Source organism: Bifidobacterium mizhiense (genome assembly GCF_020884755.1).
GTDB classification, from domain to species: Bacteria; Actinomycetota; Actinomycetes; order Actinomycetales; family Bifidobacteriaceae; genus Bombiscardovia; species Bombiscardovia mizhiensis.
Genome location: NZ_BPWE01000004.1, coordinates 114064 through 171734 on the forward strand (window position 1 = coordinate 114064; position 57671 = coordinate 171734).

Consider the following 57671-nt stretch of genomic DNA (forward strand, 5'->3'; position numbering starts at 1 on the left):
GCCAGCGAATGCTCGGCTCCGGCGCTCACCTGTGTGGCTTTTAGTCCCTTGCTTGAATCGTTGGGGCTGGCAGGATCACGCACGAGCATAGGAGCGGTCGAATTTCTTGCGATGTTGTCGCCGAGCTGGCCATCGTTGTTGTATCCCCAGGCGTAGGCGTATCCGTCGCTGCCTACGGCCAGTGAATGACTGCCTCCGGCGCTGACTTGTATGGCTTTCAGTCCTTTGCTTGCATCATCGCGACTGGCGGGGTCGCGCACGCGCACAGGAACAGACGAATACAAATTGTTGCCACTGGTGTTATTGCCAAGTCGGCCGTATCTGTTTAATCCCCAGGCGTACACGTATCCGTCGCTGCCTAGGGCTAGTGAATGCTCGTCTCCGGCGCTGACCTGCACGTAGGTGAAATCCGCGGGCACGTCCGGATACGTCTTGGTGTCAGGTTTCCTGATCATGACCGGCGCATGCTTGTCGTCTGTCGTCCCGTCGCCGAGCTGGCCATAGTTGTTGCGTCCCCAGGCGTAGGCGTTCCCGTCGCTGCCCACCGCCAAGGAAAAACCAGAGGAGGTAATACCGTCGTATGTTGATGCGCTGATCTGGTTGAATCGTATGCCCCGGCTGGCGCTGTCGGGCGGGGTGATGGTGGCGGGTTCCCTGCCCAGCTGGCTGCCCTTATTAGGGCTGATGCTCCACCTGCTGTTCCGGCTTGCCGGCGTCCAGTGGGCGGCCAGGGTCAGGTCCTTGTCGACGGGCCTGCTGAAATCGTAGGCGACATCCCCGGTGAACCATCCGTCGAACAGGAAGCCCTCCCGAACCGGGTCGGGGGAGGGCCGCTTCGCCCTCCCGTACGGGGAGGGGACAGTCTGGTCTGCTGGTTTGGGGTTTCCGCCTCCCGTGTCGAAGCGGACCGTGAACGTGGATCCTGGCTCCGCAGCCCGTGCCGGCGGCTGGTCGACCGTGTACCTGAGGCTCCTGGCGAAAGGCTGCCCGTCCTGCCTGCCCGTGATGAGGATAGCGGCCGGCCCCGGCTTGCGGGTGGGCATGTCCGCCTGCCAGGCATCGTTGCTCCTGCTGAGCGTCAATGCCTGGCCGTCCATGCTGGCTGATTCCAGGATGGGCGCTGTGGCGGAGTTGAGTCTGGCTGGCTTGCCGGGCTGGCTTTGCCCGTCCAGGCTCCACGCGAGCATGCCGCCCTGTCTGCTGACGGCGGCGATCCTGTTGCCGGCGCTTGCGGCCTGCACGTAGGCTTGGTTCCCGTCGTCCGCGCGGATGGGGGTCTTGCCGGGCTTCCAGGCCCAGACAAGACCCTTGGTATCAACCAATGTTGCTTGTGAAGCGTCACTGCTTATTGCCGCGATGGCAGAATGGTCGGGCACAAATAGCAATTCTGGCTGGGTTTGTCCGTTGTCCAGATAACTGGTCTGGCCGGCTGAGTCCAGAAGCACAAAACCATGATCCGTGGCTGATATCTGAACAATTCGGTGAGCAATCTTGACGAGTTGGATCTGAGCGGTATCAACGGCACCCGGCTTCCAAGCCCAGATTTTGCCCTTGCTGTCCATGGCGAGCAGGCGATCAGCATTGCCAGCCACCGTGATTGCTGTGGCCTGCTTGGGCAGACTTATGGCCTTTCCTGTCAGCTCCCCCTTGCTGGTCCATGTGCGTATACGGCCATCCTGATTCACTGCTACGAGGTGGTCGGCAGCCATGGCAATGCTGGTGTACGTCGTGGAATCTGCGTCAAGCAAGGCAGGCGTATCCCCACCTTTGCTCCAGGTGTAGATGCGGTGGTCCCTGCTCAAGGCCGCAAAGCCGTTATGGCCAACTATTCCAGTCATGAATCGCACGTCACCGGGTTCGCCCTGAGGCGATGGCACCTGAACAGGCATTTCAGCGTTTGTTGTCCAGATGTACAGGCGGCCATCGCCGGTCACGCCGATCAGCTTGTCGTCATGGGCTTCCAATGCGCTGAACGATGGTGAGTCCGCACTCTGGGGTGTGATGGTGATGCTGGTGCCGCCGGAAGCCGGACCATGGTCGGGGCTGAGCGCCCAATCAGTCACCGGGGCCCACTTGGCCTTCAAGGTGATGTCCCTGGTGATCGGAGTGCGGAAATCCATCATTGCGTCATGCTCGGACCAGCCGTCGAACCGGTAGCCGTCGCGCTTCGGATTATCGGCAGGAGGCGACGCCAGGGAGCCATCCGGCACAGTTACACGTTCCGCTTTGCTTCCATCGGCAGGGTCGAACACCACAGTATGAGAATCAGCAGCAGACTGGGTCCCAGTAGGTGAATAAGAGCTGGATGGAGAGATTCCAAGGGATTGGGAAGAACCTGTCGGGGTTTGAACAGGGGAAGAAGAAACAGATGATGTCGTCAGCGGCGACGGGGAAGGCAGACTGGTCGGTTGTAGATCGCTCAGGGAACCGTTATCTACCTGAGCGGTATAACGACCCCCCCCCCCCGTTGACATCTGAGCCGGAGGCGAAGACGGTGCCGGTGGCCATGCCGGTCAGCAGCAGGGGGATCAGCACCAATGCTGACATGAGCGACCGCAGGCCAAACCTATGCGTACGAGAATCGGCAGACGTCGACGACGAAACCACAACAAACCTCCCCAAAGGATTCAAACGCTTGGCTGACCCAGTCCCCCGCAACCATGGGCAGCGCATGAGCAAATCCTATCACGGGGCCATATGAGCGTCGAATCCCCCGGCAATTCACCCAGGCTCAGCTGGCCGCCACACCACCTACTGCGGGCAGGGCACCGACCATGAGCATGATGGCCACGAAGATGGCCAGGCCGATCCGGTAGATGACGAATCCCCGGTAGGAGAAGCGCGAGACGATCTTCAAAAAGGCGATGATGACGATGTATCCCAGCAGGAAGCTGACCACGGTGGCGCAGATGGTGGCCCCCCAGCCGGGGAAGGCGGCGTCCGCGTTGATGTTTTTCAAGGATTTTACCGTCTCGAGTATGCCGGCGCCGAAGACGGCGGGGATGGCCATGAGGAAGCTGACCCGGGTGGCGGACTCGCGGGTGTAGCCCAGGGCGCGGCCGAAGGTCATGGTGCCGCCCGAGCGGGAGACCCCGGGGATCAGGGCCAGCATCTGCCCGATGCCGAAGAGCAGGGCGTCCCGGGCGCTCATCTGGCGGATCTCCTTGTTCTGGCGGCCGTGGCGGTCGAAGTAGTCCAGCAGCAGGCCGAAGACGATCAACACCACCACGGTGATCCAGAGGTTGCGCAGCTTGGTCTCGATGATCTTCTGGAAGAGCAGGCCAGCCACCACGATGGGCAGGGTTCCCAGAATGATGTACCAGCCCAGGGCCGCATCATGGTCCTTGGAGCCCATCCGCTCACGCCAGGAGGAGCCGTCCTTGCCGGCCAGGCAGCGGAACCAGTGGGTCAGTATGCGGGCAATGTCATGCCGGAAGTAGAGCAGGACCGCCAGCTCGGTGCCGAATTGGATGATGGCTGTGAAGGCCGCGCCCGGGTCCTGGCCCAGCAGGCCGCCCACGATGCGGATATGGGCGCTGGATGAGACGGGGAAATACTCCGTCAGGGCCTGCACCAGGCCGAACAGAATGGCTTCGAAGAAATTCATGGACCCCTCTTGCTATGTCGGACAACAATGGCAAGCATAGCCACCGCGCAGGGCAGGCAGAGCCAAGGGCCGGGCATGTCTCGCAGAATGCCCACAATGGGTCTTGTCGGAATCGACAACTCGACGAATAGGGGTGTGGATCATCATGGCCAAGACCTACAGAAAATCCAGGGGCGGGGCCCCGGCGGGATTCTTCGAGTGCGAGGGGCGCGGGCTGCAATGGCTGGGCCAGGCCCAGGCGCAGGGCGGTCCCCGGGTGGTGGACGTCTACGACTGGGGCCCGGACTACCTGGACATCGAGGAGGTGGCCTCCGCCTCTCCCACGCCCGGCGCGGCCTACCGCTTCGGCGCCCAGCTGGCCCATATGCATGATGCCGGGGCCGACCACTTCGGCTCCGCGCCCGAGGGTTACACGGGCACCTGCTACTTCGGACCCCTGCAGGATCCGCTCCCCATGGACGTGGGCGCCTGGGACGACCCGGCCACCTACTGGGCCAAGGGACGGCTGGAACCCATGGTGGGCATGGCCATGGATCGGCGCGCCCTGAACCGTGAGGACATGAAGATGACCGAAGAGGTGATCCAGGCCCTGCCGGAGCTGCTGGGCGCTGCCGCCAATGACAAGCCCGCCCGGGTCCACGGGGATCTCTGGAGCGGGAACGTCATGTGGACCAGGAACGCCGGGAACACCCAGGCCGTCCTGATCGACCCTGCGGCCCACGGCGGCCACCGCGAGGAGGACCTGGCCATGCTGCAGCTGTTCGGCATCCCCTACCTGGGGCAGATTCTGGACGGCTACCAGAGCGTGCATCCCCTGGCGGCCGGTTACCGGAACCGGACCACGCTCTGGCAGCTCTACGCCATCGCCGGGCACTGCGCCTTCTTCGGCGGCGGCTATGTGAGCGAGTACCGGTTCATGTGCCGGTCGCTGCTGGGCTGACTCAGCCGACTCAGCTGAAGATGTCCTTGAGCTTGCCGAAGATTCCCTTGCGGCCTCCGACTCCGGCAGGCTTGGCACTCTGCGGGACCTGCCTGGCTTCGGAGTCGTGGCTGTTGGCGAAGTCTTCAATCAGGCGGCGCTGATCGTCGTCCAGCTTGGTGGGGATCTGGACCAGCACGTGGACGATGATGTCGCCGCGCTCCTCCCGGTTGCCCAGCCTGGTGACGCCCAGGCCCTTGATGGTGATCTCCTGGTCAGGCTGGCAGCCGGCGGGGATATCCACCTGGCGCTGGCCGTCGAAGGTCTCCAGGTCGACCTGGTGGCCCAGCACGGCCCAGGTCATGGGCACGGCGATCCAGCAGTGCAGGTCCTGGCCGCTGCGGGTGTAGTGCTTGTCGGGCTTGATGGTGATGTCCACATACAGGTCGCCGGCGGCACCGCCGCCCTCGCCCACCTCGCCCTGGGAGGCCAGCCGCAGCCGGGAGCCGTCAGCCACGCCCGCGGGCACGTTGACGCCCACCTCGCGCCGGGTGCGCACACGGCCGTGGCCGTTGCAGACCGGGCAGGGGTGCTCGATGATGGTGCCGTGGCCCTCGCACCGCTCGCAGGGTGCCTGGCTCATCATCTGCCCCAGCAGGGTCCGCACCACCTTCTGGGCATAGCCCTTGCCGTTGCAGACCGGGCAGGTCACCGGCGAGGTTCCCTTCTGGGCCCCCGAGCCGCCGCACTCCTGGCAGAGGCCGTAGGTGCTGATGGGAGTGCGCACCACGCCGCCGAAGATGGCGGTCTTCATGTCCACGGAGACCTGGGCCAGGGCGTCCCGGCCGGGCTGTGTGCGCGGAATGGGTCCCTGGGCGGTGCCCCCGAAGCCGCCGCCGAAGAACTGGTTGAAGACGTCGCCCATGTCGAAGGGGCTGCCTCCCTGGGAGGCCTGGGGGTCGTTGGGGTCCACGCCCGCGTCGTACATGCGCCGCTTCTCGGGGTCGGAGAGCACCTCGTAGGCGCTGTTGACCTCCTTGAACTTGTCCTCGTATTCAGGCCCGGCGATGTCCGGGTGGTACTTGCGGCTCATCTTGCGATAGGCACGCTTGATGTCCTGATCGCTCGCGCCGCGCTCGACTCCCAAAACCTCGTAGTAATCTGCCACCGATCATCCTTTTCGTTTGATGCCCTCTCGACCCATAGTTGCATGGGCCCACGATACCTATGACTTATGTCGCCGCCTTGACGCTCACGGCTCCCCGCCGCCGGCCAGGAAACCGGTCAGATAGGAGGCCACGGCACGAACCGCGCTCATGGTCGCCGGATAGTCCATATGGGTCGGGCCGATGGAGCCCACAAAGGCCACGGGTTCGTCCGCTTCGGAGCCGTCGGTCTGCCTGGACCGGGCATGCCCGTATCCGCTGGTCACCACCGATGCGTGGGCCAGTTCAGGGGTCCGGGTCTCGGTGCCGATGGCCACGCTGACGCCGTTGCTCTCGCGCGAGAGTTCGCTCTGGGCCCGCATGAGCCGCATGAGCACCACCTGCTCCTCCAGGGCGTCCAGCAGCGAGCCCAGGTCCCCCAGGGAGACGGCCTGGCTGTGGGTCAGCTGGGAGGTGCCGGCCATATAGAGGCCGCTGGTCTGCTCCCGGGTGGCCATCTCGTCGAAGATCGTGGCCACCAGGCGCAGCATGGACTTGTCGCGGCCCTCGGTCAGGGAGTCGGCCAGCATGCGGCAGCGGTCGGCGGCGCGGTCCAGGGGCAGGTCCTGGCACTGTCTGTTAATCTGGTCGGACAGGTCCGCCAGGGCGTTCGGGTCCTCTTGCAGGGGCCCGTGCAGGGTGCGCTGGACCACCCGGCCGGTGTCGGTGATGACCACCATAAGTACGGTCCCCCGGCTCAGTCCTATAAGCTCGGCCCGGCGCAGGTTCGAGCTGGCCAGGGAGGGCGAGGCCACCACGGCGATCTGCCCGGTGATCTGGGCCAGAAGCCGGGCGGCGTGCTGGAGGGTGTCCTCAAGGTTGACCGACCCGGACAGGAAGGCGTTGATTCCCCGGCGTTGTGCGGCGGACAGGGGCACGATGGTGGCCAGCCTGTCGACGAAGTAACGGTAGCCCTTCTGGGTGGGGATGCGGCCGGCCGAGGTGTGGGGCTGGACCAGGTAGCCCTCGCTCTCCAGAGCCGCCATGTCGTTGCGCACGGTGGCAGAGCTGACTCCAAGCTGATGATTTCTGGTGAGCGAACCCGACCCTACCGGCTCGCGAGAACGAATATAGTCCTCGACGACCGCGCGCAGCACCAGCATGCGTCTGGTATTAGGCAATGTCGCTCCTTCCGTCATGGTTTCATTATTAGCACTCGGGCCATGAGAGTGCCAAAACGTCGTGCGAAGAGCCGAATTGTGTCGTCTCAAACCGATACGATGGAAACGCATAGTGAAGGTAATCGAACATTTTCGACACAAGTCGAACATGGAGACCTCTACATTGGAAGGAAAGCAGCACCATATGGCAGATTTCACATGGTCCGAACTCGATGAGCGGGCTGTCAAGATGGCCAAGGTTCTCTCGGCCGACGCGGTCGAGAAGGCCGGAAGCGGCCACCCCGGCTCCCCTATTTCGCTGGCGCCCATCGCCTACGCGCTCTACCAGCACTTCATCCGGCATGACCCCAACGACCCCGACTGGGTCGGGCGTGATCGGTTCATTCTTTCCGGCGGCCACGCCTCGCTGACCCAGTATGTGCAGCTTTACTTCTCCGGGTACGGACTGACCCTGGACGATCTGAAGCGCTTCCGCACCGCCGGCACCAGGACCCCCGGCCACCCCGAGTACGGCCTGACCCCCGGCATCGAGATGACCACCGGCCCGCTGGGCCAGGGTCTGGCCTCGGCCGTGGGCTTCGCCTATGGTCAGCGCTACGAGCGCGGTCTGCTGGATCCGGATGCACCCGAGGGGCAGTCCCCCTTCGACCATAAGGTCTGGGTCATCTGCGGGGAGGGCGATGTCGAGGAGGGCGTCTCCTCCGAGGCCAGCTCCCTGGCCGGCGACCAGCGCCTGGGCAACCTGACCGTCATCTTCGATGCCAACCACATCCAGATCGAGGGCGACACCCGCATCGCCCTGGGCGAGGACATCCTCAAGCGCTACCAGGCCTACGGCTGGTACACCGACGAGTTCAGCTTCATCCAGCCCGACGGCTCCTACAAGGAGGACGTCGAGGGCCTGGCTGCCGTCCTGGAGAAGGCCGAGCAGGTCACCGACCGGCCCAAGTTCATCAAGGTGGACACCCTGATGGCCTGGCCCACCCCCGGCAAGACCAACGATCCTTCAGCCCACGGCTCAGCCCTGGGCGCCGAGGCCGTCGCCGGCCTGAAGAAGACCCTGGGCTACGACCCCGAGCAGAGCTTCCAGATTGACGAGGAGGCCCTGGCCCACGCCCGCGAGGTCGCCCAGCGCGGCCTGGCCGCCCACAAGGACTGGGACGAGAAGTACCAGGCCTGGCGCAAGGCCAACCCCGACAAGGCCGACCTCTACGACCGCATCCATGCCGGCAAGCTGCCCGAGGGCTTCGACAAGGCCCTGGACGACCTGGAGGCTGGCTTCGAGCCCGGCTCCAAGGTGGCCACCCGCAAGGCCTCCGGTGCCGTCATCAACGCCCTGGCCCCCATCATGCCCGAGCTCTGGGGTGGATCCGCCGATCTGGGCGGCTCCAACAACACCAACATCAACGGTGCTGTCTCCTTCGCCCCGGAGGCCGACAAGACCGTCCAGTGGCCCAAGGCCAGCAAGTACGGCCGCCAGCTGCACTTCGGCGTGCGCGAGTTCGGCATGGGCGCCATCACCAACGGCATCCTGCTGGGTTCGGACACCAGGCCCTACAACGGGACCTTCTTCCAGTTCAGCGACTATGAGCGTCCCTCGGTGCGACTGGCCGCCCTGATGGACATCCCCAACCTGTATGTGTGGACCCACGACTCCGTGGCCCTGGGCGAGGATGGCCCCACCCACCAGCCCATCGAGCACCTGACCGCCATGCGCGCCATCCCCCAGATGGAGGTTGTGCGCCCGGCCGATCAGTACGAGACCGCTGAGGCCTACCGCGCCTTCTTCGAGAAGGACAACACCCACCCTACGGCCATGATCCTGACCAGGCAGGGCGTGCCCACCCTGGAAGAGACCAAGGCCAAGGCCCGCGAAGGCGTGCGCAAGGGCGCCTACGTGCTGGTCGACACCGAGGGCCAGCCCGACGTGCTCATCATGGCCACCGGCTCCGAGGTGCAGCACGCTGTGGCCGCCTCCAAGACCCTGGCCGAGCAGGGCGTCAAGGCCCGCGTCATCTCCGTGCCCTCGCTGGAGTGGTTCGAGGAGCAGGACGACGAGTACAAGGAAGCCGTTCTGCCCGCCTCCGTCAAGGCCCGCGTCTCCGTCGAAGCCGGACTGGCCACGCCATGGTACAAGTACCTGGGCAGCTATGGCAAGCCCGTCTCCATCGAGCAGTTCGGCCTGCAGGGCAGCGGCGACGAGAACATGCGCGACCTGGGCATCACCGCCGATCATGTGGTCGAAGCAGCACAGGCCTCCCTGGAGGAAGTCCGTCGGGCCCGCTGAACCCGGCATCGTGATCAATCGGGGGCCGTCCGCGACGCCGGCCCCCTCCCCTGCAGGCACGCCCGAAACGCGGACCTGCGGGAATACAGCAACAGACTTCCCGGTAGTGCATAGTGAATGTGATTCCATCGGGAACCCAAATAAGGAGTGACAAGATGGCAGAAAATGCAAACACCCAGCGCACCAGCGATTCAGGTGTCTCGATCTGGTTGGACGATCTGAGCCGCACCCGCATCGAGTCGGGCAATCTGCAGCAACTGATCGCCGAGCGCAATGTGGTGGGCGTGACCACCAACCCCTCGATTTTCCAGAAGGCTCTGAGCCAGGTGGGTCCCTATGACGAACAGCTCAAGCAGCTGGGCCGCATCCCCGTCGAGGAGGCCGTCCGCGAGCTGACCACCACCGACGTGCGCAACGCCACCGACATCTTCCGCGAGGTTGCCGAGAAGACCGACTACGTGGATGGACGCGTCTCCATCGAGGTCGATCCTCGTCTGGCCCACAACACCGAAGAGACCGAGAAGCAGGCCGAAGAGCTTTGGAACAAGGTCGATCGTCCCAACGCCATGATCAAGATCCCCGCCACCCTGGAGGGCCTGCCTGCCATCACCGCAACCCTGGCCAAGGGCATCTCGGTCAACGTGACCCTGATCTTCTCCCTGGAGCGCTACAAGCAGGTCATCGACGCCTTCATCGAGGGCATGGTCCAGGCCGACAAGAACGGCCATGACCTGAAGCACATGGGCTCGGTCGCCTCCTTCTTCGTCTCCCGCGTGGACACTGCGGTTGACAAGCTGCTGGAGGCCAACGGCTCTGACGAGGCCAAGTCCCTGGAGGGCAAGGCCGCTGTAGCCAACGCCCGCCTGGCCTACGAGCTCTTCGAGAAGGCCTTCGACAGCGATCCTCGCTGGGCCGGCCTGGAAGCCAAGGGCGCCAAGCGTCAGCGTCCGCTCTGGGCCTCCACCGGCACCAAGAACGCCGCCTACTCCGACTGCAAGTACGTGGACGAGCTGGTGGCCCCTGACGTGGTCAACACCATGCCTGAGAAGACCCTGAACGCTCTGGCCGATCACGGCAACGGCGCTCCCTCTGTCAAGGGCACCTACGAGGAGAGCCACCAGGTGATGCAGAAGCTGGCAGACCTGGGCATCAGCATCAAGGATGTGACCGACAAGCTGGAGGCCGATGGCGTCGCCGCCTTCATCGACTCCTGGGATTCGGTCCTCTCCGACGTGCAGAAGGGCATCGACCGCGTCAACGGCTGAGCGCCTGACAATAATTGTGCCCCCGTCCGGCTCAAACCGGACGGGGGCACAATTCGTATCAGTTACTCGGCCTTGGTCTCCTCGACCACCTGCTGCAGGGTGGCGATCAGGGCTGGGCTGTCGTTGGGCATGTTCAGCCTGGTCAGGGTGCCGCCGGCGGACTCGATGGCCTTGGCCAGCTCCATGTCCACGTCGTAGCAGATCTCCAGGTTGTCGGCGATGAAGCCGATGGAGGCGGAGACAATGGTCTCCATGCCGCTCTCAGTGATCAGATCCTTGGCCACCTTGACGAAATCAGGCCCGATCCAGGGCTCCTGGGTGCGGCCTGCCGACTGCCAGGCCAGCACGTACTGATCCTCATTGAGGCCGGCGGCCTGGGCCACGGCATTGGACAGACCGATGACCTCATCCTTGTAGGGGTCTCCTCCCTGGATGATGCGCAGGGGCAGGGAGTGGGCGCTGAAGATCACCTTGGTGTCCGGCCGGTCGGTCAGATCCTTCTTGGCCACCAGCTGGTCGCTCCAGAAGTGGATCAGCTCCTGATGGTTCCACCAGGATCGCACCGGCAGGTATTCCATGCCCGGATGGGCCTCGATGGCCTTGCGGGCGCGGTTGTGGTAGTCCTCGCTCGAATAGGAGGAGTACTGCGGGGCCAGGGGCAGGCCGATCACCCTGGTGATGCCATCGGCGGCGATCCGGTCGACCGCATCCTGGATGAAGGGGGTGATGTACTTCAGCCCCTCGTAGACCTTGTAGGCGCCGGGGTGGGCCTTGTCCAGCGCAGCCTGGAGGCCGTCGCGCTGGGCCGTGGTGATCCTGGCCAGGGGCGAGGGCAGACCGATGGCCTTGTAGCGGCCGACCAGCTGGTCCATGAGCGGCTTGGGCGGCTCCTGCCCATGGCGGATGTTGGTGTAGTACTCCCTGATGTCGGACTCCTGGTAGGGGGTGCCGTACGCCATGAGGAGGACTGCTGTAGGTTCAGTCATCAGCAACTTCTTTCTGTGAAAATGGAATGCAGTATGTCAGGCCGATATTGACCAGGGCTATGACGATGACCACCAGGAACATGTTCCTGTAGGAGGCCAGCCCGGCCTTTCCGCCCACCTTGCCCAGTTCAATGGCCGAGGCGAAGAGCAGGGGGGCGATGGTGGTGCCGATCTTCTTGCAGGCCGACAGCCCGCCGATGGCCTGCATACGGTTCTCGGGCCCGGCCAGCCTTCCGGCGATGACCTGGAGCGGCGAGGACATCATGGAGCCCATTCCGACCCCCATCAGGAAGGACAGGACCATGAAGAGCTGCAGGTTGTGCAGGGTCAGGGTGATCACCAAGGCCATCAGGCCTATCAGCGATGAGGAGAAGACGAGGGTGGTCCGGTAGCCGAACTTGTCGACCAAGAGCCCGCCCAGCCAGGACCCGACCACAGAGCCGAGCCCGACGCCGACCATGACCATGCCGGCCGAGCGGACCGGGAGCCCGAAGACGGAGTGGACATAGGTCGGAATGTAGACGAAGAGAGAGAAGAACATGCCTCCCAGGGTCCCCAGCAGCAGGGTGAGCCCATAGGAGGGCAGCTTCAGCAGGCGGATGGGCAGGAAGGGCATGGTCTCGCTTGAACCGCCCAGATTGCGCTCATGCACCAGGAAGACCGCGCCGGCCACCACGGTGACCAGGAGGCATCCGATGATCAGGCCCAGATAGGTCGTGCCGTACTGGAGGAAGGTGATCGCCACCATCAGCAGGGCCAGAGCGATGCTGAAGGAGCCCAGGCCCAGGTAGTCGGTCTTCCAGGCGCGGTCGGTCTTCGAGTCGCCCATCATGAACCAGGCCAGAATGAACAAAATGGCTAGGAAGGGCAGCATCATGAAGTAGTAGGCCCGCCATCCGTGGGTGATGCCCAGGAGCATGCCCGAAAGGACCGGGCTGACCATGGCGGAAAGCCCGGCGATGATGCCCACCGTGGAGACCTTCCTGCCCTGGTTGTTCCTGCGGGCGCGCTGCAGCAGGACGTTCATGGACAGGACCATGATGCCGCTGTCTCCCAGGGACTGGATGAACCGGCCCAGCAGCATGACCGCGTAGTTGGGCGAGACCGCCGTCATCAGACATCCAAGGAACCAGAAGGCCAGCTCCCAGAGGAAGACATTCCTGGTCCCGTGGGCGTCGGAGAGGTTGGAGGTGATGGGCGTGCCCACCACCAGGCCCAGGGTGTAGAGTCCGACCACCCAGGAGGAGCCCATGGTGGTCAGGCCGAAGGTCCGTGTGATGGACGGCAGCATGGTCGGCACCGCTCCCCCATCCAGCTGGGTGATGAAGACGATGACCATGAAGAACCATATGGGCGTGGAAAGGATCGATCTTCGCTCTCTTGTCGTCATGGTGTTACTGTCCCAACTGGTCCGTGAGCAGCCTGTCGATGCGCTCGGGATCGGTCCGGGTGCCTACCAGGAAGTAGGGGAATTCGCCGTAGATGGAGCTGGCTTCGATGTAGCGCATCTCGGTGACGATCTTCTTGAATTGGACCGGGTCGTCGGCGAACAGGGTGACGCCCCACTCGTAGTCGTCCAGGCCGATGGAGCCTGTCAGGATGATGGAGACCTTGCCGGCATAGGAGCGGCCGATCTTGCCGTGGTCGTGCATGTAGGCCTTGCGCTGGTCGTAGGGCAGCGTGTACCAGTTGGCGCCTGGAACTCGGGTTTTCGACATGGGATAGAAGCAGATGTAGGGCTTGTCGGGGGTCTTGGGGTGCAGGCTGGCATTGACGTAGGACCAGCCACGGTCCGTGGTCGGCTCGCCCGAGTAGAGGCCCACCTCGGTGACCGACACATAGGAGATGGTCGGCTCCAGGTAATCGGATAGCCGCAGCTTCTCCAGGGAGGTCTCGACCTCCTGCAGCTGGTCCAGGGTCTCCCTGAGGACCATCAGGCCCAGGTCGGCCTTTTGCCCGTTGACCTGGCACCAGTAGTGGCTTCCCTGGCCCTGGGACTGGACCGCGTCCAGCTGTGCGGCCAGGGCCTTGAACTCATCCAGGCATTCCTGGCGTTCGCCCTGCGGCACCCGGCGCCACTTGGCCCAATCGATTTTCCAGAAGAGGTGAAGGCAAAACCAGCCCTCCAGACTCGGTGCAGCTTGCTCAGCCATGAGCACTTCCTTTCGCTTGCTTAGCTTGCACGACATTGTGTGATGCGCCGCTCGTCGGGCACACCATTCTCTACTCTATCCGTCAGGCGGCTGAATCGTTGGATTATCGGTGCATTGTGAATGACATATTCTGGTAATCGTCAAGGACTATGAGCACTGCACTAAAGTCATCCTGATACAGAAAAACCCCGGTCAATGCCGGGGTTCAGGTATTTCAGGTATTGTCTGCTGGAATCAGGCCAGCTTGTACTTGGTAATGAGATCCAAGGCGATGATGATAGCCACCCAGATCAGGGCCACGATGATGGTCAGCCGGTTCAGGTTCTTCTCGGCTGCGCCTGAGGTGCCGGCGTTGGAGCCGATTCCGCCACCGAACATGTCGGACAGGCCGCCGCCCTTGCCCTTGTGCAACAGAATCAGCATGGTCAGCAGTATGCTGGCGAGGATCACAACGACTTCGAGCACAATCTTGACAATGGTCACGGCACATACCTCCATGTAAGGAACTGGGAACAAGTATACAGATACCCGGGGAAAAACGCATCAACCCTTGGCAGCCAGTCGCACGATCCGCGCGAACTCCTCCACATCAAGGGAGGCACCGCCCACCAGAAAGCCGTCCACGTCCGGCTGGGTGATCATCTGGGAGGCGTTTTTGGAGGTGACCGAGCCGCCGTAGAGGATGCGCACGGCCTGGCCGGCAGGCTCTCCGAACTTGCCTGAGATGTGGTCGCGGATGGCCCGGGCGGCCTGCTGGGCGGTGTCCGGGGTGGCCACCATGCCGGTGCCGATGGCCCAGACTGGTTCGTAGGCCACAATCAGGTTTTCCATGTCCTCCTTGGCCAGGTCCCGGGTGACGTCGTTGACCTGGCCAACGGCGAAGTCCAGCTGGATGCCCTGGCGGCGCTCCTCGTAGCTCTCCCCCACGCAGAGGATGGGCTTCATGCCCGCAGCCAGGACGGCACGGACCTGGTCGACGATGTTGGCATCGTCCTCGGGATGGTACTTGCGTCGCTCGGAGTGGCCCACGATGACGTAGCTGCAGCCCAGCTGAGCCAGCATATCCGCGGACACGTCCCCGGTGAAGGCTCCCTGGGCGGTGACGGAGACGGCCTGGGCCCCGTATTCGATGGGCAGGTTGTCGGCCTCCACCAGCACCTGGACGGAGCGCAGGGCGGTGAAGGCGGGCATCAGCGCCACCTGGCAGCGCCTGCGGTCGAAGTGGGCGTCGCGCAGGAGCCAGGCCAGCTTCTGCACGAAATAGGTGGCTTCCAGGTGGTCGAAGTTCATCTTCCAATTACCGGCCACCAGGGGAATGCGTGCCATACCAGACCTTTCCATCCGCGCAACAACAGCAATGCCGGGCCGCCGGATGCGAAACCCGGTGACCCGGCATTGCCCGTCTGTCTGCCGATTTTACTCCAGCACCTTCAGACCGGGAAGCTCCTTGCCCTCAAGGAACTCCAGCGAAGCGCCGCCGCCGGTGGAGATGTGCGAGAAGCCATCCTCGGGGAAGCCCAGGTTGCGCACGGCCGAGGCGGAATCGCCGCCGCCGACGATGGTGAAGGCTCCGGCCTTGGTGGCGTCAACCAGGCCCTGGGCCACAGCCCGGGTGCCGTCGGCGAATGCCGGGAACTCGAAGACGCCCATGGGCCCGTTCCAGACCACGGTCTTGGAGTCCACGATCTTGTCGTGGAAGAGCTTCTGGGAGTCGGGACCGATGTCCAGACCCATCTTGTCTGCGGGGATGCCGTCGGCAGGGACCACCTGATGAGGCGAATCCGCCTTGAACTCGTCAGCCACCACGATGTCTGTGGGCAGGACCAGCTCCACGCCCTTCTCGCGGGCGGTGGCGATGTAGCCCTTGACGGTATCGACCTGATCCTCCTCCAGCAGGGAGGAACCGACCTCATAGCCCTCGGCCTTGAGGAAGGTGAAGACCATGCCGCCGCCGATGACCAGACGGTCGGCCTTGCTGAGCAGGTTCTCGATGACGCCCAGCTTGTCGGAGACCTTGGAGCCGCCCAGGACCACAGTGAAGGGCCGCTCGGGGTTCTCGGTCGCCTTGGACAGGGCCTTGACCTCCTTCTCGACCAGCAGGCCTGCTGCGGAGGGCAGGAACTTGGCCACGGAGTAGTTGGAGCCCTGGGCGCGGTGGACCACGCCGAAGCCATCGGAGACGAAGACATCGCCCAGGTCGGCGATCTTGCGGGCGTAGGCATCGCGCTCAGCCTCGTCCTTGCTGGTCTCCTCGGGGTTGTAGCGCACGTTCTGCAGCAGAACCACGTCGCCGTCGTTCATGGCGGCCACCTTGGCATGGGCATCGGGACCATAGGTGTCCTCGGCCAGAGGAACCTGCACGCCCAGCAGCTCGCCCAGACGAGCGGCCACGGGGGCCAGGCTCAGCTCGGGAACAACCTTGCCCTTGGGGCGACCCAGGTGGGCCATGAGGATGACCTTGGCGCCCTGACCACGAAGCTGCTCGATGGTTGGCAGAGCGGCGCGGATGCGGCCGTCGTCCGTAATGGTGGTGCCGTCCAGCGGCACGTTGAAGTCCGCGCGGACGAGCACGCGCTTGCCCTTGAGATCACCGAGGCTCTTCAGTGTTTTCATGCGTATCCTTTCTGACTGCGGGTCCATGCGCCCGCTCCCCTGCCATGGTACTCAGGCAGACCGACCTGTGTGAGATATCTCACTCTTGTTTTGCCTGTTCCTCGGCCCTCTTCTTTTCGACCTTGGTGGCCAGCTGCAGCAGACGGCGGATGCGTCCGGCGATGGCATCCTTGGTGACCGGCGGATCGGCCAGACGGCCCAGCTCTTCGAGGGAGGCCTCCCTGTGGTCCAGACGAAGCTGGCCGGCTGCACGCAGGTTCTCGGGAATGTCGTCGCCCAGAATCTGGAAGGCCTTGGTGACCTTGGCGCTGGCCTCGACGGCGGCCTTGGCGGAGCGGCGCATATTGGCGTCATCGAAGTTGGCCAGGCGGTTGGCCTTGCCGCGGGATTCACCGTCGCTGCGCTTGCCTGTCCACTCGCGGGAGGACTTGGGGGCGCCCATCAGGTTGAGCATGCGTTCGATGACGTCCGGGTCACGCAGGGTGACGCGCTCGGAGCTGCGCACCTGGCGGGCCTTGGCGTTGATGCCCAGACGGCGGGCGGCGCCCACCAATGCCAGGGCGGCCTCGGATCCGGGGCAGACGATCTCCAGGTAGGAGGCCTTGCCAGGGTCGGACAGCTCGCCATGGGCCAGGAAGGCTCCTCGCCATGCGGCCTTGACCTGCGCGATGTTGCCGGAGACGATGTCGGCGGGAAGACCACGAACCGGATGCTTGCGGCGGTCCAGCAGACCGGTCTGCAGGGCCAGGGCGCCACCTGCCCGCAGCACGCGGACCGAGTAGCGGGTCAGGTTGCCGGTGGGGGCCTGACGCTTGACCTGGATCAGATCGGAATCATGGCCGTAGACGTCCCTGATGGTGTTCTGCAACCACTGCGCTGCCGGCAGGGAGTCGAATTGTGCTTCCACCACAATGTGACGCTGAATGATGTGCAGACCGCCGCCGAAGCGGATCATAGCCGCCGATTGTGCTTTCTTGGCAGAGGGGGGTTCGTTGTCAATCGCGGCCAGCTCGCTTTTGACATCATCAAGTAGGGCCAAGAGCCGTCCTCCTACGAAAAAATACTGAAAAATGAATACTTCTTGGCCGCGCGACACACCTGCCGTGCCGACCACCGGATTACTGTGATACCGAATATCTTGGACAAATTGCGCCTTTGGCTATCCGCGGGAACGGTGCGGCAGCTCGCGGGCCGAGACGGTCACCTCCATTCCCCGGGACCGCAGACGGGCGGCCAGAGCGTCGGCCATGGCCACTGAGCGGTGCTGTCCGCCGGTGCAGCCAAAGGCGATAGTCACATAGTGCTTGTCCTCGCGTGCATAGCCGCTGAGCGCGGTCAGAATGGCGGTGGTGTAGGCATCCAGGAACTCCTTGGCGCCCTCGCTGGCCATCACATAGTCACGAACCGGGCCATCATGGCCGTTCAGGTCGCGCAGCTCGGGGACCCAGTAGGGGTTGGGCAGGAAGCGCACGTCGGCCACGAAGTCGGCGTCGATGGGCAGGCCGTACTTGAAGCCGAAGCTCATGATGTGCACGCCCACGGTGGTCGGACCGGAGCCCAGGACCATTTCGTAGAGGCGGGTGGAGAGCTGATGGATGCTCAGGTTGGAGGTGTCGATGACCATGTCGGCGCGCTCCTTGAGCCCGCTCAGTAGGCGGCGCTCCTCCTGGATGCCGTCGATCAGGCGGCCCGAGCCCTGCAGGGGGTGGGGTCGGCGGACGGATTCATAGCGCTTGACCAGCACCTGGTCGGAGGCATCCAGAAAGAGGATGCGGCAGCGCACACCCAGGTCGTCCAGGTGGCTGAGCACGGCCGACAGGTCGTCGAAGTAGGAGCGGGACCGGACGTCAATGACGGCGGCCAGGCGGTGCAGGGAGCTTCCGGCCGAGGTCATCATGTCGACCAGGGGCACCAGCAGGCGCGGGGGCATGTTGTCGACCACATACCAGCCCATGTCCTCCATGGAGTCGGCGGCGCGGGAGCGGCCTGCGCCGGACATGCCTGTGATCAGCAGTACCTCGAAGCCTGCGAAGGGCGGTTTTTCCGTCGTCATCGTCATGCCTCCCTCAAGGCTCGGTCCATAGCGGCCACCGGAATAGCGGCCAGGGGTCGACCGGTCATCAGCGCCACCTGACGCACGGCTTGATAGAGCAGCATTCGTTCACCGCTGATGGCCCGTGCGCCCGGCCGGCGGCGGAAGGCCTTCATGAGCGGAGTGGGCCGGGGGTCATAGACCACGTCCAGAAGAACCCTGTCCAAGCGCCCGTCGTCATCAGCTGTACTGAACAGATCGGCCAGGGGGTCAGCTGCACCCGAAGGCAGGGTGGAGACGACAATATCGGTCCCGGTCAGGGCCCTTTCGGCTGCCTCAGCCTGGTCCATGGCGGTGACGGTTGGCTCAGGCAGACCCAGCCGGGAGGCAAGGTCCAGCATGTGGTCACAGTGCTCCGGGTTGCGGGCCAGCAGGTCCACACGCTCGACTCCTAGCACTTTCAAGGCGCAGAAGGCGGACTCGGCAGTGTTCCCGTTGCCGATGACCAGGGCTCTCGCTCCCCCATACGGTTGGTCGGGAAACTGGTCCTGCCGTCCCTGACCGGCTACCTCCAGCAGGGCGGCCAAATCGTCAGGATCTTCGTCAGCCCGGCAACGGTCGGCAGCCTCCAGAAGAGCGGCAACTATCCCCTCCACGTCGGTGTTATACAGGGACAGACCCTTGGCTGGGCCACCCTGTGCAAAGACCGCTGTGTTGGCCACTCGCAGGGTCTTAGACCAGCAGTCACAAAAATCTCCCAAGGGGCCAACAGCACTCTTCAAGGGCATGGTCAGGCTGAGACCGGCCCAGGAAGGGTCGAGGCCGTGGATAAAGTCTGCCAGACCGTCAGCGTCCATGCACACACGGTTGTAACGCCAGCCGTCCAGACCCAGCGCGGCATAGGCTGAGCGATGCAGGAGGGGTGAAAGGGAATGGCTGATGGGGTCGCCCAGGACGGCACAACGACGATCAGGTCCATTCATATCTGCAATCACGCACCAATCAAGATCAGGGCATGGCCTTCTGCCAGCCTTCTGAGCCATTTTATCGCTGGCTGTCCCCGGTCTGGTCCTGGTCACTGTGCAGGGCCTGGTAGATGGCCTCGGCCTTGGCTGAGCCGATGCCCTTGACGGCCTCCAGTTCCTCCTGGGAGGCCTGGCGCATGCGCTTGACCGACCCAAAGTGATTGAGCAGCTTCTTCTGATAGGCGGGGCCGATGCCCGGAATCTCGTCCAGGGCCGACCGGAGGGCACCCTTGCGCCGGGTCTGCCGGTGGTAGGTGATGGCGAACCGGTGGGATTCGTCGCGCACCCGCTGCAGCAGGTACATGCCTTCGGACTGGCGCTTGAGGATGATGGGATAGTCGTCGTCAGGCACCCAGACCTCCTCCAGGCGCTTGGCCAGCCCGCACAGGGCCACATCGTCCACACCACAGTCGTGCAGGGCCCGGGCAGCAGCGGTCACCTGGGGTTTGCCGCCATCGACCACGACCAGGTTGGGCTTGTAGGCGAAGTGGCGGGCGGCGGTGTTCTGCTGGACGATGGCCCCCTCCTCCTGCTCCACCAATTCGGGTGCCTTGTCGCTGGCCTTTCGCTCGGCCTCCATGCTGTCGCCGCTATCGCCGGCAATGTTGCCGTGGCGGAAGCGCCGGGTCAGGGTCTCGTAGATGGCGCTCATATCGTCCACAGCGCCCTTGCCGTCCTCGCCACGGATGGCGAACCGACGGTACTCGGACTTCTTGGGGACGGCATCCTCGAAGACCACCATGGAGGCCACCTGGAACTGGCCGCCGACGGTGTTGGAGATGTCGTAGCACTCAATGCGCAGCGGGGCGCGATCCAGCCCAAGGGCCTTGGCCACGTCGTTCATGGCCTGGGTACGGGTGCCCATGTCGCTCATGCGGCTGAGCTTGCTGCGCTGCAGGGCCTGGCGGGCGTTGGCGTTGGCCCGGTCCATCAGGGACTTCTTCTCCCCTCGGCTGGCCACACGGATGGTCACTGCGGACCCGCGCAGCTCCCGCAGCCACTCCTGCAGATCACCGGTCCGATCCGGCTGGATGGGGACAATGACCTCGGGAGGCACCGGCGAGATGGGAGCCAGCAGGTCGGCACGTCCGGTCTGATCCTGATGGCGGTGCCGGCTCCTGGTGGCCTTGGCCCGGGCCTCGGCATCCAAGGCCGTGACCTTCTGGGTGGAGCCCATGGCATCCCGGTCCTGGCTGATGGCGACAGGGATATCCGACTCTCCGGGCAGCTTGTGCAGCTCGCTGTCGTTCTCATTCATCAGGTCCGAGTAGACCTGCACCAAGAGGTCGCTGATCAGCTCGCTGTCGGAGACGTCCTCGACCCGCTCCACACTCCAGTTACGTTCGCCGCGGATGGCCCCTGAGCGCACGAAGAAGGCGTGGACCGAGGCCTCCAGTTCGTCCGAGGCTACACCAAAGACGTCCACATCCACGTTGGAGGCGAAGGCCACGGCATTCTGCTCGATGACCGTGTCCAGCATGGCGATCTGGTCGCGCAGGCGGGCGGCCTTCTCGAAGTCCAGATCCTTGCTGGCCTTCTGCATGCTTCTGGTCAGCCCGGCCCGGTAGCTCTTGCCCAGCCTGCCGGTGATGACCCCGGTCAGCTCCGTACACAGACGACGGTGGTCGCTGGCGCTGATCCGACCCACGCAGGGGGCCGAGCACTTGCCAATGGAGGCCAGCAGACAGGGACGGCCGCTGAGCTTGGCCTTGCGGAAGACGCCGGGGGTGCAGGTGCGCACCGGATAGGTCTTGAGCAGGGCGTCCAGGGTGTGCTTCATGTCCCAGACCTTGGCGTAGGGGCCGAAGTAACGGGTGTCGTGCCGCTTGCGCACGCGGGTCATCCATACCCGGGGGAACTCCTCCCCCACGGATACAGCCAGGTAGGGGTAGGTCTTGTCGTCACGCAGCTTGACGTTGAAGCGGGGGTCGAACTCCTTGATCCAGGTGTATTCCAGGGTCAGGGACTCCAGGTCGGTGCCCACCACGGTCCACTCCAGGCTCCGGGCCGTCAGGACCATGGTCTGGGTGCGCGGGTGCAGGTTCTCCAGGGGCTGGAAGTAGTTGGTCAGACGGTTGCGCAGGTTCTTGGCCTTGCCCACGTAGATGACCCGGCCGTCGCCGTCCCGCCACTTGTAGACCCCGGGCTGAGTGGGAATGTCCGAGGTCTTGGGACGGAAGAGGTCCCGGCTGTCGCCCAGCAGGGGTGCGCCGTTTTTGTTGACGCCGGTCGTGGAGCCGGTGGCGGACTCCTCCTCCAGGGCTTGGGCGGTGCGTCGCCATACCTGCGGCGTGTGCCGCTCGAAGCAGCTACGGGTCATGATCGGGTGGCCTTGGCTACCTTGGCGGGATCCAGCATGGGCTTCAAGTACTTGCCGGTCCAGCTGTTCGGATTGGCGGCCACCTGCTCAGGGGTGCCCTGGGCCACCACGGTGCCGCCGCCGTCGCCGCCCTCGGGTCCCAGGTCGATGATCCAGTCGGCGGTCTTGATCACGTCCAGGTTGTGTTCGATGACGATGACCGTGTTGCCCTTGTCAACCAGGCCGTGCAGGACCTTGAGCAGCTTGCGGACATCCTCGAAGTGCAGGCCAGTGGTGGGCTCGTCCAGGATGTAGACGGTCTTGCCGTCGGAGCGCCGCTGCAGCTCAGTGGCCAGCTTGACCCGCTGGGACTCGCCTCCGGACAGGGTTGGCGCCGGCTGGCCCAGGCGGATGTAGCCCAGGCCCACGTCCACCAGGGTGTCCAGGTAGCGGGCGATGGAGGGATAGGCCTTGAAGAAGTGGGCGGCCTCCTCGATGGGCATGTCCAGCACATCCGAGACGGTCTTGCCGTTGTAGGTGACCTCAAGGGTCTCCCTGTTGTAGCGCTTGCCGTGGCAGGTCTCGCACTGCACGTAGACGTCGGGCAGGAAGTTCATCTCGATCTTGATGGTTCCGTCACCGTGGCAGGTTTCGCAGCGGCCGCCCTTGACATTGAAGGAGAAACGGCCTGGCCCGTAGCCGCGCACCTGGGCCTCCGGTGTCTTGGCGAAGAGCTGACGGATCTTGTCCCAGACGCCGGTGTAGGTGGCCGGGTTGGAGCGCGGGGTGCGGCCGATGGGGTTCTGGTCCACGTGGATGACCTTGCGCACCTGATCCACGCCCTCAACCCGGGTGTGCTTGCCGGGCACGATGCGGGCGTTGTTGAGCTGGTCGGCCAGAACCGGGTAGAGGATGGAGTTGACCAGGGTGGACTTGCCTGAGCCGGAGACGCCGGTGACCAGGGTCATGACCCCCAGTGGGAAGGAGACCTTGAGGTTCTTCAGGTTGTTCTCGCGTGCCCCCACCACGGTCAGCTGTCGGGTCCGGTTGGTCTTGCGGCGGCGCTTGGGCACCTCGATGGAACGGCGTCCGGCGATGTAGTCGGCGGTGATGGAGCAGGAGGCCTTGACCAAGTCCTGCGAGCGCCCGGAGAAGATGACCTCCCCGCCATGCTCGCCTGCTCCCGGGCCGATGTCGACCAGCCAGTCGGCCTGGCGGATGGTGTCCTCGTCATGTTCGACCACGATCAGGGTGTTGCCCAGGTCGCGCAGCCGCTGCAGGGTCTTGATCAGTCGGTCGTTGTCCCGCTGGTGCAGGCCGATGGAGGGTTCGTCCAATACGTACATGACGCCCACCAGGCCTGAGCCGATCTGGGTGGCCAGACGAATGCGCTGGGCCTCGCCGCCGGAGAGGGTGGCTGCCGCCCGGGATAGGGTCAGATAGTTCAGGCCCACGTCGTTGAGGAAGCGCAGACGGGCGCGAATCTCCTTGAGGACCTCCCCGGCGATCTTGGCCTGGGCGCCCTCCATGTGCAGGCCCTCAATCCACTTCAGGCTGGCGGACACGGCCATGTCGCAGACCTGGGCGATGGACAGGCCGTCCACGGTCACAGCCAGCACCTCGGGCTTCAGACGCTTGCCCTGGCAGACCTGGCAGGGCACCTCGCGCATGTAGGACTCGTAGTACTGCTTCATGGGCTGCGAGTCGGTCTCGTCGTGGCGACGCATCAGGGTGCGGACCACGCCCTCGAATCCGGTGGTGTACTCGCGCAGGCGGCCCCAGCGGTTCCGGTAGGAGACGTCCACCTTGAAGTCGTGCCCGTACATGACGGCGTGGCGGACTTCCTCGGGCAGGTCCTTCCAGGGGGTCGAGGTGGAAAAGCCCATCTCCTTGGCCAGGCCGTCCAGCAGGTGACCATAGAAGCGTTGCTGGCTCTTGGTGCCGCTCCAGGGTTCCACGGCCCCGTCCTTGAGGCTCTTCTCAGGGTCGGGCACCACCAGCTCAGGGTCAATCTCCAGGTTGAATCCCAGGCCGGTGCAGGCCGGGCAGGCTCCGTAGGGGGCGTTGAAGGAGAAGGTCCTGGGTTCGATCTCATCCAGCTCCAGCTCGTGGCCGTTGGGGCAGGACCGCTTCTCGGAGAAGGGCTGACGACGCTCGGGGTCCTTGGCATCCAGATCCACGAAGTCGGCAACTACAGTGCCCTTGGCCAGGCGTAGGGCGGTCTCCACGGAGTCGGTCAGCCGCTGGCGCATGCCCTCACGAATGACCAGCCGGTCCACCACCACCTCGATGGTGTGCTTCTTCTGCTTGGTCAGCTTGATGGAGTCGGACAGCTGGTGCATGTCCCCGTCGATGATGGCCCGGGAGTAGCCGTCGGAGCGCAGGAGCTCAAGCGTCTCGACGAACTCGCCCTTGCGGCCCTTGACGATGGGAGCCAGCAGCTGGAAGCGGGTCCCCTCGGGCCTGGACATGAGGGTGTCGACGATCTGCTGCGGCGACTGGGCGCGTACCTCGGCCCCGCAGACCGGGCAGTGGGGAATGCCGGTCCTGGCGAAGAGCAGGCGCAGGTAGTCGTAGACTTCGGTGATGGTGCCCACAGTGGACCGGGGGTTGCGGTTGGTGGTCTTCTGGTCGATGGAGACGGCCGGGCTCAGGCCCTCGATGAAGTCCACGTCGGGCTTGTCCATCTGGCCCAGGAATTGGCGGGCGTAGGCGGACAGGGATTCCACGTAACGGCGCTGGCCCTCGGCGAAGAGGGTGTCGAAGGCCAGGGAGGACTTGCCCGATCCCGACAGACCGGTGAAGACCACCATCCGGTTGCGGGGTATGGACAGGTTGACGTTCTTGAGGTTGTGGGCCCGGGCGCCCTGGATGACGATCTTGCGGTCGTTGGGCACCATGGACAGGTCCGCCACCAGGGACCCCTTGGATTCGATCATGCGCGGGTTTTCGATGGCCGCGTCCACTGTCGACTTAGGCTTGTTCTGCTGCTTCACGTGCTTCCCATCCGCTTCCCTGAAGACCCATGGCCAAGGCTGAGGCCAAAGCCTGACCATACTATCGCCGGGGCCGAATAATTCGAACAGGTGTTCGATGACGGCTTAGATGGCTGGGGTCGGCGGATCCAGGGTCGGATGGCTGCAGCCGTTGAGGAAACAGTCGTGCTGGTGGTCGTTGATCATGCCGGCCGCCTGGAGGAAGGAGTGGACGGTCACCGGTCCCAGGAATCGCAGACCCAGGTCGCGCATATCCTTGCAGACGATGGCTGACAGGTGGTCGTAGCGCGGTATGGATGGATCGTCCGGGTAATCATGGTTAATGGTCTGGCCGCCGGTGAAAGACCAGCAGTAGCGGTCGAATGCCTCCCCGGGAAATTGGCGGGCGATCAGGGTGGCGTTGGCCACCGTAGCCTCGATTTTCCGTCGATTGCGGATAATGGCCGGGTCGGCCATGAGACGGTCGATGCGGTCGGCGTCGAAGGCTGCGACGGCCTGAATATCGAAGTTGTCGAAATCCTTGAAGAGGGCCTGGCGGCGGTGCAGGACCAGCTGCCAGCTGAGACCGCACTGGAATATCTCCAGGGAGAGCATGGCGAAGAGCCTCTGGGAGCCGTGCAGGGGGCGGCCCCACTCGTGGTCGTGATAGCTGCGCATGAGCGGATCGTCCACCCGAGCCCAGTCGCATCGATATAAAGGTTCGGCCACTTCACACTCCCCTCTCCAGTATTTGGCTTCAGGCTAGCACCGGCGGTCACCCAGACCGGGTGGTCAATACCACTGAGCCAGGCGGGCCGCTTTAAAGTTGGAGCAGAGGCCGGTCGGCCCATGCCCGGGGCCATCCCCATGGCGGCAGTACGGTTGCGGCCGGCAAGGAGAGGAAGCATGTGCCATGACTGACAAGGACAATCCGCGCAGACTCTGGACCGACGATGAGGACCCGGTCGAGAGGGCCAAGCGCACCTCCCCTGCCATGCAGGGCAACCAATCAACCTCGGGCTCGTCATCGGCAGCCCGGAGTTCGAAGAATGAGAGTTCAGCATCTTCCGGTGCGTCGACTTCGAATTCTTCGACTTCGAATTCATCTTGCTCAGATTCATCGTCTTCAAGTGCCACAGCCAAGCAGTCTGGTGACTCGTCGCAGAAGTCATCGACTGAAAAAACCAGCACAAATGAGACCGCCAGTAGAGGCGAGAAACGCTCTGATAACAGCAGCACTAAGGCAGCACAGGAATCAAATCAGACCAAAAGGCAGGATCAGCCTGAGAAGGAGCAGGAATCCTCCAAGGGACGCGGCTGGAAGCTCTTCGAGGACATCCTGCTCTGGGTGGCCTGGGTGGCCATGGTGGGCTTCAACGGCTATGCGGAGGTCTACCACTTCAATGGCACGACCGTGGGCGGTCTGGCCCGCAAGGTCGATCTGTGGATCATGCCCGCCGGCTACGTCTTCGCCATCTGGGGGGTCATCTACATAGCCCTGGCCATCTGGCTCTTCCGCTTCTGCCTGGCGGGACCGAGCCGCAAACGTCTGGGCTTCCTGCCCTTTACACTGAGCGGACTGCTCTTCGTGGCCACCTGCTGCCTGAACATCGCCTGGCTGGCCCTGTGGCACATGGAGCGCAACTTCTGGGCTCTGGTCATCATCCTGATTCTGACCGTGCTGGCCTGGATGCTCTACGCTCTGGTGCGCAGGGACGCCACCAAGGCCGGAACCCCCACCGCCGCCAAGGCCCTGGACTGGATTCCCCTGTCCATCTACGCCAGCTGGCTGAGCGTGGCCACCCTGGTCAACGCCGGATACATGGTGGTCGCCGGGCACAAGGTCGGCAGTGCCGTCCAGGGATTCGCCACCATCATCGTGGTCGGCGCCCTCCTGGCCGTCGCTTATCTGATGAACAGGCATGGCAAGGACTGGGTCTTCGGCCTGGTGGTCATCTGGGCCTGCCTGGGCATCGGCATCAGGATCTTCTCCTTCGCGGCCGCCATGGGCGTGCTGGTCATTGCCCTGACCGCTGTGGGCGCCTTCCTGGTCTACTTCCCCTGGAACAAGTTCAGGGTGGTCCGCCGCTGATCCATCCATGATGCATCCATTGCCCCGTCAGCCGAGACGCACTGGCGGGGCTTGCTTCTTGCTACCATGATTCCTTGCAAGTTTTGAATCCATGAGGAAAGCGGGGTCGGAGGCGGCATGGCTATTGAGGCGCAGGGACTTGAGATCCGAATAGGTGCCCGACTACTGCTGCAAGCCACCGACTTCCACGTGACCAAGGGCGACCGGATCGGCCTGGTGGGCCGCAACGGCGCCGGCAAGACCACGCTGACCCGGGTCATCACCGGCGACATGCTCCCCTCGGCCGGCAAGGTGCGGGTGACCGGACAGCTGGGATACCTGCCCCAGTCCACTCATGCGGGCGACTCCGAACAGAGCGCCCTGGACCGGGTCATGAGCGCCAGGGACATTGCATCCATCATCCAGCGGATGCGCAAGGCCGAGACCGAGATGACCAGTCCAGATCCCAAGGTCATGGAAAAGGCCATGAAGCGCTACGACAAGGCCCAGCAGGACTTCGAGAACGCCGGGGGCTATGCGGCCCAATCCCAGGCCATCGTCATGGGCGAGAGCCTGGGGCTGAGCCAGGAGACCCTGCAGCAGGCACTGGGCACCCTCTCCGGCGGTCAGCGCCGACGTGTCGAGCTGGCCAGGATCCTCTTCTCCGATGCCGACACCCTGATTCTGGACGAGCCCACCAACCACCTGGATGCCGACTCCATCGAATGGCTCAAGGGCTACCTGCGCCGGTTCGAGGGCGGCTTCCTGATCATCTCCCACTCCACCGAGCTGCTGGACGAGACCGTCAACCGTATCTGGCACCTGGATGCCCAGCGTTCCTGCATCGACATGTACACGATGGGATGGAAGGCCTACCTGCGCCAGCGGGTGGTCGACGAGGAGCGCCGCCGCCGCGAACGGGAGGTGGCCGAGAAGAAGGCCGACCGTCTGATGCGGCAGGGCATCCGCCTGCACGCCAAGGCCACCAAGGCCGTGGCCGCCCAGAACATGATGCGCCGTGCCCAGCGCCTGCTGGCCGACACCCAGGAGGCGGAGAAGGCCGAGAAGGTGGCGGACCTGCGCTTCCCGGATCCTGCTCCCTGCGGCCGCACGCCCATCATGGCCGAGGACCTGTCCAAGGCCTACGGCTCCAACATCGTCTTCGCCGGCATCAACCTGGCCATCGACAAGGGCTCCCGGGTAGTCATCCTGGGGTACAACGGCGCTGGCAAGACCACCACCCTGCGCCTGCTGGCCGGCATCGAACAGCCCGACACGGGCAAGGTGACCCTGGGGCATGGGGCCAAGATCGGCTACTTCGCCCAGGAGCACGACACCCTGGATAACGACGTCACCGTTCTGGAGAACCTGCAGCATGTGGCCCCTGACCTGGACAACACCCAGGCGCGGACCATCCTGGGCTCCTTCCTCTTCTCAGGGGACGACGCCATGAAGCCCACCAAGGTGCTTTCGGGCGGCGAGAAGACCCGCCTGGCCTTGGCCACCCTGGTGACCAGCCGGGCCAACGTCCTTCTGCTGGACGAGCCCACCAACAACCTGGACCCCGCTTCACGCGAGGAGATACTCAAGGCCATCGCCAAGTACGAGGGGGCCATCGTGCTGGTCACCCACGACGAGGGGGCCGTCAAGGCGCTCAACCCTGAGCGGGTCCTGCTCATGCCCGATGGGGATGAGGACCTCTGGAGCGACGACTACCTGGATCTGGTGGCCGAAGAGTAGGCAGCCGCAATAGCGAGCGGGTCAGTCGTCCCCTCCTAGGACCTCCACGCCCTTGACCCCTGGGGTCTGACCAATGGATTCCACCAGCTCGGTCACATCCCCCTTGCCCAGCAGGTTGACGGTGACATCGGCGCCCTTCCAGGCATCCCGGTGCAGCTCGTGGATGGTCAGCACCCGGGATTCGAAGCCCATTCGGGTGGCCAGGAGCAGGGATTCGCGCAGACAGCCGTGGCCGTCCTGATATACGATGCGCAGGACCGTGTTCTGACGGTTGCGCAGGAACCACTTGAGGATGGGCGCGATGACCAGGACGGCCAGAAAGTAGAAGACGACCGCCAGGATGGCGATGGCGAAGAGCTGGACCCCGCAGGCCATGCCTACGGCGGCGGCCACCCAGATGGCGCTGGCTGTGGTCAAGCCCTTGACCGAGTCGTGGTTGAAGAAGATGACCCCGGCCCCGATGAAGCCGATGCCCGAGGCCACGCCAGCCGCGATTCGCGAGGCATCCCAGGAGTAGTTGCCCACAGCGGCCTGGATGCCGTAAAGGGAGACCATGGTGAACAGGCAGCTGCCCAAGCCCACCAGAATATGGGTGCGGATGCCAGCGTCGTGCTTGAGGAACTCGCGCTCGAAGCCGATCAGGCCACAGAGCACCACCGTCAGGACCACCGCCATAATCTGCCCTTGATTCGGCATTGCGAATCCCTGCATGGATTTCCTTCCTGCTCTCGTAAATAGGCAGACCTTATAACGCTTGCAGGACAAGGCCATCGGATAGAGTGGAGCCAGCACGTGGCCGGCCGTGCCGCCGCCGCACGTGGACCTTTTGAATGAGGGGTGTGATGCCATGAAGCCGTCACCAGATGAACGCCGCGAAGCCCGCCGGACTCTGGCCACCAGCGCCTATACCGCCGACATGATCCGATCCTTGGAGCAGCCGTTTTTGGATGACGGGGTGCCCCTGATGCGTATCGCCGCCGGATCCCTGGCCTCCGTGGCCGACGTCATGCTGACCCAGGCCGGGCTGGAGCCGGCAGGAGCCAGGATCGTCCTGCTGGCAGGAGCCGGCAACAATGGCGGCGACGGGCTCTACGCCTCGGCTGACCTGGCCGGGCACGGGGCCGACGTGACGGTGGTGGCGACCGGGCAGAGCCTGCACCAGGGCGGATTGGATGCCCTCCTGCGTGCCGGCGGAGTGGTCACGGCCCTGGATCCCCAGGCAGCCATCCCCGGCTGCGAGGCACCGGCCGGCCCGGACCAGGCCTCCGAAGAACTGGACCAGGCCCTGGAGCTGTGCCGACAGGCGGATCTGATCATCGATGCCATGACGGGCATCGGCCTCAAGGGGGCGCTGCGCGGCATCCCCGCCGCTCTGGCCGCGGAACTGGGCATGGAGGGCGGTCTGCCCGACAGGCCAGCCTGGCACGACCCCGCCGGTCAAGACGGGCCCCTGGTGCTGGCCGTGGATACTCCCTCCGGCGTGGACATTGATGAAGGCACCCTGCCCGGGGCCTACATACCGGCGGATGTGACCGTGACCATGGGAGCCATGAAGCCCTGCCTGATGCTGCCTCCGGCCGCCTACGTCTGCGGAAGAGTCGTCCTGGTGGACTTCGGCTTCGACACCTCGGCCCTGGCCCCCAGCGTCTCCTGCATGAACGCCGAGGACTGCGCCGGACTTTTGCGCGCGCCCCGGGTGGATGACACCAAGTACACCAGAGGCGTGGTTGGCCTGGTCACCGGATCCGCGCTCTACCATGGCGCTGGGCTGCTCTCCAGCAGGGCGGCGGCCAGCGGCAACGTGGGCATGATCCGCTACTGCGGCCCCGAGCAGGTGGGCGATCTGATCCTGCAGGAGCTGCCCGAGACTGTCCTGGGCCGCGGAAGGGTCGAGTCCTGGGTGCTGGGTTCGGGTGTGCCCACCCGGCAGGCCCAGGAGGCCGCTGGACCTGAAGGCCAGGACGATCAGCGGGATCTGATTGCCGACATACTCAACCGACAGGCCGCGGATCTGGACGAGGACGAGGCAGCGGCCGATCCGCCGGTGGTCGCCGATGCCGGAGCCCTGGACCTGCTGCCGGACCGGCTGGGGCCACGCACCGTCCTGACCCCGCATGCGGGCGAGATGGCCGCCCTGCTCAACTCGCATGGCGAGAACGTGGACGGCGACCAGGTCATGGCCGAACCCCTGCACTGGGCTGTCCGCGCCTGCCAGCTGACCGGGGCCACCATTTTGCTCAAGGGCGCCATCACACTGGTTGTCGGCGAGGACGGCACCGACCGCCCCCGGGTCATGACCACCGGCTTCGGGCCGGCCTGGCTGTCCACGGCCGGATCAGGGGACGTGCTCTCCGGCACCATCGGAGCGCTGCTGGCCCAGAACGCCGGACCGATCCAGGATGATGCCACCCTGATGGCGGATCTGACGGCAGCTGCGGCCTTCCTGCACGGACTGGCCGGTTCTTTGGCCAGCGGCGGCAGGCAGACCGGCTGGGAGCAGCCGCTGATCTTCGACCCCCGCAAGCCCCAGGATTTCGCCGATCTGGTAGCCCAGGACAGCCAGCGGGATGGTCACGGGACTGTTGCAGGACCCATGGGACAACCGATTCGCGCCGGGCAGGTGGCCGATGCCCTGCCCAAGGCCATAGGGCTGGTCATGTCAAGAGCCGAGGGAACTGCCGACCAGAACGACCGATCCGCCCAGGATGGGGACGATGCCTCTCAGTTCTTCGAGAACAGCTCGCTTTGGTTCTAAACACGTCCTCAGAAAAGGAGTCTATTCGATGACCGCGCAGCTCATCGTCATGCGTCATGGGGAAAGCGTCTGGACTCAGAAGTCGGTCAACCGTTTCGCCGGTTGGGTGGACGTGCCCCTGACGGAACGCGGACTGGATCAGGCCCGCCATGCCGGACGGCTGCTCAAGGAGTCAGGCCTGCTGCCCGACCTGGTCTTCACCTCCCTGCTGACCCGCAGCATCGTCACCGCCAATACGGTGCTGGATCTGGTTGATCGGGCCTGGATTCCGGTGGAGCGCACCTGGAGGCTGAACGAGCGCCACTATGGCGCCTTCCAGGGGCAGACGCGACCGGCCATGCTGGAACGCTACGGCCAGCAGCAATTCGACATCTACCGGCGTTCCTACGATGTTCGGCCGCCGGCCATCGCAACCGATTCGCCAGACTTTCAGGGAGGGGATCCGCGCTATGCCCCGGCCATGCGCGACGGGCTGGACAGCCGGAATCCGGCCGAGATCCGTGCCGAGTGCCTCAAGGACCTGCTGCTCCGCCTGCAACCCTATTGGCGCAGCCGGATAGCCCCGAACCTGGCCCAGGGCCGGACTGTGCTCGTCGTCACCCACGGGTCCGTGGTCCGCAGCCTGATCAAGGTCCTTGAAGAGGTTGACGACAAGGACATCAGATCCATCAACGTGCCCACTGGCGTGCCCATGGTCTACAGCTTCGTGAACGGCGGAGACGGCAACCCCCAGGTCCAGGGTCCGGGTCGCTATCTGGATCAGGAGGCCGCCGACCAGGGTATGGCTGAAACCGCGGCCCTGGGCCGATAGGGCCTTGGGTATAGATTGGCTTATATGACACTGCTCCAACTGCGCTACATCGTCAAGATCGTCGAATGCGGCTCGATGAACGAGGCCTCGCACGAGCTCTACATCTCCCAGCCGGCACTGAGCTCATCGGTCAAGGAGCTGGAGAACGAGCTGGGCATCGAAATCTTCACCCGCCACTCCCAGGGGATCGCTCTGACCGTGGACGGGGCGGAATTCCTGACCTACGCACGACAGATTCTGGACCAGACCGACCTGCTGGAGGCCCGCTATAAGCAGGTCAGGCCCCGCAAGCAGCTCTGCCGGGTCTCCACCCAGCACTACATGTTCGCAGTGGAAGCCTTCGTGGAGATGATCAACTCCATCGATTCCGACGAGTACGAATTCACCATACGGGAGACGCGCACCAGGGACATCATCGACCAGGTGGCCACCCTCCAGTCCGAAATCGGCATCATCTACGAGTCCGACTTCAACAAGCGGGTGCTGTCCAAGATGCTCCGGGAGAAGCACCTGGACTTCCACCCCCTCTTCCGGGCGGACCTGCATGTCTTCATCGCACGAACCAACCCCCTGGCCGATCGGGCCATGGTGACCATGAAGGACCTGGAACCCTACCCCTTCCTCCAGTACGAGCAGGGCGAAGAGGGTTCCTTCTACTTCGCCGAGGAGGCGGTCTGGCCCGACTACTCCCCCAAGCAGATCACCGTGAGTGACCGGGCCACCATGCTCAACTTCATCGTCGGGCTCAACGCCTACACGGTCTGCACCGGCATCGACAACGAGGACCTCAACAACGAGAAGATCGTCAGCGTCCCCCTGGAGTCGGACGAATCCATGCTGGTGGGCTGGATCGTCAACAGCCGGACCAAGCTGTCCCATGCCGCCGAACTCTACTTGGACAAGCTGCGCCAGGTGGTGTCCAGCCACGGATACTCGCTGATCGAGCAGGAGCCAGGCGAGCAGGAGCCAGGCAAGCGACAGTCCAACAGATAACAGTTCCTCCTGTAGCGGTGACGAGTGAACTTCGCCGCTGGTCACTAATCGCCGTTCACTTTACTGCCAGCGCTTTTCCCTGTGCTCCGATGGAGGGCATCTTCCCCTGATGGCCCACATCCTGCGATTTGAGCCCCAGGGCCTTGAGCAGGGCTCGATCCAGATGTTCCAATCCGCCTTGGCTCTTGGCCGCTGCGGTCAGATCCCAGACCCTGCCGTTGATCATGATGGTGGGGGTCGAGAACTCCCCTTTGGCGTCCTTGGCGTCCTTGCGGGTGATGGCATAGGCATTGACCTTGTCCACCCATGGCCTGTAGGTGCCCTGGGCGAAACGGTCTGCCAAAGCCCTGGGCACGCCCACGCCCACGGCCTTGTCGGCCAGACGTGCATCGGAGACCGCCTGATAGGAGCTTTCATTGGGTTGGAAGTCTGCTGCAAAGACGGCGGCAGCGAAGGCCGGCAGATGATCCGGATCCTCCTGGGCCACCATGGCCAGGGCGTTGTCCACGCGGCTGGAGTACTGGTCACTGGAGGCCGAATCCAGGAAGTTCAAAAAGTTGTAGGTGACGTTGATCTGACCGGCGCTGATCATGCGCTGCAGCTGGGGATCGATGACCCGGCCCACCTTGCCGCACCAGGGGCACATGGGGTCCATGAAGATCTCAAGGGTCGGTGCGTCGGCAACCTTCTTCTTGCTGCCGACCCCCTTGGCTGAAACAGTCAGCCCTCCCTGGTCGTCGGCCACCGAAGGCTTGACGGTGACCTCTTGCAGGGCCTTGTAGGCCTTGGCGTCCCCGCTGGGACCATGGCTGACTTGCGCGGTCGACGCTCCTGATGAGGGCTTTTGGGCTGACTGGTTGCCTGCTGCATGATCAGCCCACAGCATGTAGATGCCTGCCGCAAGCACCAGCACAAGAGCCACCGCCACCAGTATCAACGGAACCCTCCGCGAGCTCTGTGCAGGTGCACTGTCTTCAGAGCCGCTCTCCTGAGGCTGACCTGTCTCTATGGGTTTCTCCTCAGTGGCAATTCGCCCATCAGCCGAAGTGGCCGAAACGGCAGGCTTGGTCGCATTCACCGCGTCGGCCGTAGTCTGGTCCGGTTCCTCATGACCGTTCTGTCCCAGAGGTTTTGTCATGATCCATGGCCTTCCTTGCGATGATGATCCGTCGGCCTGCCCGCCGGACCTTTACCAATCTACACGAGGGTCGGCCGACAGCAGGACCGTCCGAAGAATGTGCGCTGATATGAGCCGGTCCTTGCTCAGGCCCCGTAGCGCTCCAGATAGTCCCTGGCAGCATCGGCCGTGTGCTGATCCAGAATGGGCGACCCGTCCGGGCCCTTCATGGAGGCAGCCGCATCGAAGATCTGGCGGACGTTGACAATGCTGATGACAGGGAAGTGGAATTCATCCATGATGGACTCGACAGCCGAGCCCTGGCCCTGTCCGGTGCGCTCCATCCGGTCCACGGAGAGCACCAGGCCGACGATGGTCACCTTGGCCTGGGACATGATCTTGGGCACCACCTGGCGAACCGCGGTCCCGGCGGTCATGACGTCATCCACCAGCAACACCCTCATACCATCCCTGAGCTGGGTGCCGACCATGAGGCCTCCGTCGCCATGGTCCTTGACCTCCTTACGGTCAAAGGTGTAGCCGACCGGCATGTCGTGCGCCCCACTCAGGGCGATGGCGGTGGAGACGGCCAAGGGAATCCCCTTATAAGCCGGACCGAAAACCGTGTCGATGTCGGCGGGCAGGGTCCCCTGCTTCACGGCCTGCACGATGATCCGGGCGTAGAACTCCCCCAGCAGGGCGATCAACCGTCCGTCATTGAAGGCTCCGGCGTTGATGAAGTAGGGCGAGCGCCGCCCCGACTTCAGGGTGAAGTCACCGAACTTGAGGGCCCCGCTCTGCAGCAGAAAGCTGGTGAAGCCCTCCTGGATGCGGCGGGTCTGCTCCTGGGCTTCCCCGTCTTGGTTGGTCGTGTTTTCGGCTGCGGATGCGCTCATCGCCAGCACTCCCCTTTCTTGAGCAAATCGGCCAGCTTGGGCCGCTCGTCCAACAGATCGTCCAGCTCCCGGGCCACCCTCATGGGCGCCACAGGATCCACCAGGGCCGCAGCCCCGACCTCCACGGCGTTGGCCCCTGCATAGAGGAATTCCAAGGCCGTGAGCCCCGAGTCGATGCCCCCGATGCCGATGATGGGAACCTCGGGCAGTGCCTGACGCACCCGCCAGACGAAGGACAAGGCAATAGGCAGGATGCAGGGGCCTGAGACACCGCCGGTGCCCTGGGCCAGGATGGGTCTGCCCGTGTTGATGTCGATGCGCATGCCCACCAGGGTGTTGATCAGACTGAGGGCATCCGCTCCCCCATCGACGGCCGCCCGGGCCACCTCCACGATGTCGGTGACGTTGGGGGTCAGCTTGACCACCATGGGCTTGTCCGTCAGACCCCGAAGGCGGGTGATCAGCCGGTTCAGGGCCTTGGCGTCAGTGCCTACGGACATCCCCCCGTGAGAGACGTTGGGGCAGGAGACGTTGATCTCCAGCATGTCCGCCGGGGAGTCGGCCAAGCGTTCCACGACCGTGGCATAGTCCTCGTCGCTGTGGCCGGCCACATTGGTGACCACGTTGGCTCCCAAGGCCTTGAGCCTGGGCAGCTCGTCCACCAGATAATGGTCCACACCCGGGTTCTGCAGACCCACGGAGTTGACCATGCCGGCTGGACTCTCGGCGGTCCTGGGCGTGGGGTTGCCTTCCCAGGGAACCGGTGAAACACCCTTGGTGGAGATGGCACCCATCTGGGAGACGTCGTAATAGCCCCCACAGGCATCCAGGTTGAAGGTGCCCGAGGCCGTGCCCACCGGGTTCTTCCAGGGCATGCCGGCCACAACAGTGCCATGCCGCCAGGTGTGCGGATCCAGAGGATCCATGATTGTCAGCCCGCTCATCGTGCCTCCTTCTTGTCCCCGCCTGCATCCCAGATCAGACGGTCGGCGGCAAAGACCGGGCCGTCCTTGCAGACCTTGAGCCTGCCGTCCACGGTGTCGACCACGCAGGCCACGCAGGTGCCATAGCCGCACCCCATCCGGGACTCCATGCAGCACTGGGCAGGCAGGCCGGCCTTACGGGCCCAGGCGGCCACGGCCCGCATCATGGGCAGGGGGCCGCAGGTCAGGATGATGGTCCGCTCAGGATCGATGTCGCCGCGAACCCGGTCCAAAAGGGTTATCACATCCCCGGAGGCATTGTCGATGGATTCCAGCCGATCGGTCAGCGAGCCCATGATGGCATCCGCGAACCGATGGTCCCGATAGCCCAGCAAGGCGGTGGTACGCACTCCGGACCGACCTTGCAGGCACTGGGCTGCGCGGATCAGCGGGGGGACGCCCAGGCCGCCACCCACCAGCAGATAGTGAGCCGGTTTCTCCAGGTCGAAGCCATGACCCAGGGGTCCCAGCAGGTCCACAGCCATGCCTGGCTGCAGTCGGGAGAACTCGTAGGTCCCCTGGCCCACTACGGCGAAGATGATCTCAATCTGCTCGCCCTCCAAAACCCGGCTGATGCCGAAGGGCCTGGGCATCATGGTCATCCGGTCGGCCGAGTAGAGGTTGATGAAAGCTCCTGCCGGGGCGTGGGCTGCCAGGTAGGGGTCGCGGATGAGCATCCGCCAGACCTGCCGGTCCAAGGGCTCCATGCCGGTGACCTGGGCGGTGCGCCGTCCGGGCAGTCGGCCTGCTTCTTGGGCCTGCTCCTCCACCTGGCTGGTGGATATGAAGAGGTTGGGTTTCATCGGGCCTCCTTGATCGCCTGATTGAGATCGTCCTTCATGGCCTGCGCGGCTTGGCGGGCATCGCGGGTGACCATACCCAGGGCCGCCTGAACGCTCAGCTGCGGGCTGTAGTCCGGATCCTTCCGCCAGGCTGCGATGATCCCCCGTGAGGAGTTGACCACAGCGCCGCCGCCGGACCGGTCGAACATGGGCGCCACGTCGGCCGCCGAACCACCCTGGGCTCCGTAGCCGGGGACCAGGAAGAAGGTGTGGGGCATGGCCCGGCGCAGCAGTGCGCCGTCCTCGGGGTGGGTGGCGCCGACCACGGCGCCAAGTCTGGAGTAACCTGATTGGCCGATGGAGGACTGCCCCCAGGATTCGACCAAGTCGCCCAGGCGCTGATAGATAGTGCCGCCGCCCGAGTTCACGTCCAGGCCCAGTTCCTGGATCTGGCTGCCCGAGGGGTTGGAGGTGCGCACCAGGGCGAAGAGGTCTCCCTGGATGTGTCCGGCTGCCTCTAGGAAGGGTTCAACACCGTCGGAGCCCAGGTAGACATTGATGGTCAGGGCATCCTCGTACCAGGGGAACCTCCCGCCTGTTGGGGCCGACCCATCCACTGCCTGCCCCTGATTGAAGGGCAGGGGAAGCCCGTCCAGGTGGGCGGCATAGGCCTCGGCCGTGGAGCCGATGTCCCCGCGCTTGACGTCACCGATGACATAGAGGCCGCGGTCGGCTGCAGCCCGGCAGGTGCCGGTGTAGGCCCTGATGCCCCAGGGCCCCAGGGCCTCGTACATGGCGATCTGGGGCTTGACTGCGGGCACCAGGTCGCCCACGCCTTCCAGGATGGACAGGTTGAAGCGCAGATAGGCCCGGGCCAGGTGGTCCGCCCAGACGGCCTGAGCCTGTTCGCCCTGGGTCTGCTGCGGATCCTTGGGGTCCAGGCCCATCTGGGCCATGCTCCCGGCGGCGCGCTGCCGGGCCTGTTCGATCAGCTGGCTGGGCAGCAGTTCCGGTCGCGGATCCAGGCCGACCACGGTCGGATTCTGCTTGTCCTGGATGAGCGCGGTCAGTCGGTCCATGCTCAGATCCTTTCCCTGGTGATGACACGGCTTGCGGGCAGGCGGGAGAAGACCAGATGCCCATCCTTGATGGTGGCCATGATCCGTCCGGTCAGTTCCGCCCCGGCGAAGGGGGTGTTCCTCGCCTTGGAGTGGAAGCGGTTGGGATCAACCTTCCACTTGGCCTCAGGATCCAAGATGACCAAGTCGACGGGTGGCTGGCCAGCCTTATTGACCGTGTTGGCCATGTACGAGGGCAGGTCTTCGGGCAGGAACCGGTGCATGCCCATGAGCTCTGCTGGAGCTAAGGACATGAGCTCGATCAGGCGGTCATGGCTGATGAGCCCGCTTTTGACCAGGACCTGGTTGCAGACCGCGTAGGCAGTCTCAAGGCCGATGATGCCGTTGGGGGCATCCTTGAGCCCCAACGCCTTCTCAGCAAGAGTGTGGGGGGCGTGGTCGGTGGCGATCATGTCCACAGTGCCGTCGGCCACGGCCTCAAGGGCAGCCTGTTGGTCGGCGCGGGACCGCAGCGGAGGGTTCATCTTGGCCATGCTGCCGCAACGCAGCAGGTCCTCGTCACAGAGGGCCAGATAGTGGGGTGCGGTCTCGCAGGTGATCGGCAGACCATGGGCCTTGGCCCGGCGGACAGCTTCGAACCCGCCGTCGGTGCTGACATGTTGCAGATGCACCCTGGTGCCGGTGCGTTCTGCCAGGGCGATGTCCCGATTGATGATGGCGGTCTCGGTGGAGGCTGGAATCCCCTCCAGTCCTAGCTGGCGGCTGACAGCACCAAGGTTGACCTGACCGTGCTCGTGGTGTTCACAGTGGTCCAGGATGGGCAGATCGAATTCCCGGGCATTGGCGGCCACAGCCTCAAGGGCCTGATCGGCGACGGCCGAGCCGTCGTCACTGATGGCCACTACAGGGTGTGCCCATCCGTGGCCGGGCAGGTGCCCCGACCAGTCGTCTGGGTTTGAGGCCTGACGGCCTGCCCGGTCCTTGGTAGCAGCCACGCAGAGGGCATAGTCCACCGGCAGGCACAGCCCGTGGTCACGTTCATAGGATTCCAGGTATTCGATGACCGTGCGCCCGTCGGCCATCTTCGCCTGGCCGTCCATGGCGGGCTGGGTATTGGGCATGAGCAGTATCAGCCCGTAGCCTCCGGCCGCTGCGGCAGCTGCGCCGGTGACCATATCCTCTTTATCGGTCTGCCCAGGGTCGCGCAGGTGGACGTGGGGATCGACCAGGGCCGGAGCCAGTACCAGCCCCGAAGCGTCTATCTGATCCGCCCCCGCCGACATGGCACCGGTCTCGTCGATCAGCGCGTTTTCGACTGCCTGGGGAAGCACCAGATCGACCGCCCTGCCGTTGCGCCAATCAGTCAACCCCAGTAGCCGCATGTCAGTCTTCAGCCTTCTCGTCGCAGTAGTCGCAGCGGTAGACCCCGGCATCGTCCAGGTGGAAGCGTTGGTCCACGCCGGTCTCCACCGTGGTCACACAACGGGGGTTGACACAGGTGATGACGTTGACCAGATGGTTGGGGCGGTCCGGCTGATGCTTACTGACGATCCTGCCCTGCCGGACCACATCGACGGTGGCCTCGGGGGCGATGAACCCCAGGGCGGTCAGGTCCAGATCCCCGGTCTGCTCGATCTTGATGATGTCCTTGGACCCGTACTTGCGGCTGTCCGTGTTCATGATCAGGGCCAGCCTGGTCTTCGCCGGGTCCACGCGCAGGTAGTGCAAGACCTTCAGGGCTGTGCCCGCACGAACGTGGTCGATGATGATGCCATCAACAATACTGGTGACCTTCATGCCGCCACCTCCTTCTGCTTGCGGTAACCGGGCAGCTCGTCACCCAGCAGGGCGCTCTCCAGGGCCATTCTGACCAGCATGCCATTGCGGACCTGCTGGAAGTAGGCCGCACGCGGATCATCGTCCACCTCCACGGCAATCTCATTGACCCTGGGCAGCGGGTGGAGAATGGCCATGTCGGGGCGCGCGGACCGAAGCTTGTCGGCATTCAGAATGTAGGTGTCGCGCAGGCGCAGGTAATCGTCCTCGTTGAAGAATCGCTCCTGCTGGACACGGGTCATGTAGAGCACGTCCAGGTCACCGATGACCCCGTTCAGGTCCCCGGTCTCACGGTAGGTGCAGTCAGCCGAGGAGCGAATCCTCTCCAGGACGTATTCGGGGGTACGCAGCTCGTCGGGACTGATCAGGACGAAGTCCACATGGCCCAGGCGGCAGAGGGTGGTGATCAGGGAGTGGACGGTGCGGCCGAAGGTCAGGTCCCCGCACAGACCGATGGTCAGGTGGTTCAACCGACCCTTGCGGGCGCGGATGGTGGCCAGGTCGGTCAGGGTCTGGGTCGGGTGCATGTGTCCACCGTCGCCGGCGTTGATGACCGGGACCGTGGCTGCCTGGGAGGCCACCAGAGCGGCCCCTTCTTTGGGGTGGCGGATGGCCACGATGTCGGCGTAGTTGGAGACCGTCTTCAGGGTGTCGCTGATGGACTCCCCCTTGGAGACGCTGGCCAGCTGGGCGCCGGCGAACCCGATGACCTGGCCGCCCAGACGGAGCATGGCCGTCTCGAAACTGAGCCGGGTGCGGGTGCTGGGTTCATAGAAGAGCGTAGCCAGGACCCGGCCGTCGCAGGTGTGGGCCACCTGGCGGCGATGGGTATCGATGTAGGCCGCCCGATCCAGCAGGTCCAGGATCTGGGTCATGGGAATGTCGTCGAGGGTTACCACACTTCGCCCACGAAGGGGAACGACGGCGGAAGAGGTGTTGGATGCGTGATCAACTTGTTGGGACAACGGCTCACCTTCCTCAAGGTGGCCACCTTATGTGACCTGAACAAGCATACGACCCCGGATGGACCCAGGGTCAGCCTCCGTAGAAGAGCCTTTCCATGACCTGCCTGCAGCGGCGCATGGCCGCCAGCAGCTCGTTGACAAAGTGCTGGCCCCGGTGGGCCGGGTAGCCCAAGCAGACCGCGATGCCTCCCAGAACCTGACCATCGTCAGGCAGGATGTCCGCCTGGGAAACACGTCCGGACCAGAGGAAGTTGGCGTTGCGGGCAGCCGTGCAAAGCACCCAGCTGCGGCGTAGGGCCTTGGCATCCTTGGTCTGGATGAGTCCCGCAGCCTCCAGGGCGTCCAGGGCTGTCAGCGTGCCGGTGACCTGCAGCTCAGGCAAATCGTGGGCATGGCGCAGCTGGAGGAGCTGAACCGTCCACTCCACGTCAGACAGCCCTCCCCGACCAAGCTTCAGATGCCGGTCCCGACGCACGCCGCGCGGCAGTCGCTCAGCCTCCATCCGGGCCTTGAGCCGGCGAATCTGTCCCAGTTCCTCCTCGTTGGGTGGCAGCTGAGGGTAGCGCAGCGGATTGGCCGTACCCTCCAGAAAGGCCTTGGCCAGGTCCGCATTCCCGGCTGCAAACCTGGCCCGGATCAGGGCCTGATGTTCCCAGGTCTCGGACCATTCTCGGTAGTAACGCTGGTAGGAGTCCAGGGATCGCACCAGAGGACCCTGGCGTCCTTCGGGGCGCAGGTCAAAGTCCAGATCGATGCCGGGTTCCAGGCTGGCCCGTCCAGCCAGGACGGCCCGCAGGTCGGCGGTCACCCCACGTGCGAATTCCGCCGCCTGGTCCTGGTCGGCGCCCGAGGCTGGACGATAGATCAGCATGATGTCAGCGTCCGAGTTGAAGTTGACCTCCCTGCCTCCGTAGCGGCCCATGCCGATCACAGCCAGATCGGCTGGTGCACTAGCCTGTTCCAGGCGGTGGTCCACGGCCCAGTCCAAGGCTGCATTGATGGCTGCATCATAGACATCGGACATGCCCGCCAGACAGGCCTGCTGATCGTCCACCCCGCTCATCCAGCCCAGTCCAATACGCTCGATCTCCTGTCGGCGCATGGCCCGCACTGCGGTGGCGAACTCCTCCAGCGAGTCCGCATGACGGGTGCGATAGGCCGCGGCGCGCTTGTCAAGGGTGGCTCGATCACGGGGGATCATATCCTGGTCATGGCCCAGCCAGGTGACCGACTGGACGGACCGGGCCAGGGCGCCGGACAGGTAGCGCGAGTTGGACAGGACGTGGCAGAGTCGGCGGGCGGCCGAGGTGGAGTCACGAAGGAAGCCCAGGTATGTGCTCTTGCCGCCGAAGTGCTCCTCCAGGGTTCGCCAGCCCAGCAGTCCCATGTCCGGATCCTGTCCCTCCCCCAGCCACTGGAGAACGGCAGGCATGAGAATACGGTTGATCCGCGCCGATCGGGTCACCCCTGTAGTCAGCGCTGTAACGTGGCGGATGGCTGCATCGGGGTCGGCAAAGCCGATGGATGCGAACCGTGCGCGAGCCGCCTGCGGGCGCAGGCTGACCTCGTCCTCGTCCACCTGGGCATTGATGGGTAGCATGGGGCGGAAGTAGATGGCCTGGTGAAGGTTGCGGACCTCGATCCTGGTGGCCTGGTATTGGGCCAGCATCTGGTCGGCATGCAGACCGAAGGCCCGGGCCAGCCGTCGCAGATCGCGGTTGTTCTCCAGTTCCTCCAGGCTGGGTGGCCGCTGGCCGAGGGTACCTGAACGGTTGATTTTCGGAAAGAGATGGGTGCGACGCAGCTGCCAGATCTGCAGACGATGCTCCATGACCCGCTCGAACCGATAGTCGTGATCCAGCAGGTCGCCGTGCCTGGCAGAGATGTAGCCGCCCTGGGCCAGTGCCTGCAGGGCATCCAGGGTGGCCGGACAACGCAGATCGGGGTCGCTGGAGCCATGGACCAGCTGGAGCATCTGGATGGTGAATTCCACGTCCCGCAGACCCCCCTGACCCAGCTTGATCTCACGCTCCTTGCGGTCCTCGGGTATCAGTCGTTCCACACGTTGGCGCATCCGCTGGCAGTCGTAGACGAAGTTGGGACGCTGGCAGGCACCCCAAACCAGGGGTTCGATCATCGCCGCATACTCCTGGCCCAGGGCCTTGTCGCCCGCGACAGGACGGGCCTTGAGCAGGGCCTGGAACTCCCAATTTTCAGCCCATTGGGCATAGTAGTCAGCGTAAGAGGCCAGACGCCGCACCAGGGGGCCGTCACGCCCCTCTGGCCGAAGGGCGGTATCAACCTTCCAAAGCGGCGGCTCGGTCGATCCGGGAATGACCGCCTGGCAGACTCGCTGCAGGAGGACGGCCATGGCAGTGCCCACAGCGATGGGATCGGTCTCCTTCGAATCGGTCCCTGATGCCGGCTCCACCAAGTACATGATGTCCACATCGGATACGTAATTGAGTTCCTGGGCGCCCAGCTTGCCCATGCCAATGACGGTCAGACGGCATGAATCCGCATCGGGAACCTGACGGCAGGCGATGCTCAGGGCACCCTGCAAGGCAGCATCGGCCATGTCGGACAGGGCCCGGCTGATTGCTGGCTCCAGCTCCAGGGGATCCTCAGCTGCCAGATCCCGGGCCATGACGGCAGCCAGTTGCAGCCGGTATTCAAACCGCAGTGCATCGGCGTAGGCCGCCAGTGAGGGCGCCGAATCCGAATTCTTCTCCACCCGGTCCAAGGCGTCAAGAACCCGCTTCTTCCTGGTTTCCGCCGGACAGTCAGCCAAGTGGTCGTGGTCAAGGGCGGCTGCCTCTACCAGCTCCGGCCGCGAGCGCATCAGTCGCCCCATGGCCTCCGAGGCCCCCAGCACCCGGATCAGCGACTGGGCGGCATCTTGGTTTTCCTGCGGGGATCCGGCCAGAAAGTCCGGCCTGGCTCCCTGCGGGTACTGCTCCAGAATTCGTATCAGCCCAGCAAGGGCTTCGTCAGGATCACAGGCCTGCTCGAGGCTCTGGACCAGGGTTTGCTCCAGCTCCCGATCGTCCACCAGACGGCTAAGCCGATCCAGCCTGACCCGGGCCTTGTCCAGGTCGTGCAGCCCAAGGTGGATCAGGGTCGAAGTGGTCGGTTGCGCTGGATCTTCCATGACTCATCCCCTGCCTTTGCTTAAGGCTCCACAACGACTCTGATGTCTGCGGAACCGGTACAGGCATTATAGGGGTGACGGGTCGTCAGCCTTTACGCCCCTCCCGGAAGGCGCAGACGGCACAGTATACGGTGACAACAGTCAGGCACACGGTGAAGATCAGTGTGGGCCATGTCAGCAGGCTGCCGTCCCGCACGGCCTCAGCCAAGGATTGGACCAGCCAGATGGCGCAGGCAGCAGCAGTCAGGCCATACATCCGAGAACGGGCCTTGCCGGTGATACGCACGATTGTGCTCCTTTTTGCAGATGTTCGAAAGGTGAATGATGGCTTAGGGGACGTGAAGTGCCCGTCCCCTAAGCCGATGGTCAGGTCAGCTCTTGCGGCGCTTGGACATGACATCAATAGCCACAGCCAGCAGGAGCACCAGGCCCTTGATGGTCTTGACGATGGCTGTATCCACACCCATGATGGACAGCCCCTGATTGATGACACCCATGACGAAGGCTCCAACGACGGCCCCGGGAATGGTTCCGATGCCGCCGGTGACAGCCGTGCCGCCGATAAAGCAGGAGGCGATGGCATCCATTTCGAACTCCATGCCTGCCTGAGCAGTGGCCGAGGCCAGTCGTGAAAGCATGCAGATGGCTGCCACGGCCGACAGGAAGCCCATGTGGACGAAGAGCGTGAAGTCCACCCGTTTGGCGTTGATGCCCGAAAGCACAGCGGCCTTGCGGTTGCCGCCCACTGCGTAGACATGCCGGCCGAAGACGGTCCTGGTGAGGATGAAGTTGTAGATCAGGACCAATACGGCCACAATGACCAGCATTATGGGTGTCCCGCCCTGGTTCTCATTGCCGGAGGAGGCCAGCAGGTAGGTCACGAAGAGGATGACGACTGCGGCCACGATGATCTTGCCGGTCATCAAGGCCTTGGGCTCGGGAACCAGACCTACAGCCAGGGTCTTGCGGCGGCGGGCAATCTGCGACCATGCGTATGCCAGGATGCAGATCAGGCCCAGCACCACGGTCAGGCCGTCGAAGGGGCCCCACCATCCCAGGATGTTGGGCAGGTAGTCACGGGCGATCCCCCTGAACTGTGCGGAGGTGATAGGCACGGACTCGCCGACGATGACCGTGGCCAGGCCACGGAAGATCAGCATGCCGGCCAGGGTGGTGATAAATCCTGGAATGCCGATGACGGCGACCCAGAAGCCCTGCCAGATGCCGATCAGCAGACCTACAATCAGGGACAGGCCGATGGCCACGATCCAATTGACCCCCATATGTTCCATGAGGATGGCGCACACGCCTCCGATGAAGGCCACCAGCGAGCCCACCGACAAATCAATGTGGGTGGCGATGATGACCATGACCATGCCGATGGCCAGGATGATCACGTAGGCGTTCTGCTGGATCAGCGAGACGAAGCTGTTGGGTTTGAGCAGCACCCCCTTGGTCAGTATTTCGAAGACGACCACGATGACCACCAGAGCGCCGACGATGCCATACTGCCGGGCATTGCTGGCCAGGGAGGCCAGAATGCCAGGTCCTGCCTGTTCTTGTTCCACCGCCTGGGCGGTGCTCTTGTTGCTGTTGGGCGAGCTCATCTGGCTGCCACTCCCTTCTTTTCCTGGGTCATGCCCTTCATCAGATATTCCTGCGAGAAGTCCCGTCGCTCCACGTCGTTGGTGATGACCCCCTGGCTGACCGTATAAATCCGGTCACAGATGCCGATCAGCTCGGGCAATTCAGAGGAGATGACCACCACAGCCTTGCCCTGGTCGACCAGCCGGTCGATGATCTCGTAGATCTCGTATTTGGCTCCCACATCAATGCCTCGGGTGGGCTCGTCCAGGATGAGCACATCAGGATCCGAGATCACCCACTTGGCCAGCACGACCTTTTGCTGGTTGCCGCCGGAAAGGGTGGAGACGGGCACATCGATGTTGCTGCACTTGATGTTGAAGTCCTTGCGGTACTCCTCCACCCGTGCCCTCTCCAGGTTCTCGTTCATGACCCCATGGCGGCTCATTTTCTTGAGCGAGGCCAAGGAGGCGTTTTCCCTGATGTTCTGCAGCAGATTGAGTCCGAAGACCTTGCGGTCCTCAGTGGCATAGGCCAGGCCCGAATCGATGGCCGACTGGACGTTCGGCAGCTCGACCTGGCGGCCATGCATCTCGATTCTGCCGCTGATGCGGCTGCCATAGGATCGCCCGAAGATGCTCATGGCCATCTCGGTGCGGCCCGCACCCATGAGTCCCGCCAGTCCGACGATCTCACCCTGGTGAACCACCAGATTGGCATGATCGACCACGGTGCGGGAGGGATCCTGCGGGTGGTGGACAGTCCAATCGCTGACCTTGAGCACCTCCTTGCCGATGTGCGGCACGTGCTCGGGATAGAGGTTGGTCAGCTCGCGGCCGACCATCTTCTGGATGAGCAGATCCTGATCCAGCGGGTGGTCTTGGTCGATTCGCATGCCGCCCACCGTGGAGCCATCCCGTAGAATGGTCACCCCATCCGCAATCTGCCCCACCTCGCCCAGCTTGTGGGTGATGAGGATGCTGGTCACTCCCTGCTGGTCACGCAGCTGTCTGACCAGATCCAGCAGATGATCGGAATCATCGTCGTTCAAGGCGGCTGTGGGCTCATCCAGAATCAGCAGCCTGACGTGCTTGGACAGCGCCTTGGCGATCTCCACCAGCTGCTGCTTGCCCACTCCAAGGTCCATGACCCTGGTGTCGGGTTTTTCGTCCAGCCCCACACGCTCCAACAGACGCGAGGCCTTGGCCCTCGTCGTGTCCCAGTCCATGACGCCATTGTGGGCCTGCTCATTGCCCAGGAAGATGTTCTCGGCAATGGATAGGAAAGGGCTCAGCGCCAGCTCCTGGTGGATGATGACGATGCCGTCGTCCTCCGAATCATTGATGGTCCGGTAGCGGCAGGGCTTGCCGTCGAACAGGATTTCGCCGGTATAGCTGCCATGAGGGTAGACCCCGGACAGCACATTCATCAGGGTTGACTTGCCGGCTCCGTTTTCCCCGCAGATGGCATGGATTTCGCCCTTGCGCACATCCATGTCGACATTGGACAGGGCCTTTACCGGACCGAAGGTCTTGGTGATTCCCTGCATTCGCAACAAGATGTCCTCGTCGGACATGCTTTCACCTCCTGTGCGCCGACCGTCCCTCCCCTTGACCGGAAGCGGGACGGTCCGGCGCGACTGTGATGCCAACCTCACTTGGTCAGCTGATCGAATCGTGCCTGGGTCAGGTAGTTCGCCTTGACCAGATCGGTCAGGTTGTCCTTGGTGATGGCCTTGGGATCCAGCAGCTTCGAGGGCACCTTGATGCTGTTGTTGTCAAAGGTGCCGTTGATGCCGGTGACCTTCTTGCCTTCGGCGATTTCGATGATCATGTCGTAGACGGCCTGGGCCAGCTTGTTGACGTCCTTGAAGACGGTCTGACCCTGCAGCCCCTTGGAGATGTTGGCCACGGAGATCTCCATGGCGTCCTGCCCGGTGATCTTGGGCCAGTTGTCGGTATTGGGCTGGATGTCGGGCCTCTTGGACTGGATGGCGTTGATGACTCCCTGGCTGATGCCGTCATAAGGGCTCAGCACGGCATCCAACCGCTCGCCATGGGCGTAGGTCGAATCAAGAATGGATTCCATGTCCTTCTGGGCCTGCTCGGTCTTCCAGGACTGGACGGAGATCTTCTGCCAGTCTGAAAGCTTGAAGTCCTTGGTCACACCGCCGCCATGCTGGGAGGGGCTGACCAGAACGCCCGACTTGAAGTAGGGCTGCAGCAGCTCCCAGGCGCCCTTGAAGAAGTACTTGGCGTTGTTGTCGTCGGGAGAACCGGTGAAGAGCTCAATATTGAACGGACCCTTGGCTCCGTTTTTGAGTCCCAGCTGATCGATCAGCCAGTTGGCCTCCAGCACGCCGGTGCGCTCGAGCTGGAATGTCGCATAGTAGTCAACAGCCTTGGTGTTCATGATCAGCCGGTCATAGGCGATGACCTTGGCCCCGGCATCCTTGGCCTTCTCGACAGCAGGCCCCACGGCGGTGCCATCCTTGGAGGCCACCACCACGATCTTGGCGCCCTTGTTGACCATGTTCTCGATGTCGGCATTCTGCTGGGCGGGCTTGTCATCCGCGAAGGAGAGCACTACCTTGTAGCCTGCTTTCTCCAGTTTGCTCTTGAGGTTGTTGCCGTCCTTGTTCCAACGTTCCTCGGACTTGGTGGGCATGGACACGCCGATGGTGGCGCCTTTGCCGATCGATCCTCCCTCCTGGGAGGAACTGGAGGCACGTGAACCTCCGCAAGCGCCCAGTCCGGTCAGCATGGCGACGCCGATGACCGCCGCCATGGCTCGTTGCATCATCTTCATGAAGACTCCTTCATCCTTGAATTCTCCGGCAGGCATCTCCGTCTGCCTGGGTCCCTTCATTGCAGGCCCAGTGGTCAGCATACCCAATTGCGTTAACTTTATCAACTCAACAAAGCTGATTATCTATTTATCTGTTTCGTACATGAACTTAATAATTTGTTCGAACTTTTGGCTTTCATCGGCGCAAGGGGTGCACTGGGCGGGGGCAAGCCACGATCTTGGCTACACTGGAACCTATGGCACATCGATTGTTCGGTTCACAGTCCTCACTGCGTGAGGCCAACCGTGCCCTCCTGCTGGATACGATCCGAAGATTCGGCGCCATGACCCAGATCGAATTGGCTGAAAATACCGGGCTTTCAACGGCAACTGTCTCCAACCTGGTGCGTTTGATGGGCGAGCAAGGACTTCTGGAGACATCCTCCACCACCAGAAACGGCCGCCGCGCCACCCTGGTCATGCTGGCCCGCCGCAAGGGCCTCGGAGTCGGGCTCTACATCGGCCGTCACGAAATGCGGCTGGAAGTTGTCGACGCCAGCCATGCCATCCTGGCAGAGCATGATATGGCCCTGCCACGGCAGCACAAGCCGGACACCACCCTGGAACGGGCCATGATTCTGATCAAGGAGACGCTGACTTCCATTGGTGCCCAACCGGATGAGCTTGTCGGTATAGGCCTGGCCATGGGGGCCCCTGTGGACTGCAGGACTCACCAGCTGGCCATTCCCGGCATCCTGCGAGGCTGGGACAAGGAGGATCTGATAGGCACCTTCCACGAGGCCTTCCAGGTGCCGGTCCAAGTGGACAACGACGCCAACTTCGCGGCCATGGCCGAATTGAGAATGGGCGTGGCGGTCGGCAGACGAAACTTCGTCTATATCCACGCCAACGACGGTGTGGGCTCGGGGATCGTCATCAACGGCGAGGTCTGGCGGGGCACCACCGGGCTCGCCGGCGAGATCGGCCATGTTCAGGTGGATCCCCTGGGCGATATCTGCATCTGCGGCAACCGTGGGTGCCTGAATACAGTGGTGGATGAGAACCGCCTGGTCTCCTTGCTGAGCGTGACCCATGGGAACATGACCTTGGAGGATCTGGTGGCCAATGCCGTCAAGGGGGACCCGGGCTGCCGGCGGATCGTAGGCGACGCCGCCATCCGCATCGGCAATGTAGTGGCTGATCTCTGCAACGCCGTGGATCCCGAGGTAGTGATCCTGGGAGGCATCCTGAGCACAACAGAAGACGTATTTCTGGAGCCCCTTCGGGAGACTCTCCAGCGCATGCTCTTCCCTGACGCCATGGTCCCCATGGAAGTGCTTCCTGCCCGCTATCCGATTACCGGATCGGCTCTGGGGGCGGCTATGATGGCTGTCGATAGCGTCAACGAACACATTGATGTGTCCACAGTATCCGCAGGTCGATCATCGTAGAGGAGGTGACCTGGATTGCATGAAACCGCTGTTTTGATGCAGATGGACGACCTCTGCATCAGGTTCGGCTTCGTTGAGGCCCTCAAACATGTAAGCCTGGATATTCGCCAACACGAGGTGCTTGCTGTCGTGGGCGACAATGGAGCAGGCAAGTCCACCCTGGTCAGAATTTTGTCGGGCTTGATCCGGCCCGATCGGGGTACGCTGATCTGGAAGGGCCAACCAACCAGCATTCCCTCGATCAGAGTCGCCAATCAGTTGGGCATCGCAGCCGTCTTTCAAGGGCAGGACTTCTGCGACAACCTGGATGTCTCCTCCAACCTCTTCCTGGGCAAGGAACTGCGTGATCGTCACCATCGTCGCGATGACGAAGCCATGCGTCGGCGTACCCGTCAGGTCCTGCAGTCGCTGTCCTCCCCCATCCGAGTAGGCCAACCCATGGCCACCCTCTCCCTGGGACAAAAACAGACCGTCTCAATCGCCAGAACCTTGCTGGACAATCCCGAACTGATCCTCATGGACGAGCCGACGGCCTCCTTATCGGTCATGCAGTCCGCCGAGGTGCTCAATTACATCAAGCGCATGCGTTCCGAAGGCCGCAGCATTCTCATGGTCTGCCACGATCTGCCGGATGTCTTCGCGGTTTCCGACCGCATAGCAGTCATGCGTCAAGGTCGGCTGGTGGGCGTCCTGCCTACGGCCAAGACCACCTATGAGACTGTAATAGCGCTGATTTCAGGCATTGATCCCGAGGATGTCATCCAGGATCAGGAGCAGCTGGATGCCATGGCCAGGGCCAACGCCCGCGTCCACGCCCTGCGCGGCACCAGAAAGATCCTGCCCGAGCAATCATGAACGAAGGAAACCTAGAATGCAGCTGACCGATATCCTCCTGACCATTGCCTGCGCCCTGGTAGGGCTGGCGGTGGGACTGATCTACGGATTTCTGCCAAAGAAAAACGACCGGCTGACCGAATCGCAGCAACGCTGGACACCGATCCTATCCCTGATCGGAGTCGGCCTGGTAGTCGTTCTCATACTGTTGGGACGTGACCTGGCCTCCTGGGTAACCATCGGAGGGATGATCCTTGGTCTGTTGATTGGCATGATACCGCCACTCAACAGAGCTGCACTCAAGGTCTGGCCTTGGCTGAGGCCCCGCACCGACAATCAAGGCCGAAAGCGTCGCTGAAAGCTGGCGATCACACTTCTGCGTTCATCGATGCAGGGTATCTCCCCCTCTGTTATTCGGTCATTTTTGGCTGCTGGCCGGCTCCTCCTTGGCGCCCACCTGCCGGAAGAGGTGACGGACATTGTGCCAGATGCGCCTGGTGACGCCAGAATGATTCATGGAGTAGAGGTGGATGCCGTCTACTCCATGGGCCACCAGGTCGGCGATCTGCTGTGAGGCGTAGATGATGCCCGCCTCGCGCAGGCTGGCCCGGTCGTCACCCCAGCGCTCCAGGATGGACTCAACCGCCGCCGGGATCCGCGCCTTGCAGACCTCGCTCATGTGCCGGACCTGGCCCTCGTTGGTGATGGGCATGATGCCGGCCTCGATGGGCACCTGGATGCCGGCTGCCCGTGCCCGGTCCAGGAAGTCCAGAAAATCGGCGTTGTCGTAGAAGAGCTGCGAAACCAGATGATCCACGCCGGAATCCACCTTGATTTTCAGATTCTCGATGTCCTCCTCGGGCGAGGCGGCCTCCGGGTGGGTCTCCGGATAACAGGCTCCGTAAATCGACAGGTTGGGCCGACGGGAACGGATATAGGCGGCCAGGTCGCTGGCATGGTCGAAGACTCCGGCAGGCTCACGGCCCTCCACGCTGTCGCCGCGCAGGGCCAGCACCGCTGCCACCCCTGCGTCATCGAACATATCCAGAGCCTGGTCGATCACCTCGCGGTCCGCGTACTGGGCAGTCAAGTGCGCCACGGCAGGGATGCCGTACTCGGTGTGGATGGTCTTGGCTATGCGGGCCGTGGCCGTGCGGTCTGAGCGCCGGCCGGTCCCGTAGGTCACCGAGATGAAGTCGGGCATCAGCCCTTCCAGACCATCCAGGGTGTCATAGATGGTGCCCACCGGGGCATCGCGCTTGGGGGGAAAGACCTCCAGGGAAAAGATAGGCTCATGCATGATCCGACTCCTGACTGGACGATAGCTCCGCACGCACCTGCTGTGCAGCGGCCACCATGTGCTCCAGACTGGGCCAGGTCTCCTTGTCGCCTCGGGTCTTGAGTCCGCAGTCGGGGTTGATCCAGACCTTGGCCGCGTCCAGCTTCTTCAGGATGGCGTGGATCCGGTCCACGATCTCCTGGGTGGAGGGGATGCGCGGCGAGTGGATGTCGTAGACTCCGGGGCCTGCCTCGGTCTCGAACTTGGCCTCCTGAATGGCATCCAGGACGGTCAGGTCGGAGCGGGAGGCTTCGAAGGAGATCACATCGGCGTCCATGGCATCAATGTCCTTGATGATGTCGTTGAACTCCGAGTAGCACATGTGGGTGTGAATTTGGGTAGTGGGTTTGACGCCGGAATGGACCAGCCGGAAGGCGGGGATGGCCCAGTCCAGGTATCGGCTGTGCCAGTCGGAGCGCCGCAGCGGCAGCTTCTCGCGCAGGGCGGCCTCGTCGATCTGGATGATGCGGATGCCTGCGGCCTCCAGGTCCAGGACCTCGTCACGGATGGCCAGGGCCAGCTGGCGGGTCTGCTGCTCGTGATCGATGTCCTCGCGGGGCCAGGACCAGTTGAGAATGGTCACCGGACCGGTCAGCATCCCCTTGACCACATGGTTGGTGCGGGACTGGGCGTATGAGGACCAGCGCACGGTGATGGGCCGGGCACGGGAGATGTCACCCCAGACGATGGGAGGCTTGACGCAGCGGGTGCCATAGGACTGGACCCAGGCATTCCGGGTGAACAGGTAGCCCTTGAGGTTCTGGCCGAAGTACTCGACCATGTCGTTGCGCTCGAACTCGCCATGGACCAGAACATCCAGACCGATCTGTTCCTGGTGGTCGATGACCTGGTCGATCTTGCGGGCGATGAAGTTGTCGTAGTCCTCCTGGCTGATTTCCTTCTTGCGTAGGCGGGCCCGCTCGGCGCGGACCTCGCCGGTCTGGGGGAAGGAGCCGATGGTGGTGGTGGGCAGCAGGGGCAGACCCAGCTCCTGGGCCTGGATCCTCTGGCGCTCGGGCCGGGCCGGGGTGCGGACAAAGTCCTCGTCCTTCAGGCCGGCCAGGCGCTGCTGCACCTGCGGGTCAGGCTGGACGCGGCTGCCGTCGAAGAGCTTCTGGTTGTCGGCAAGGGCCTTGCTGGAGCGGCGCTGATCCTCGTCGGCATCGGCCAGCTGGGCCAGGTCGTGCAGCTCGCCCAGCTTCTCCAGGGCAAAGGCGAAGTGGGGCCGCACGGTGTCGGCATCCAGCCCGTCCTCGTCGGCCACGGTGTAGGGCACGTGCAGGAGGGAACATGCGGTGGACACCACCACGTTCGAGGTCACCTGGTGCAGGGCATCCAGGAGGCCCAGGCTGACCGCATAGTCGTTGCGCCAGATGTTGCGGCCGTTGACCAGGCCGGCGAAGATGGTGGTTCCCTCCGGCACGCCGTGCTCCTTGAGGGCCGCCAGATTCTCATCCCTGCCCTCGATCAGATCCAGGCCGATGCCGTCGAAGCCCAGGTCAGCCAGCCGGTCATAGCAGTCGCCCACATGGCCGAAGTAGGTGTTGAGCAGGATACGGACCTTGCCCTGATCGCTCTGGCGGGCCTTGAGAATGGGCTGGTAGAGGGTTTCGAAGAGGTCCAGGTCGCCCGGTTCCTTGTCCAGGACCAGATAGGGCTCGTCCAGCTGTACCCAGTCGGCGCCCAGGCCAATGAACCGCTCCAGAATGGTTGCGTAGGCTTTGGCCAGGTCCTGCACCAGTGCCGGATCGAGATCCAGCAGCTCGCCCTGGGGGCCGCGTGCCAGCTTGAGGAAGGTATAGGGGCCGATCAGCACCGGCTTGGCGGCGATGCCCTGTTCGCGCGCCTCCTGGAACTCCTTGAAGGGCTTATCGCCTTCCAGAGCGATTTTGGTGTCCTGATCGATCTCGGGCACCAGGTAGTGGTAGTTGGTGGTGAACCACTTCTTCATGGGCAGGGCGGTCACGTCACCCTGCTCCCCCTGGTAGCCGCGGCCCATCGCGAAGAGGGTATCCTCGGGACCCAGGCCCAGCTTCCGATAGCGCTCTGGCACGACGCCCAGGAGGATGGAGGTATCCAGGACCTGGTCGTAGTAGCTGAAATCATTGACGGGAATTAGGTCGACGCCTGCCTGCTGCTGAAGCTGCCAGTGCCTGGCCCGCAGATCAGCGGCTGTGCGCCGAACCTCGTCCAGATTCCGTTCGCCCTTCCAATAGCCCTCGATGGCCCTCTTGAGTTCGCGGTGCGCGCCGATGCGCGGGAATCCGGACACGGATGTAATCGCTGCCATGAAACCTCCCAGTTTCGTCCTGATGTCTTTGGTCAGCCTATCAGCGGCGGGGGGAGGCGGGTAATTGGTGCAAATAAGGTGTCGCCATAACCTGAATCGATAACGACAGGACGGCTGGCAGGTGACCGATGCTCACTGAGACTGCCTGCATAAGATTGACTTAGGCTTGTTCCGCCGGTCAGTCCTCCAGATCCTGGGGGCCCAGAATGCCAAGCAAACGGGCCTGATGGGTTCCCCAGTCGGTCAATGGCCGCTCGGAGCCCAGCACGACCATAGTGGCCGGCGGCAGTCCAAGATTGAGCAGGTCCAAAAGGTCAGGATCGGAGTTGTCCTCGGCCAGCCACTGTGAGCAGATAGACACGGTGGGCTCATGCCCTAGGATGAGGACCCGGCGGTCACGGTCCTCAGTCTGCGCCAGCTGGTCGAAGACCGCCTGCATGCCGGACTCATAGAGGGATTCCCGGTAATCGACCCGGGGTCCGTCGCCCAGGGGTTTGAGCATGCCGTCCAGGGTCTGACGGGCCCGGGGCGCACCCGAGCAGATGATACGGTCGGGCACCAGGCCCAAAGCGGTCAATCCACGGCCCATGATCCGGGCCTGTTTCTGGCCACGGTCGGTCAGCTGGCGGCTGCGATCGCCCTGTGACCCCTGGCGTTCCGTCTTGGCATGACGCATGAGCATGAGGGTTCGGCTGCACCTGCGCAGTTCCTCGGCCTTCAGACCTTTTCGCAAACCCATGCCATGCTTCCTTTCCCGAAGTTCCTATCAGGCGTCTTTTCCATTATGACAGAGCCGGGTGAAAGTGAGGGTCATGGGCGATCAGCCTTCTTGCTCCTTGCCGTCTTCCAGAGTGCGCACCTGATGGTCCAGATCACGCAACACCTTGCGTAGCTTGCGATCGGAGACCCGGCGCAACTCCAAATCCTCGAGGTCCTCCAGGTCTTCCTTTTCGCGCTCGCGATTTGAGCCGCTGATCTTGGCGGGCCGCCGGCCCTGATCCACATCGGTCTGGTAGTCCTTGGTAGCCCGGATATGCTTGCGCAGAGCCTGTTGGCCGGGAGCCATGGCCCTGCTGGTCAAGAGGAAGCCGGTGTGCCCTATCATCTCATGCTCGGGTCGGACCGCCAGACCGTCGGCCTTCCAGGAACGCTCCAGGCTCTCCATGATCTCGGGTTCGGTCCACCGACCGTCGGCACGTAGGGCCTCGGCCAGTCGGCTGAGCTGGGTGGTGGTGGTCACGTAGGCGGTCAGCACGCCGCCGGGGGCCATGACCCGGTAGGCCTGATCCAAACGGTTCCACGGGTCCAGCATGTCCAGAACAATACGGTCGAATTCGTCCTCGGGCAGATCGCCCGCAACGGTGTCGAAATCGCCGGTACGCAGGTCCCACTGGGCAGGGCGCTGCCCAAAGAATACGGTGGCGTTGCCCATGGCCACCCTGGCGAACTCCTCCCGCCGCTCGATGCTGGTCAGTTTTCCTTCGGTGCCGATGGCATCCAGAAGCCCCAGGCTCATGGCCCCTGAACCGGCTCCCGACTCCAGAACCCTCATGCCGGGACGGATGTCGCCCAGAAGGATGACCCGGGCCACATCCTTGGGGTACATGATCTGGGCGCCGCGCGGCATGGAGAGAATATAGTCCTCAAGCCGTGGACGCATGACGGTAAAGGCCCATCCTCCGATGCCTCGCGAGGACTTCCAGGGCTTGGCTCTGTCATGCTCACCTGTGTCGGTGTCGGCATCCTGCTTGTGACGCATCTGCCGCCACTTGTCGGCCGAGATGGTCACCACCACGGACCCCTCGGGCAGACCGATCATGGCCTCGTGCGGCAGGAGACCGTGGTCGGTCTGGGTCAGGCCACCAGGTTCCAGCATGACCGTCAGCTTGCGGCCACGCCGGTCGGTCAGCTGGACCCGCTCCCCTGCGCTCAGCGGTCCTCGCCTTGGGCTCATGCCTTCTCAGTCCTCCTCGCCCTTGGTGAACTGGGAGTTGTAGAGGGAGGCATAGGCGCCGCCGCGCTCCAGCAGCTGGTCGTGGGTGCCCTGCTCGACCACCGAGCCGTGGTTGACCACCAGGATCAGATCGGCATCGCGGATGGTGGACAGCCTATGGGCGATGACGAAGGAGGTCCTGCCCTTGCGCAGGGTGTTCATGGCCTGCTGGACCAGCAGTTCGGTCCTGGTATCCACCGAGGATGTGGCCTCGTCCAGGATCAGGATGTCCGGGTCGGACAGGAAGGCCCGGCAGATGGTCATCAGCTGGCGTTCGCCCTGGCTGAGCTCGCTGCTGTCCTCGTTGAGGACGGTGTCGTAGCCCTGGGGCAGCTTGCGGATGAACTCGTCCACGTGGGTGGCCTTGGCGCCATCGATCATGGTCTGCTCGGGGATGGTCTGCCCCTCGTCCAGCCCGTAGAGCAGGTTGTCGCGGACGGTGCCGTCAAAGAGCCAGGTGTCCTGCAGGACCATGCCGAAGTGGCTGCGCAGGTCGTGGCGGGTCACCCTGGAGGTGTCCACGCCGTCGATGGTGATGCGTCCGCCCTGGATCTCGTAGAAACGCATGAGGAGGTTGACCAGGGTTGTCTTGCCCGCCCCGGTGGGCCCGACGATGGCGATGGTCTGCCCGGGCTTGGCCTCGATGGACAGGTCCTTGATCAGCGGCTCGGCCGGATCGTAGGAGAAGCGGACGTGGTCGAAGCGGACATGGCCCTCGACCTTGCCTCCGGTCTCCTGACCCAGATGGTCGGGATGCTCGATGTCCGGGACCTCTTCGGCCTCGTCCAGGAAGTCGAAGACCCTGCGGCAGGAGGCCAGGGAGGACTGGAGCATGGTGCCCATGGAGGCCAGCTGACCGATGGGCTGGGAGGCCTGACGGGTGTACTGGGTGAAGGCCTGCAGACCGCCCAGGCTCATGCTGCCGTTGAGCACGTGTACGCCGCCGATGATGACCACGATCACGAAGCTCAGGTTGCCGAAGAAGGTTGACATGGGCGTGACCAGAGCGGAGAAGAAGGAGGCCTTGAAGCTGGCCTGGTAGAGCTCCTGGTTGCGCTCCTCGAACTCTTCCTCGGCCTTGCGCTGGTGGCCGAAGGCCCGGACCACCATGTGGCCGGAGAACATTTCCTCCACGTGGCTGTTGACCTGGCCGGTGCGGATCCACTGCCGGGTGAACTGCGGCTGGGTCTTCTTGAGGATGATGCCCGCGCACAGGGCCATGACCGGGATGATGATGAAGGCGATCAGGGTCAGCAGGGGCGAGATGGTCAGCATCATGATGAAGGCGCCGATGATGGAGAAGACCGAGAAGAGCAGCTCGCCCAGGATCTGCTGCAGGGTGCCCGAGATGTTGTCGATGTCGTTGGTGGTCCGGCTCATGACCTCGCCGCGCGGGGTCCGGTCGAAGTACTGCAGGGGCAGCCGGTCCAGCTTGTCCTCGATCTGCCTGCGCATGGTATAGACCGCGTCGGAGACCAACCGGGTCATCAGGAAGTTCTGCACCAGCCTGACCAGGATGGAGATCAGGTAGATGCCGATGACGAACATGAGGATGGTGCCGAAGCGTCCCCAGTCGATGCCCACGCCAACCTGGACGTTCATGGAGTCGATCATCCGGGCGAACTTGTCCTGGCCGCGGGATTGCAGGTAGGTGACCACAGCCTGCTTGGGGGTGCCGGGCTTGGCGCCCATCTTGACCAGCATGGATCCCAGCAGCCCCTCGAAGA

The 57671-nt window shown here is 63.7% G+C and carries 46 protein-coding genes (2 of these 46 only partly in view); 11 read left to right on the plus strand and 35 right to left on the minus strand.

Annotation, left to right across the window (positions count from 1 at the left end):
• Both LPC22_RS06750 and LPC22_RS06755 read right to left on the minus strand, forming a co-directional pair.
• Positions 1-2474: the 5' portion of an RCC1 domain-containing protein gene (locus LPC22_RS06750; protein ID WP_505661127.1), read on the minus strand. Its footprint begins 1015 nt before the window's first position; the window shows 2474 of its 3489 coding nt (coding positions 1-2474); its start codon is at positions 2472-2474; its stop codon lies beyond the left edge, outside the window.
• A 257-nt stretch (positions 2475-2731) separates the two neighbouring features.
• On the minus strand, positions 2732-3607 hold the full coding sequence (locus LPC22_RS06755; protein ID WP_029678827.1) for an undecaprenyl-diphosphate phosphatase: 876 nt from the start codon (positions 3605-3607) through the stop codon (positions 2732-2734).
• A gap of 145 nt (positions 3608-3752) precedes the next feature.
• Here LPC22_RS06755 and LPC22_RS06760 point away from each other — a divergent pair, with 145 nt between their 5' ends.
• Positions 3753-4547 carry a fructosamine kinase family protein gene (locus tag LPC22_RS06760; RefSeq protein ID WP_229133240.1) on the plus strand — a complete coding sequence of 265 codons (795 nt, stop codon included), beginning with the start codon at positions 3753-3755 and terminating at the stop codon, positions 4545-4547.
• Positions 4548-4557: 10 nt separating this feature from the next.
• On the opposite strand, the gene dnaJ is transcribed toward LPC22_RS06760, so the two are convergent.
• Positions 4558-5694: a molecular chaperone DnaJ gene (gene dnaJ, locus LPC22_RS06765; protein WP_229133241.1), complete on the minus strand. Its 1137-nt coding sequence runs from the start codon at positions 5692-5694 to the stop codon at positions 4558-4560.
• Positions 5695-5778: 84 nt separating this feature from the next.
• Positions 5779-6852 (minus strand): heat-inducible transcriptional repressor HrcA, encoded by a 1074-nt coding sequence (hrcA, locus tag LPC22_RS06770; RefSeq protein WP_156149589.1) that lies wholly within the window; start codon positions 6850-6852, stop codon positions 5779-5781.
• Positions 6853-7036: 184 nt separating this feature from the next.
• Here hrcA and tkt point away from each other — a divergent pair, with 184 nt between their 5' ends.
• Both tkt and tal read left to right on the plus strand, forming a co-directional pair.
• Positions 7037-9139, plus strand: a complete 2103-nt coding sequence (tkt, locus tag LPC22_RS06775; protein WP_198200551.1) for a transketolase — start codon at positions 7037-7039, stop codon at positions 9137-9139.
• Between the two features lie 155 nt (positions 9140-9294).
• Positions 9295-10404, plus strand: coding sequence for a transaldolase (tal, locus tag LPC22_RS06780; protein ID WP_229133242.1), 1110 nt, complete (start codon positions 9295-9297; stop codon positions 10402-10404).
• Positions 10405-10466: 62 nt separating this feature from the next.
• On the opposite strand, the gene hemH is transcribed toward tal, so the two are convergent.
• The 12 genes from hemH to LPC22_RS06840 form a co-directional block, all read right to left on the minus strand.
• Positions 10467-11390: a ferrochelatase gene (gene hemH / locus LPC22_RS06785; protein WP_229133243.1), complete on the minus strand. Its 924-nt coding sequence runs from the start codon at positions 11388-11390 to the stop codon at positions 10467-10469.
• The gene (locus LPC22_RS06790; protein WP_229133244.1) at positions 11383-12780 is read right to left on the minus strand and encodes an MFS transporter; all 1398 of its coding nucleotides are present in this window, start codon (positions 12778-12780) and stop codon (positions 11383-11385) included. The genes hemH and LPC22_RS06790 overlap by 8 nt, the downstream gene beginning before the upstream one ends.
• Positions 12781-12784: 4 nt before the next feature.
• Positions 12785-13543 carry a hydrogen peroxide-dependent heme synthase gene (hemQ, locus tag LPC22_RS06795; RefSeq protein WP_229133245.1) on the minus strand — a complete coding sequence of 253 codons (759 nt, stop codon included), beginning with the start codon at positions 13541-13543 and terminating at the stop codon, positions 12785-12787.
• A gap of 234 nt (positions 13544-13777) precedes the next feature.
• On the minus strand, positions 13778-14026 hold the full coding sequence (secG, locus tag LPC22_RS06800) for a preprotein translocase subunit SecG (protein WP_101432389.1): 249 nt from the start codon (positions 14024-14026) through the stop codon (positions 13778-13780).
• A 60-nt stretch (positions 14027-14086) separates the two neighbouring features.
• On the minus strand, positions 14087-14869 hold the full coding sequence (gene tpiA / locus LPC22_RS06805) for a triose-phosphate isomerase (protein WP_024628060.1): 783 nt from the start codon (positions 14867-14869) through the stop codon (positions 14087-14089).
• A gap of 90 nt (positions 14870-14959) precedes the next feature.
• Entirely contained in the window at positions 14960-16156 is a 1197-nt protein-coding gene (locus LPC22_RS06810) for a phosphoglycerate kinase (protein WP_110417218.1), read from the minus strand.
• 79 nt (positions 16157-16235) lie between these two features.
• Complete coding sequence (whiA, locus tag LPC22_RS06815; RefSeq protein WP_024628062.1) at positions 16236-17195, minus strand: DNA-binding protein WhiA; 960 nt, start codon at positions 17193-17195, stop codon at positions 16236-16238.
• Between the two features lie 120 nt (positions 17196-17315).
• Entirely contained in the window at positions 17316-18209 is an 894-nt protein-coding gene (gene rapZ, locus LPC22_RS06820) for an RNase adapter RapZ (protein ID WP_155804756.1), read from the minus strand.
• Between the two features lie 2 nt (positions 18210-18211).
• Positions 18212-19171, minus strand: coding sequence for a shikimate dehydrogenase family protein (locus LPC22_RS06825; RefSeq protein ID WP_229133246.1), 960 nt, complete (start codon positions 19169-19171; stop codon positions 18212-18214).
• Positions 19172-19232: 61 nt separating this feature from the next.
• Entirely contained in the window at positions 19233-21533 is a 2301-nt protein-coding gene (gene uvrC / locus LPC22_RS06830; RefSeq protein WP_229133247.1) for an excinuclease ABC subunit UvrC, read from the minus strand.
• Positions 21530-24451: an excinuclease ABC subunit UvrA gene (gene uvrA / locus LPC22_RS06835; RefSeq protein ID WP_229133284.1), complete on the minus strand. Its 2922-nt coding sequence runs from the start codon at positions 24449-24451 to the stop codon at positions 21530-21532. Before uvrA ends, uvrC begins: the two co-directional genes overlap by 4 nt.
• Positions 24452-24613: 162 nt before the next feature.
• Positions 24614-25216, minus strand: coding sequence for a DNA-3-methyladenine glycosylase I (locus LPC22_RS06840; RefSeq protein WP_229133248.1), 603 nt, complete (start codon positions 25214-25216; stop codon positions 24614-24616).
• A gap of 184 nt (positions 25217-25400) precedes the next feature.
• Between LPC22_RS06840 and LPC22_RS06845 the strand changes: the two genes are divergently transcribed.
• Positions 25401-26579, plus strand: a complete 1179-nt coding sequence (locus tag LPC22_RS06845; protein WP_229133249.1) for a TspO-related membrane protein — start codon at positions 25401-25403, stop codon at positions 26577-26579.
• A 117-nt stretch (positions 26580-26696) separates the two neighbouring features.
• Positions 26697-28298 (plus strand): ABC-F family ATP-binding cassette domain-containing protein, encoded by a 1602-nt coding sequence (locus LPC22_RS06850; protein WP_229133250.1) that lies wholly within the window; start codon positions 26697-26699, stop codon positions 28296-28298.
• Positions 28299-28319: 21 nt separating this feature from the next.
• Here LPC22_RS06850 and LPC22_RS06855 read toward each other — a convergent pair whose 3' ends face one another.
• On the minus strand, positions 28320-29009 hold the full coding sequence (locus tag LPC22_RS06855) for an MgtC/SapB family protein (RefSeq protein WP_024628070.1): 690 nt from the start codon (positions 29007-29009) through the stop codon (positions 28320-28322).
• A 136-nt stretch (positions 29010-29145) separates the two neighbouring features.
• On the opposite strand from LPC22_RS06855, the gene LPC22_RS06860 reads away from it, so the two are divergent.
• From LPC22_RS06860 to LPC22_RS06870, 3 genes are read left to right on the plus strand one after another with little or no spacing between them, the layout of a single operon-like run.
• Entirely contained in the window at positions 29146-31053 is a 1908-nt protein-coding gene (locus LPC22_RS06860) for a bifunctional ADP-dependent NAD(P)H-hydrate dehydratase/NAD(P)H-hydrate epimerase (protein WP_229133251.1), read from the plus strand.
• 28 nt (positions 31054-31081) lie between these two features.
• Positions 31082-31864: a 2,3-bisphosphoglycerate-dependent phosphoglycerate mutase gene (locus tag LPC22_RS06865; protein WP_229133252.1), complete on the plus strand. Its 783-nt coding sequence runs from the start codon at positions 31082-31084 to the stop codon at positions 31862-31864.
• 24 nt (positions 31865-31888) lie between these two features.
• A complete protein-coding gene (locus LPC22_RS06870; protein ID WP_229133253.1) occupies positions 31889-32857 on the plus strand; it encodes a LysR family transcriptional regulator in 969 nt (322 codons plus the stop codon).
• 55 nt (positions 32858-32912) lie between these two features.
• Here LPC22_RS06870 and LPC22_RS06875 read toward each other — a convergent pair whose 3' ends face one another.
• The 13 genes from LPC22_RS06875 to LPC22_RS06935 all read right to left on the minus strand — a co-directional run bounded on the left by LPC22_RS06875 (position 32913) and on the right by LPC22_RS06935 (position 48058).
• The gene (locus tag LPC22_RS06875; protein ID WP_229133254.1) at positions 32913-33995 is read right to left on the minus strand and encodes a DsbA family protein; all 1083 of its coding nucleotides are present in this window, start codon (positions 33993-33995) and stop codon (positions 32913-32915) included.
• Between the two features lie 125 nt (positions 33996-34120).
• Entirely contained in the window at positions 34121-34870 is a 750-nt protein-coding gene (gene pyrE, locus LPC22_RS06880; protein ID WP_229133255.1) for an orotate phosphoribosyltransferase, read from the minus strand.
• Positions 34867-35814: a dihydroorotate dehydrogenase gene (locus LPC22_RS06885; RefSeq protein WP_229133256.1), complete on the minus strand. Its 948-nt coding sequence runs from the start codon at positions 35812-35814 to the stop codon at positions 34867-34869. Before LPC22_RS06885 ends, pyrE begins: the two co-directional genes overlap by 4 nt.
• The gene (locus LPC22_RS06890; protein ID WP_229133257.1) at positions 35811-36656 is read right to left on the minus strand and encodes a dihydroorotate dehydrogenase electron transfer subunit; all 846 of its coding nucleotides are present in this window, start codon (positions 36654-36656) and stop codon (positions 35811-35813) included. The genes LPC22_RS06885 and LPC22_RS06890 overlap by 4 nt, the downstream gene beginning before the upstream one ends.
• Positions 36653-37714, minus strand: a complete 1062-nt coding sequence (gene pyrF / locus LPC22_RS06895; RefSeq protein WP_229133258.1) for an orotidine-5'-phosphate decarboxylase — start codon at positions 37712-37714, stop codon at positions 36653-36655. The genes LPC22_RS06890 and pyrF overlap by 4 nt, the downstream gene beginning before the upstream one ends.
• Positions 37715-37716: 2 nt before the next feature.
• The gene (locus LPC22_RS06900; protein WP_229133259.1) at positions 37717-39096 is read right to left on the minus strand and encodes a dihydroorotase; all 1380 of its coding nucleotides are present in this window, start codon (positions 39094-39096) and stop codon (positions 37717-37719) included.
• Position 39097: 1 nt separating this feature from the next.
• Entirely contained in the window at positions 39098-39511 is a 414-nt protein-coding gene (locus LPC22_RS06905) for an aspartate carbamoyltransferase regulatory subunit (protein WP_045924450.1), read from the minus strand.
• Complete coding sequence (pyrB, locus tag LPC22_RS06910; protein WP_024627990.1) at positions 39508-40515, minus strand: aspartate carbamoyltransferase; 1008 nt, start codon at positions 40513-40515, stop codon at positions 39508-39510. The genes LPC22_RS06905 and pyrB overlap by 4 nt, the downstream gene beginning before the upstream one ends.
• A gap of 70 nt (positions 40516-40585) precedes the next feature.
• Positions 40586-43666: a bifunctional [glutamine synthetase] adenylyltransferase/[glutamine synthetase]-adenylyl-L-tyrosine phosphorylase gene (locus LPC22_RS06915; RefSeq protein WP_229133261.1), complete on the minus strand. Its 3081-nt coding sequence runs from the start codon at positions 43664-43666 to the stop codon at positions 40586-40588.
• A gap of 85 nt (positions 43667-43751) precedes the next feature.
• Positions 43752-43952 carry a carbon starvation protein gene (locus LPC22_RS06920; protein WP_121914686.1) on the minus strand — a complete coding sequence of 67 codons (201 nt, stop codon included), beginning with the start codon at positions 43950-43952 and terminating at the stop codon, positions 43752-43754.
• An 85-nt stretch (positions 43953-44037) separates the two neighbouring features.
• Positions 44038-45273, minus strand: a complete 1236-nt coding sequence (gene mmsB / locus LPC22_RS06925) for a multiple monosaccharide ABC transporter permease (RefSeq protein WP_024627987.1) — start codon at positions 45271-45273, stop codon at positions 44038-44040.
• The gene (locus tag LPC22_RS06930; protein WP_229133262.1) at positions 45270-46826 is read right to left on the minus strand and encodes an ATP-binding cassette domain-containing protein; all 1557 of its coding nucleotides are present in this window, start codon (positions 46824-46826) and stop codon (positions 45270-45272) included. The genes mmsB and LPC22_RS06930 overlap by 4 nt, the downstream gene beginning before the upstream one ends.
• A 77-nt stretch (positions 46827-46903) precedes the next feature.
• Positions 46904-48058, minus strand: a complete 1155-nt coding sequence (locus LPC22_RS06935) for a substrate-binding domain-containing protein (RefSeq protein ID WP_045924497.1) — start codon at positions 48056-48058, stop codon at positions 46904-46906.
• A gap of 236 nt (positions 48059-48294) precedes the next feature.
• On the opposite strand from LPC22_RS06935, the gene LPC22_RS06940 reads away from it, so the two are divergent.
• Genes LPC22_RS06940 through LPC22_RS06950 form a run of 3 tightly spaced genes read left to right on the plus strand, consistent with a single transcriptional unit; the run spans position 48295 to position 50680 of the window.
• On the plus strand, positions 48295-49488 hold the full coding sequence (locus LPC22_RS06940; RefSeq protein ID WP_229133263.1) for an ROK family transcriptional regulator: 1194 nt from the start codon (positions 48295-48297) through the stop codon (positions 49486-49488).
• A gap of 15 nt (positions 49489-49503) precedes the next feature.
• Positions 49504-50343, plus strand: coding sequence for an ATP-binding cassette domain-containing protein (locus LPC22_RS06945; RefSeq protein WP_229133264.1), 840 nt, complete (start codon positions 49504-49506; stop codon positions 50341-50343).
• A gap of 16 nt (positions 50344-50359) precedes the next feature.
• Complete coding sequence (locus LPC22_RS06950; RefSeq protein WP_229133265.1) at positions 50360-50680, plus strand: hypothetical protein; 321 nt, start codon at positions 50360-50362, stop codon at positions 50678-50680.
• A gap of 60 nt (positions 50681-50740) precedes the next feature.
• On the opposite strand, the gene metF is transcribed toward LPC22_RS06950, so the two are convergent.
• The 5 genes from metF to LPC22_RS06975 form a co-directional block, all read right to left on the minus strand.
• Complete coding sequence (metF, locus tag LPC22_RS06955; RefSeq protein WP_229133266.1) at positions 50741-51622, minus strand: methylenetetrahydrofolate reductase [NAD(P)H]; 882 nt, start codon at positions 51620-51622, stop codon at positions 50741-50743.
• The gene (metE, locus tag LPC22_RS06960; protein ID WP_229133267.1) at positions 51615-53951 is read right to left on the minus strand and encodes a 5-methyltetrahydropteroyltriglutamate--homocysteine S-methyltransferase; all 2337 of its coding nucleotides are present in this window, start codon (positions 53949-53951) and stop codon (positions 51615-51617) included. The genes metF and metE overlap by 8 nt, the downstream gene beginning before the upstream one ends.
• Positions 53952-54129: 178 nt before the next feature.
• Positions 54130-54690 carry a SixA phosphatase family protein gene (locus tag LPC22_RS06965; protein WP_024627979.1) on the minus strand — a complete coding sequence of 187 codons (561 nt, stop codon included), beginning with the start codon at positions 54688-54690 and terminating at the stop codon, positions 54130-54132.
• Positions 54691-54771: 81 nt separating this feature from the next.
• Positions 54772-55905 carry a tRNA (adenine-N1)-methyltransferase gene (locus LPC22_RS06970; protein ID WP_229133268.1) on the minus strand — a complete coding sequence of 378 codons (1134 nt, stop codon included), beginning with the start codon at positions 55903-55905 and terminating at the stop codon, positions 54772-54774.
• A 6-nt stretch (positions 55906-55911) separates the two neighbouring features.
• Positions 55912-57671, minus strand: partial view of an ABC transporter ATP-binding protein gene (locus tag LPC22_RS06975; RefSeq protein WP_229133269.1) — the 3' portion only. 187 nt of this gene lie beyond the right edge of the window; only the last 1760 of its 1947 coding nucleotides appear in the window; its start codon lies beyond the right edge, outside the window; the stop codon is at positions 55912-55914.

Coding starts and splice junctions, on each gene's coding strand:
- LPC22_RS06760 (WP_229133240.1), top strand. CDS start 3,753: ATGGCCAAGACCTACAGAAAATCCAGGGGCGGGGCCCCGGCGGGATTC.
- LPC22_RS06825 (WP_229133246.1), bottom strand. CDS start 19,171: ATGAATGGACCTGATCGTCGTTGTGCCGTCCTGGGCGACCCCATCAGC.
- LPC22_RS06855 (WP_024628070.1), bottom strand. CDS start 29,009: ATGCAGGGATTCGCAATGCCGAATCAAGGGCAGATTATGGCGGTGGTC.
- pyrF (WP_229133258.1), bottom strand. CDS start 37,714: ATGGACCGACTGACCGCGCTCATCCAGGACAAGCAGAATCCGACCGTG.
- mmsB (WP_024627987.1), bottom strand. CDS start 45,273: ATGAGCTCGCCCAACAGCAACAAGAGCACCGCCCAGGCGGTGGAACAA.
- tkt (WP_198200551.1), top strand. CDS start 7,037: ATGGCAGATTTCACATGGTCCGAACTCGATGAGCGGGCTGTCAAGATG.
- hemQ (WP_229133245.1), bottom strand. CDS start 13,543: ATGGCTGAGCAAGCTGCACCGAGTCTGGAGGGCTGGTTTTGCCTTCAC.
- metF (WP_229133266.1), bottom strand. CDS start 51,622: ATGCATGAGCCTATCTTTTCCCTGGAGGTCTTTCCCCCCAAGCGCGAT.
- LPC22_RS06755 (WP_029678827.1), bottom strand. CDS start 3,607: ATGAATTTCTTCGAAGCCATTCTGTTCGGCCTGGTGCAGGCCCTGACG.
- tal (WP_229133242.1), top strand. CDS start 9,295: ATGGCAGAAAATGCAAACACCCAGCGCACCAGCGATTCAGGTGTCTCG.
- metE (WP_229133267.1), bottom strand. CDS start 53,951: ATGGCAGCGATTACATCCGTGTCCGGATTCCCGCGCATCGGCGCGCAC.
- uvrA (WP_229133284.1), bottom strand. CDS start 24,451: ATGATCGAATCCAAGGGGTCCCTGGTGGCGGACCTGTCCATGGTGCCC.
- LPC22_RS06810 (WP_110417218.1), bottom strand. CDS start 16,156: ATGAAAACACTGAAGAGCCTCGGTGATCTCAAGGGCAAGCGCGTGCTC.
- LPC22_RS06940 (WP_229133263.1), top strand. CDS start 48,295: ATGGCACATCGATTGTTCGGTTCACAGTCCTCACTGCGTGAGGCCAAC.
- LPC22_RS06915 (WP_229133261.1), bottom strand. CDS start 43,666: ATGGAAGATCCAGCGCAACCGACCACTTCGACCCTGATCCACCTTGGG.
- LPC22_RS06900 (WP_229133259.1), bottom strand. CDS start 39,096: ATGCGGCTACTGGGGTTGACTGATTGGCGCAACGGCAGGGCGGTCGAT.
- LPC22_RS06905 (WP_045924450.1), bottom strand. CDS start 39,511: ATGAAGGTCACCAGTATTGTTGATGGCATCATCATCGACCACGTTCGT.
- LPC22_RS06950 (WP_229133265.1), top strand. CDS start 50,360: ATGCAGCTGACCGATATCCTCCTGACCATTGCCTGCGCCCTGGTAGGG.
- LPC22_RS06890 (WP_229133257.1), bottom strand. CDS start 36,656: ATGAAACCCAACCTCTTCATATCCACCAGCCAGGTGGAGGAGCAGGCC.
- LPC22_RS06790 (WP_229133244.1), bottom strand. CDS start 12,780: ATGACGACAAGAGAGCGAAGATCGATCCTTTCCACGCCCATATGGTTC.
- LPC22_RS06845 (WP_229133249.1), top strand. CDS start 25,401: ATGACTGACAAGGACAATCCGCGCAGACTCTGGACCGACGATGAGGAC.
- LPC22_RS06860 (WP_229133251.1), top strand. CDS start 29,146: ATGAAGCCGTCACCAGATGAACGCCGCGAAGCCCGCCGGACTCTGGCC.
- LPC22_RS06875 (WP_229133254.1), bottom strand. CDS start 33,995: ATGACAAAACCTCTGGGACAGAACGGTCATGAGGAACCGGACCAGACT.
- LPC22_RS06870 (WP_229133253.1), top strand. CDS start 31,889: ATGACACTGCTCCAACTGCGCTACATCGTCAAGATCGTCGAATGCGGC.
- hemH (WP_229133243.1), bottom strand. CDS start 11,390: ATGACTGAACCTACAGCAGTCCTCCTCATGGCGTACGGCACCCCCTAC.
- LPC22_RS06850 (WP_229133250.1), top strand. CDS start 26,697: ATGGCTATTGAGGCGCAGGGACTTGAGATCCGAATAGGTGCCCGACTA.
- LPC22_RS06885 (WP_229133256.1), bottom strand. CDS start 35,814: ATGAGCGGGCTGACAATCATGGATCCTCTGGATCCGCACACCTGGCGG.
- LPC22_RS06970 (WP_229133268.1), bottom strand. CDS start 55,905: ATGAGCCCAAGGCGAGGACCGCTGAGCGCAGGGGAGCGGGTCCAGCTG.
- LPC22_RS06865 (WP_229133252.1), top strand. CDS start 31,082: ATGACCGCGCAGCTCATCGTCATGCGTCATGGGGAAAGCGTCTGGACT.
- pyrE (WP_229133255.1), bottom strand. CDS start 34,870: ATGAGCGCATCCGCAGCCGAAAACACGACCAACCAAGACGGGGAAGCC.
- LPC22_RS06935 (WP_045924497.1), bottom strand. CDS start 48,058: ATGAAGATGATGCAACGAGCCATGGCGGCGGTCATCGGCGTCGCCATG.
- rapZ (WP_155804756.1), bottom strand. CDS start 18,209: ATGACGACGGAAAAACCGCCCTTCGCAGGCTTCGAGGTACTGCTGATC.
- uvrC (WP_229133247.1), bottom strand. CDS start 21,533: ATGACCCGTAGCTGCTTCGAGCGGCACACGCCGCAGGTATGGCGACGC.
- LPC22_RS06965 (WP_024627979.1), bottom strand. CDS start 54,690: ATGGGTTTGCGAAAAGGTCTGAAGGCCGAGGAACTGCGCAGGTGCAGC.
- LPC22_RS06930 (WP_229133262.1), bottom strand. CDS start 46,826: ATGTCCGACGAGGACATCTTGTTGCGAATGCAGGGAATCACCAAGACC.
- tpiA (WP_024628060.1), bottom strand. CDS start 14,869: ATGGCACGCATTCCCCTGGTGGCCGGTAATTGGAAGATGAACTTCGAC.